Source organism: Actinomycetospora sp. C-140 (genome assembly GCF_054796175.1).
Map to the genome: position 1 here is coordinate 1 of NZ_JBTWNF010000004.1, position 54,455 is coordinate 54,455.

Sequence of the window (54,455 nt, forward strand, 5' to 3'; positions counted from 1 at the left end):
AGCCCAGGAGGAGATCGGGCACTTCGTCGCGACCAAGCTGGCCAGCTTCGTCGACACCGGCGTCACCGCCCTGTCGGTCGACCTCCCCGAGGTCGCCCTGCCCGCGGCACCGACGGCCTTCCGGATGGGCTACCTGCACACCAACAGCCCGGGCGTGCTGGCCGGGATCAACCAGATCCTGCTCGACAGCGGTGTGAACGTCATCAGCCAGGCCCTGTCGACCCGCGGCGAGCGCGGCTACGTGCTCACCGACACCGAGGCCGCCGTGCCCGAGGAGACCCTCGCCGAGCTGCGCCGCTCCCCGCACACCATCTGGCTGCGGACCTGGACACCCTGATCAACGCAGCTCCACCGCGTCGCCACGACGCACCGTCCCGCCCCGCACGACCTCCGCGTAGACGCCCGCGCACGGCAGCACGCCGAAGCCCGGCACGTCGACACGGTTGTCGGTGAGCAGCGGCCGCAGGGCCTCCGGCGCGCGGGGCCGGTCGCCGTGCTGGAGGGTCGGCACCGAGCAGCGCGGGGTCGGCAGCACGACGCGGAGCACGACCTCGCCGACGGTGAGCTCGCGGCCGACCCAGTCGGTCTCGGCGAACGGTTCCCCGTCCGACTCGACGATGAGGTTCGGCCGGTAGCGGACCGGGTCCACGCCGAGGCGCTCGAGCGTCGCGGTGGTGATCAGGTGCACTGGCGCGTAGTCGACGAACGTGTCGGCGGCGCTGCCCATGGAGATCTCCAGGGTCGGCGCGGCGACCTCGGACTCGACGCCCTGCGCGAGCACGTCCTCGGGATCGGGGCGCTCGACCTCGGCGCCCTTCGGACGCGTCGCGGCCACCGTGACCTCGCGGCCCAGGTCGGCGGCGAGCTCGGAGGGCAGGCGCGGGTCGTCGACGTCGCGCACGTGGCCGTCGGGGGCCGTGACCTGCACCCGGTCGTCCTCGACGGCTGCCGAGTACTGCAGCAGCCGGCGCCACAGGCGTGGGTGCTTCGCGGTCGCGACGAGGCCGGTGGTCGCGTCGAGCAGCCCGTAGCGCCGGTCGAGCGCGAGCCCGGCCGCGGTGATCTCGGCCTGCTCGACCGGCTGGCCGAGCATCGACTTGACGGGGTAGCGGGTCAGCGTCGACACGCGCATCGCGGTCCTCCGGGGAGTCAGTGGGCTACGGGCAGAGCGGCGACCTCGCCCGCGATGCGGACGGCCTCGCGGTGGAGGTGCACGCACGGGGCGGTGCCGCGCTCGGTCGGGGTCGGGGCGAAGAGCGGTCCGGTCGCCGCGAGCCGTTCCCGGGCCGGCGGCCCGGCGTCGGGGTCGTCGGCGACGACGAGGACGTCGAGGGGCCGGACGGTGCCGTCGGCGAGCGCGAGGCCCGTGTCGCGCACGGCGGCCACGTCGTCCCGGGCGAGCACCGAGACGTGGTCCCGACGCACCGCCTCGAGCCAGCCGCCGTCGAGCGTGACCGGCCCCGGCGGTCCGGTGGGGACGAGCAGCTCGACGAGCCGCGGGTCGTCGCCGAGCCGGGCCCGCATGGCGTCGCGGTCGGCTGCGGGCGGGGTCGCGTCGGGCGCGTCGCGTGTCGCGCCGAACCGGTCGCGGTAGGCCTCGCGCTCGCGCCAGCCGTAGACCGGGTTGACACGCGGGGCGACGTCGCGCGGCCCGTCGGCGACGACGGTCAGGTGCGCCACCGCGTCCACGATCGCGGGGACGAGCTGGATCGACGAGGCCGTGGTCCCGAGCACCCCGACGCGCTGTCCGCGCAGGTCGTGGCGGTCCTCCCGCCAGGACGCGGTGCGCAGCACGGTCCCGCCGAAGCCGTCGGCGGCGACCGCGGGCTCCGCGGACAGCCGGCCGGTGCACGCGACGAGCGCGCGGGCGCGGACGGTCTCCCCGCGGTCGGTGCGCACCGTCCACCCGTCGCCGTCGTGCTCCGCGGCGGTGACCGTCGTCGACAGGGTGATGTCGCGACGCAGGTCGAGCCGGTCGGCGACGAAGCGGAACCAGCGCTGGACCTCGTAGCCGGCCGGGTGGGGCTCGCTCCAGCCCCACTCGCGGTAGAGCTGCTCGGAGAAGAAGTACTGGTAGACGTGGCATGGGGTGTCCAGGTGCGAGCCCGGGAAGGCGTGCCACCACCACGTGCCGCCGACGTTGCCCGCCGCGTCGTAGGCACGCACCCGCAGCCCCCGCTCGCGCAGCAGGGCCAGCACCGCCAGGCCGCTGTAGCCGGCACCGATGACGACGGCGTCGAGGGTCTCGGGCACGCGGCTCATCCTGCCCCGGTCGGGGCCTCGGTGGCGCTGCCGCGCCCGCTCGCGATCTCGCGGAGCAGCCGGTGGAAGCGGCGCGTCGCGGGGGAGCGGTGGGCCTCCGCGGGCCCGGTCACCGTCAGGACCCGCCCCCCGAGGTCGACCGCGGTCGCGTACTCCCGGACGCCGTCTCCCGGCGCCCGCGAGAGCGTCAGGTCCGGGACGATCGTCGCGCCGAGACCGGCGGCGACCAGCGCGAGCATGGTGTGCGACTCCGTGCAGACGTGGCGGTGCCCGCTCTCGACGCCGTGGTCGGCGCAGAGCTGGTCGAGGAGCCGGTGCGCGCCGTGGCGCTGCGGTGACGTCACCCACGGGCCCGCGAGGAGCTCGGCGAGCGTGTCCGGCGCGGCCCAGACCCGCGGGACGACGACCCGGAAGGCGTCGCGGCACAGGTCGTGCTCGACGAGCCCGCGGTACGGACCGGTGGTGGGCGCGGTGTGCTCCGAGTAGCGCTCGCCGAGCAGCAGGTCCAGCTCGCCGGCGCGCAGGAAGTCCAGGCCCTCCGCCGCGGCGACTTCGTGGACCTCCACCCGCAGCGCCGGGTCGCTCACCGCGACCTCCTGGAGCGCGGGCACGACGAAGGCGCCGAGCGCGGTCGCGAAGCCGCCCACACGCACGGTCCCCTGCGTGCCCTCGCGCAGGCGGTCGGCCTCGCGCGACGCCTCGGCGAGGGCCACGGCGACGTCGTCGGCCCGCTCGGCCAGGGCGAGCCCGGCGGTGGTCAGGGCGACGGCCCGCCCGCCGCCGCGCCGCGTGCGGTCGAGCAGCGCCAGCTTCGTCTCCGACTCGAGGCGCGTGAGGTGCTGGGACACGCCCGACGCCGTGAGGTGCAGCGCCGCGGCGGCGGCCTGCACGCTCCCGGTCCGGTGCACGGCTCGCAGCACCAGCAGCCGGTGGGGATCGATCGGCATTCACTGATACTGAACCACTGGTCGAGGAACTGTCACTCCCACTGACGGCCGGACGGGCTCACCATCGAGGGCGTGGGTTCACGAGGTGTGGTGCTGCTGGGCGGCACCGTGGTGTGCGAGGTGCTGGGCACCGTGTCGTTGTCCGCGTCCGACGGGTTCACGCGCCCGGCGGCGACGCTCGGCGTGCTCGCGGGCTACGCCGTCGCCGTGCTCCTGTTCTCCCGCGCCCTCGAGCACGGCCTCCCGCTCGGCATCGCCTACGGCACGGTCACCGGCTGCGGGCTGGTCTCGGCGACGGTCCTGTCGGCGGCCGTGCTCGGCGATCCCGTCACCGGAGTCCAGGCGGCCGGCCTCGCGCTGATCCTCGGCGGGGCACTGCTGTTGCAGCGGCGGGTGCGGGCGTGATCGAGACCCTGCTCCTGCTCGGGGCGGTGCTGACCCAGGGCCTCTCCCTCGCGGCCATGCGCGCCTCGGACGGGCTGCGCCGGACCCCGTGGTCGGCGACGGCGTTCCTCGCGATGGGGGCGTCGGTGCTGCTCATGTCCCGCGCCCTCGCGCTCGGGATGCCCCTGGCGGTCGGCTACGGCATCTGGAGCGGCGCCGGCATCGCGCTCGCCGCGGCCACGGGCGCTCTCGTCTTCGCCGACCGTCTCGCGCGCGTCCACCTGGCCGGCCTGGCCCTGGTCCTCGCCGGGGTGCTGCTGGTCCACGGCGGGTGAACCGAACGGCGGCGGGCTCCGTGTCCGAGGGGTGAGAGGGAACCACCACCGAGAGGACGACGCTCATGGTCACCCACGCCGCCGCCGCACCCCGTGCCGTCGCCGCCCCGCTCACGGCGGTCCGGATCACCGCCGTGCTGTCGGTGGTCGTCCTGGCCTGGCAGTTCGTCACCGCCGGCGCCCTGCTGCCGCGCGGCGGGCCGATCGGCCTGCACGCCGCGGGCGCGATCGTGCTGCACGTCGTGCTCGGGCTGCTCGCGATCGCCGCGATCCTGTGGTCCCGCGCCGCGCGGGGCCCGTGGTGGCCCGCGGTCCTCGCGGTGGTCGTGTTCGTGCTGTCGTTCGCCCAGGCCTACGCGGGCGAGCACGGCGTCCTCGCGCTGCACGTCCCGTGCGCCATGCTCCTCACCGTGGGCACGGTGTGGGTGGCCGCCTGGTCGTTCACCCCGTCCGCCCGGTCCTGACAGGGGGTGGGGTGACGTCCGAGGAGGATCTCATCCGGCTGCTCCACGAGCGCCACGGCGCCGTGCTGTGGGCGGTGGCCCTGCGGACCACGTCCGACCCGGGGCGCGCGCAGGACGCGGTGCAGGAGACGCTGCTGCGCGCCTGGCGCCACCCCGACGCGCTCGACGAGAGCCGCGGCGACCCGCGTCCTTGGCTGCTGCGCACCCTGCGCAACGTGCTCATCGACGACTGGCGCGCCCGCTCCGCCCGTCCCGAGGTGCTCTACGACGACGTGCCCGAGGCCGGGGACCGCACCGTCGCCGACCACGCCGACGCCGCGGCGCAGACGTGGGTCGTGGCCGCCGCCCTGGCCCGGCTCACCCCGGAGCACCGCGCGGTCCTCGGCGAGTGCTACTACCGCGGCCGCACGGTGGGGGAGGCCGCGACCGTGCTCGGCATCCCGCCGGGCACGGTGAAGTCGCGGACCCACTACGCGCTGCGCGCCCTGCGCCTGGTGCTCGAGGAGATGGGGGTGGGGTCATGAGCTGCCGGCACCGGTTCGACGTCGGGGTCTACGTCCTCGGCGCCCTCGAGCCGGCGGAGCGCGAGGCGTTCGAGTCCCACCTGCCCGGCTGCGCGGACTGCGCGCGCTCGCTGGGCGAGGTCGCCGGGCTGCCCGGGCTGCTCTCCCGCGTGCCCGAGGGCGACCGCGGCGCCGAGCCCGCCGCGTCGGTGCAGGACCCGCCCCCGGACCTCCTCGCCGGCACTCTGCGCCGCGTGCGGCGCCGTCGCCGGACGTCGTGGGTGCTCGCCGCGGCCGCGGTGGTGGTCGCGCTGCTCGGCGGCGGTCTCGTGGGCTGGGCGGTCCTCCCCGGCACCTCGGGCACGGTGGAGACCCCGGCCGTGCGCGAGATGGCCCTGCCGCCCGTGGCGGACTCGCCGTCCTCCGGTCTCGCCGACCTCACGGCGCGCCCGTGGGGCACGGAGATCGCGCTGAGCTGCCTGTACCACGGCGCGGAACGCCCGCCCGCCCCGCCGGACGCCCCGCGCACCACCTACGTCCTGGTCGTGCGCGGGCCCGACGGCAGCGAGCAGCAGGTCGCCCGCTGGAGCCCGCCGCCGGACCAGGACGTCACGGTCTCCGCGGCCACCGATCTCCCGCCGGACCGCGTGCGCGGGCTGGAGGTCCGCACCGCCGACGGCGCGACGGTGATGCGCTCCTGAGGTGCGCCTTCGGCGCATGTGAGCACTTCGGAGTGCTGGGGCACTCCGAAGTGCTCACGAGCGCGTAGCGCACAGGGATCCGTGGACGGTCCTCCTGCGTCGAACGTCATGTGGAGGAATCCGAGGAGTGGCGGCGCCTGCTCGCCGCACAGGACGGGCTGGTGACGCGTCAGCAGGCCCTGGCACACGGCTACACCGCTGACGCGATCGCCGCGCAGATCGAAGGTGAGCGCTGGACGCTGCGGAAACGTGGCGTGCTGTCGACGTTCACCGGGCCGCTCACGGCGGAGGCGCGTCGACGGGCGGCGCTGCTGTTCGTCCGAGGACCGGCGGCGCTCAGCCACGGCTCGGCCGCGGAGCTGCTGCGGCTGCGACGCGAGGACGAGAACGGGCCCGTACACCTGACCGTGCCCTACGGGTCGTCCGCGCGCGGCTGCGAGGGCGTGGTCCTGCACCGGTCGCGCGCCTTCGCCCACATCGTCGTGAACGCCGACCCGCCGTTGGTGGGGAAGGCGCACACGATCCTCGATCTGGCCGTCGCGGAGCCCGATGCGCGCCAGGCGCTGCGGACGTTCACGGCCCTGGCGACCCGGGGAGCTGTCCCCGCGCAGCTCCTGGAACAGGCGATCGAGCTGCGATCCCCGCGGCGCTACCTGCGGCCTCTCCGCGGCGCGGTGGCGCTCCTGCGCGACGGCGTCGGCTCGATCCTGGAGGCCGACTGGGTGCACAACGTCGAGCGAGCCCACGGCCTGCCCGCCCCGACCCGGCAGTTCCCGGTGATCGTCGAGGGACGTCGGCGCTACGAGGATCTGCTCTACGCGATGCCCGGGGGTGAGCTCATCGTGCGGCTCGACGGCTGGCGATCCCACGCCGACAGCCGGACCGCACGCACCGATCGGGCCCGGGACAACGCCGCCGAGCTCGCGCACCGCGCTCGGATGTCGTTCGGATGGGAGGAGGTGCACCATGAGGCGTGCCCCACCGCCGTGATCGTCGGCCGACGGCTCCGCGAACTCGGATGGGAGGACTCGCCGATCCGGTGCCCGGCGTGCATGTGAGCACTTCGGAGTGTTCTGGCACTCCGAAGTGCTCACATGCGCCGGAGGCGCACCTGCGGTACGCGGCGATCGGGGACAGTTTCACCGAGGGCGTCGGCGACGAGCGCGGCGGCGGTGCGGTGCGGGGATGGGCGGACCACGTGGCCGCGGGGCTCGCCGAGGCACAGGGCGCGCCGATCTCCTACGCCAACATGGCGGTGCGGGGCCGGCTGCTCGACGACATCGTCACCGGCCAGCTGGACTCGGCGCTGGGCCTCGACCCGCCACCCACATTGCTCACACTCAACGGCGGCGGCAACGACATGCTGCGGCCCCACACCGACGTGGCGGAGCTCGCCAAGCGCAGCGCCCACGTGGTGCGCCGGTGCGCGGACGCCGGCGTGCGCCTCGTGCTGATCAGCGGCGCGGACCCGTCGGACCACATCCCGCTCGGACGGGTCGTGCGGCGCCGCGGCGAGGAGCTGACCGCTCGGATCGCCGACCTCGCCGCCGCCCACGACGTGACGTTCGTCGACTGCTTCCACGACACCGAGCTGCACCGCCCGATCTACTGGTCGCCCGACCGCCTGCACCTCGGCCCGGCCGGCCACCGGCGCGCGGCCGGGCTGATCCTGCGCGGCATCCTCGGCGGCGGGGAGGTCCCCGCGACCACCGGCAGCGACCTGCGCCGCGGCCCGCTCGCCGAGATCCGCTACCACCGCGAGCACGTCCTGCCCTGGGTGGGACGGCGGCTGCGCGGCAAGTCGTCGGGCGACACCGCCGCCGCCAAGCACCCGAGCTGGGTCACCGTGCCTGCCACGCGTCCCGTGGCGTCGGGGTTCTCCGGGACGTGACGTTCGAGTTGCTCCCGCGCGAGCGCCGGGAGCTCGCACCCGGCGCGGTGCACGTCCCGGACTGGCTCGACCGCGACCGGCAGCGCTCCCTCGTCGCCGCGTGCCGCCGCTGGGCGGTCGAGGGCCCGGGCATCCGGGCGGCGACACTGCCGAACGGCGCGCGGATGAGCGTGCAGACCGTCTGCCTCGGCTGGCACTGGGTCCCGTACCGCTACTCGCGCACCCGCGACGACCAGGACGGGTCGGCGGTCGCCGAGCTGCCCACCTGGCTCGCCGACCTGGGACGCGAGGCCGTCGCGACGGCCTACGACGACCCGGCCCGCGGCCGCGGCTACGCCCCGGACATCGCACTGGTGAACCACTACACCGCCGACGCGCGGCTCGGGATGCACCGCGACTCCGACGAGCGCGCCCCGGACCCGGTCGTGTCGTTCTCGCTCGGCGCGCCCTGCCTGTTCCGGCTCGGCAACCCGCACACCCGCGGGCGCCCATGGGCCGACGTCGAGCTGCGCTCCGGCGACCTGCTGGTGTTCGGCGACGAGAGCCGCCTCGCGTACCACGGCGTCCCGTCCGTGCTGCCCGACGACGCCGGCGACGCGACCGCCATCGGGCTCGCCGAGGGCCGGCTCAACATCACGCTGCGGGTGTCGGGGTTCGACGGATGACCTACCGGCTGATCGGCGCGGACGGCCGCCCGTACACCTCCGAGGTGCCCGGCACCCTCGGCGGCCACCGGCGTCTGAGGATCTACGGACGGCTCGACTGCCCGAGCGCCCTGCGGTGGCTCGCCCGCGGCCACTATGCGCGGCACCGTGTCTTCTTCGCCGACGCGGCCACCGCCCGCGCCGCGGGGTACCGCCCCTGCCGGGTGTGCGCTCCGCGCGTGTGAGCACTTCGGAGTGCTCCGGCACGCGGAAGTGCTCACGTGCGCCGGAGGCGCACACTGAGGGTCGTGGCGCGGTCGAGCTCGGGGGAGTCGGTGCTCGAGCGCGTCGTGCGCATCCTCGAGGCGTTCACCCCGGAGGCGCCGGCACTGCAGATCTCGGAGGTGGCCCGCCGCGCCCGCCTGCCGGTGGCCACGGCGTCGCGACTCGTCGCGGAGCTCGTCGAGCACGGCCTGCTCGCCCGCGACGACGACCGGCACGTGCGGATCGGCACCCGTCTGTGGGAGCTGGGCCTGCGCGCATCGCCGACGCTGTCGCTGCGCGAGACCGCGATGCCGGTGATGGAGCAGCTCCTCGCGACGGTCGGGCACCACGCCCAGCTCGGCGTGCTCGACGGCGACGAGGTGCTGTTCGTCGAGCGCCTCTCCGCCGACCACGCGGTCATCAACATCACCCGCATCGCGGCCCGGCTGCCGCTGCACGCCTCGTCCTCCGGGCTCGTGCTGCTCGCCTACGGCTCCACGGTGCTGCAGGAGCGCATCCTCGGCACGCCGCGCCACCGCTACACGCCGGCGACGGTCTGCGAGCCCGGCCGGTTGCGCGTGCTCCTGGCCGAGATCCGCAAGCAGGGCTTCGCGCTCTGCCCGGGCTTCATCCACCTGGACGCGACCGGGATCGCCGTCCCGATCCGCACCGCGGACCGGCAGGTGATCGCCGCCGTCTCGGTGGTGGTGCCCAACGACGAGAAGGCGCGCGGCCACCTCGCGACGCTGACGGCGGCGGCCCGCCGGATCGAGCGCCGTCTCACTGAATGAGAACGGCGTTCCGCGCGGTCCCACCGCCCGGTCATCGTCGCGGCCATGGAGGACTCGGACCGGCTGGTCGTGATCAGCAAGGAGACCGCGGCCGACGACGTGGTGACGCTGGTGCTCGCGCGGCCCGACGGCGGGCGGCTGCCGGACTGGGCGCCGGGTGCGCACATCGACGTCACGCTCCCGCACGGGGTGACACGGCAGTACTCGCTGTGCGGCGACCGCTGGGACGCCCACACCTACCGGGTCGGCGTGCTGCGCGAACCCGTCGGCCGTGGCGGCTCGGCGTACGTGCACGACGAGCTCGACACCGGCGACGTCGTGGCGTTCGGCGGGCCGCGCAACGACTTCGCGATGGTGCCCTCGCCCCGCTACCTTTTCGTCGCGGGCGGCATCGGGATCACGCCGCTGCTGCCGATGGTGCACCAGGCCGACCTCGTCGGCGCCGACTGGGCGCTGCTCTACGGGGGCCGGCGGCGGGCCTCGATGGCCTTCACCGACGACCTCGCCCGCTACGGCGACCGTGTCGACCTCCGCCCGGAGGACGAGCACGGCCTGCTGCCGCTGCGGTCCTTCCTCGGCGAGCCCCGCGACGACACCGTCGTCTACTGCTGCGGGCCGGGACCGCTCCTCGACGCCGTCGAGCGCGCCACCGCCGACCGGTCGCCCCACCGCCTGCGCACCGAACGCTTCACCGCCCCCGAGCTGACCGCCCCGGTGCGCGACGAGCCTTTCGAGGTCGAGCTGGCCCGCACGGGGACGACGGTGACGGTGCGCCCGCAGAGCACCGTGCTCGACGCCGCGCGCCGCGCCGGGGCCACCGCGCTCTCCTCGTGCGAGCAGGGCCTGTGCGGCACCTGCGAGGCGACGGTGCTCGCCGGCGTCCCCGACCACCGCGACTCGATCCTCGCCGACCACGAGCGCGCCGCGGGGGACTGCATGTTCCCGTGCGTGTCCCGGTCCTGTACCGAGCGCCTCGTGCTGGACCTCTAGGAGCGCCACCCGTGACCACGATCAGCCCGACCGTCCCGACCAGCCACGTCGACCCGTTCTCGCCCGAGGTGCTCGAGGACCCGCTGCCCTTCCAGCACGCGCTGCGCGAGGCCGGCCCGGTGGTGCACCTGGCGCAGCACGACGTCTACGCGATGGGGCGCTACGAGCACGTGCGCGCCGCGCTCGTCGACTGGCAGCGGTTCCCCTCGGGCGCCGGCGTCGGGCTCGCCAACTGGCGGTACGAGAAGCCGTGGCGCCCACCGAGCCTGCTGCTCGAGACCGACCCGCCCCACCACGACGCGCCCCGTGCCGTGCTCGCCCCGATCCTCTCGCCGCGCGCGCTGCGCGGGCTGCGGGAGCGGTGGTTCGCCGACGCGGAGGCCCTCGTCGACGAGGTCCTCGCCGCCGGCCCCGAGATCGACGCGATGACCCGGCTCGCCGAGGCCTTCCCGCTGCGCGTCTTCCCCGACGCCGTCGGCATCCCCCGCGCGGGCCGCGAGCACCTCCTGCCCTACGGCGACCACCTGTTCAACGCCTTCGGCCCCGAGAACGCGCTGGTGGCGAAGGGCGCGCCGACGATCGCCGACCACGCGGGATGGGTGAACGCGCAGTGCGCCCGCGAGATGCTCGCCGACGGCGGGTTCGGGGCGCAGATCTGGGCCGCCGCCGACCGCGGCGACATCACCGCCGACCAGGCCCCGCTCGTGGTGCGGTCGCTGCTGTCCGCGGGCGTCGACACGACCGTGCACGGCCTCGGCGCCTGCCTGGCCGCGATGGCGACCCACCCCGCGCAGTGGGCGCGGCTGCGCGACCGGCCGGCTCTCGCCCGCGTCGCGTTCGACGAGGCCGTGCGCTGGGAGTCGCCGGTGCAGACGTTCTTCCGCATCGCGGACACCGCCGTCGACGTCGGCGGCACCGTGGTCCCCGAGGGCCGCAAGATCCTGATGTTCCTCGGCTCGGCCAACCACGACCCGCGGCGCTGGGACGACCCGGACGCCTTCGACCTGGACCGCGACCCGTCCGGTCACGTCGGCTTCGGCATGGGCCTGCACCAGTGCGTCGGCCAGCACGTGGCCCGCCTCGAGGCCGAGGCGCTGCTGGCCGCGCTGGCCCGGCGGGTCGAGCGGATCGAGCCCGCCGGCCGGCCCGTGCGGCACCACAACAACACGATGCGCGGGTTCGCGTCGTTGCCGGTGCGGCTGGTGCGGGCCTGACCGCGCGTCAGCCGCCCGCGGCGAGCTCGCGGCGTCGGGCGCGGAGGCCCCGGCGCACCGTCGACGCCCCCCGCCGCAGCCGCCGCAGCGCCGGTCGCTGGGTGGCCCGCAGGAGGTACCACCGCCAGGTGGGGGCGTCGCTGCGCCGACCCCAGAGCGACCACGCGAGGTGGAGGTCGTCGACCGCGTCGCCCGGGCGGTCCGCCGGGCCCGCCGGGGTGCTCGGCGAGGAGGCCACGAGGTCGGCGAACCACGCCGTGCTGCGGTCGGCCTCGTCCCGCAGCGGCGCGAGGACGGCGCGTCGCTCGGCCTCGTAGGCCGCGAAGGCCTGCTCGAGGGGCTCGTCCCCGGCGAGGCGGAGCCCGAGCGCCTGCGCGTCGCCCAGCGCCAGCGACGTGCCCGAGCCGATCGTGAAGTGCGTGGTGTGGGCGGCGTCGCCGACCAGCACGTGCTTCCCGTCGTGCCAGCGCCGCAGGTCGACCCGCTGGAACCGCGTCCACGGCGCCGGCCGGTCGGGTCGCGGGTCCCCCGCGCGGTCCGGGACCAGCAGCAGCGGCTCGGACCCGAGCAGGTGCGCGAACAGCTCCTCGAGGGTGCGCAGACAGGCGTCGACCGGCATCCGGTCGAGCCCCAGGGCCGACCACGTCGACGCGGGACCCTCGATGATCATGGTGCTGCGGTCGTCCCGGAACGCGTACGCGTGGCACCACATCCAGCCCGCCCCGGTGTCGACGAACCCGAAGGTGAAGGTCGGGAACCGACGTGGCGTGCCGAGCCAGATGTACGGGTGGTGCCCGGGCTCCACCCGCGGGACGAGCACGTCCTCGTGGGCGGCGCGCAGGGTGCTGTTGACGCCGTCGGCGACGACCACCACGTCGGCGGCCCGCAGCAGCGGGTCGACCTCCTCGGCCGGCGTCCCGAACCGGACGTCGACGTCGAGCTCGCAGGCCCGCGCGGTGAGCAGGCCGAGCAGCTCCTGGCGACCCACCGCGTACCCGGAGCCGCCGAGGAAGACCGGCGCCCGCCGGTCGACCTGCAGCATCTGTCCGTCCCAGACCACCGCGGCGTCCCGGAGCGCCCGCGCCGAGGGCGGGTCGGTCCGGTGGAGGGCGTCCAGCAGGTCGTCCCAGAAGACGACCCCCCAGCCGTGGGTGATCCCCGGCGGGTTGCGCTCGACGACGACCAGCTCGTCGCGGACACCCGCGAGACGCGCCGTGATCGCGGTGTACAGGCCGGCCGGCCCGCCACCCACGCACACGGTCCGACGGCTCACCCCCCTGGACACGGACCGCGGGCCGGGCCGGTTCACCGCCGCCCCGACGGCCCTGTCCTCCGGCGTCGGGGGCGGTCACGATGGGCGCATGGACCCGGTGCACCCCGCGACCACGCCCGACGACCTCGAGACCGTCGTCGCCGCGACCCCCGAGCCCGACCCCGACATCGCGGCCGCGCGCGCCGCGGAGGCCGTGGCCAACGACTACCACCCGGGGGAGCGCTGACCCCACGCCGTGATCATCGGTGACGTCGCCAGGTCGGGCACCCGCCCGTCGGCGACGTTCCCGACGTGGGCATCGATCTCCTCGGCCGTCGCGATGCCGGCGTCGACCAGCCGCTCGCGGATGTGCTCGACCGTGGCGATCTCGAGCGTCGCGCCGGCCTCCGCGGTGATCGGGAAGTAGGCGTCCGCGCCGACCGCGCGCAGGCCCGCCGCGCGCAACCGCCGCGGCAGCGTGCGCCCGTGGGCGAGGTCGGCGCCGCGGCCGGCCATCAGCGTGCGGAACCCGTGCCGCAGCCGGTTCGCGAGCTCCTGCTCGGGCCCGTACTCGTCGGGGCAGAGCAGCGGCTGCAGCCCCGGGTCGGCCTCCTCGACCACCAGCCACCCGCCCGGGCGCAGTGCCGCGACCATCGCCGTGAGCGCCGCGTCCCGCCGCGGCACGTGGGTCAGCACGAGCCGGGCGTGGACGAGGTCGAGGTCGTCGGCGGGCGGCTCCTCGACGCCGACGTCGTGGCGCAGCACCCGCAACGGCGCCCGGGGCTCCGGGTCGTCGAGCCACGACGTGTCGATGTCCGTGGCGAGCACGAGCCCGCCCGCGCCGACGGCCGCGGCGAGCCGGTCCGGCACGCTGCGGCCCCCGGCGCCGACCTCCCAGCAGCGCCAGCCCGGCGCGAGGCCGCGATCCTCGAGGTGGCGCAGCGTCGACGGGTCGAACAGCGCCGCGAGCGCGGTGAACCGGGCGCCGGCCTCGGTGCGCCGGTTGTCGAGCAGGTAGCCCTCGTCGTCGGCCATCGGCCCATCCTGGTCGGACCGGTCCGGTCCGACATCAGGTCCTCACAAGGTTCCTGACATGCTCCGCGGGTGATCGCCTCCGGGACCGTGTCCAGGCTCGCGGCGGCCCTGTCGACCGTGGTGGTGCTCGTGCTGGCGGGCGCCTGCTCCGGCGGCGGCGGCCCCGGTCCCGGCGCGGCAGGCGGGTCCGCGGCGGAGGCCGGCCCGGAACCCACCCGTGACGTCTACGCCCGGCCGTTCGCGTGGGACTCGATCTGGAACCTGCCGCTCGCGACGAGCGCGCAGTACCAGGAGACCGACCTGCAGATCGGCTCGCTCTACCCCGACGTCGAACCGATCTCGGTCGACCCGGACGCCCCGGTCAAGCAGCTCGACGGCGACCCCGGCGGCGCCGTGCTCGTCGATCCCGACCTCCACGCCGACGGCAGCTACAACAACTGCTCGACGCTGCTGCGGGACTCCCCGGACCGGACCACGGTCGTCCAGGGCCAGCCGCTGCGCCTCGACCGCGGAGGGGACCCCAGCTGGCAGTACGGCTGGGCCCCGGTGTCGCTGACGGGCACCGGCATCCCGGGGTGCCACGGCGGCTCGGGCCTGTCGGGCATCGGCGGCACGATCCGCGAGGGCGAGCTGTCGGGCGACCAGCCGATCCGCCACGCGCTCAAGATCAGCCTGCCGTGCGACACCAGCTGCTCCCCGGAGAACGGCGGGCACCGCTGGCCGGCGAGCAAGGCCGACTCGGGCTACGAGGACAAGTACGGCGGCGACGACCCGGACATCGGCATGGGCACCCTGCTCGCCCTCCCGCCGGACACCGACCTCTCGGGGATCACCGACCCGGACGTCCGCAAGGTCGCCCAGGCCCTGCAGACCTACGGCGGCTACGTCGTCGACGAGAGCGGGGGCTCGCCGGAGGGGTCACTCGACGTGCAGTCGACCGCCGTCCGCGAGTTCCCGTCGATCGACTCGGGCGAGATGCGCGGTGTCATGAACCAGCTCGCCGCCGTCACGAACAACACCGAGGACACCCCGGGCGGGGGCGCGCTCGGCACGCCGCGGCGGGCCCCCTGCGCGCCCGCGTTCACCGACGGCACCGGGGGAGCGCCGCCGGGCTGCTGACCCCCGAGCTCGTCACCGGCCGGTGAACGCCGGCGGCCGCTTCGCGAAGAACGCCGCCACGCCCTCGACCCGGTCCTCGCTCGCCACGACGCGTGCCACGGCGTCGTCGGTGTCGGCCCAGCCGCGGTCGTCGGCGTCGCGCAGCGCGGCGTCGAGCGCCTGCAGCGTCGCCTGCACGGCCACGGGCGACCGGGCGGCGACCCGGTCGGCGAGCTCGAGGGCCCGCGCCTCGGCGCGGTCGGGCTCGACGAGCTCGGTGACGAACCCGAGCTCGTGGGCCCGCTCGACCGGCAGGGGGTCCCCGGTCAGCAGCATCTGCCGGGCCACCGCGGGCGGCAGCGCGCGCGGGCCCCGGAACAGCGCGCCGCAGTTGGCGGCGAGGCCGAGACCGACCTCGGGCAGGCCGAACCGCGCGGTGGTCGACGCGATCACGAAGTCGCAGGCCAGCGCGATCTCGAAGCCGCCCCCGAACGCGATGCCCTCCACGGCGGCGATCAGCGGCGTCGTCCGGCGCCGCGCGACCACGCCGTAGTTGCCGCCCCGGGGCGTCGGCGCGCCGGGGCCGACGCTGATGTCGGTCCCGGCACTGAACGCCTCCGGGCCCCCGGTGAGCACGCCGCACCGCAGCTCGGGGTCGTCGTCGAGTGTGTTCAGTGCGGCGTCGAGGGCGGTCGTCATCGCGACGTCGACGGCGTTGCGCTTGTCGGCCCGATCCATGCGCATCGCCAGGACGTGTCCCCGGCGCTCGGTGCGCAGGCGGGCGGCGACCTCGTCGGCGGACGGTGTCGGGGGCTCGGGCCACAGGGCGCTCACCGTCGTGAGCATGTCTCAATCCTGAACAGTTCGCGAAGCAGGCACCGGGCGGCACCTAGTGTCACCGCGAGCTGGCGGAAGGAGACCCCCGGTGCCGGACACCACCACGGCCGTCGTCGACGATCCTCGGGCCGCACGTCGACGGGAGCGCGCGCAGCTCGCGCGCTACCTCGTCGAGCGCTACGCCGCGGGGGAGAGCCTCATGCGGCTCTCCGAGGACACCGGCCGGAGCTTCGGCCACGTCCGCAAGCTCCTGCTCGACGCCGGGGTCACCCTGCGTCCCCGGGGCGGGAGCCGGCTCCGCACGACGTGAGCGCGGGCGCCCCCGCGAGCCCGGCGAGGGCCGGCGGGAGCGGGTCCCGGTGCAGGATCCCGAGGCGCTGGGTGGCCCGGGTCAGGGCGACGTAGAGCTCGGCCGCACCGCGCGGGCCGTCGGCGAGGATCCGGTCCGGGTCGACGACGAGCACGGCGTCGAACTCGAGGCCCTTGGTCCCCGACGGCGTCACGGCACCCTCGAGCCCGGGCGGGCCGATCACGACGCACGTGCCCTCCCGGCCGGCCTCGTCGCGGCGGAACTCCTCGACGGCGGTCGCGAGGTCGTCGTCGGCGACCTGCCGCGACCACGGCCGGACCCCGCTCGCGCGCACCGACTCCGGCGGGCGGACGTCGGGGGCGAACTCGGCGAGCACGGCCGCGGCAACGGACATGATCTCCGCCGGGGTCCGGTAGTTGACGGTCAGCGAGCGGTACACCCACCGCCCGGCGACGTAGCGGTCGAGCATCGCGGCCCACGAGGTCGCGCCGGCCGGTGACCGGCGCTGCGCCAGGTCGCCGACCACCGTGAACGACCGGCTCGGGCAACGGCGCATCAGCACGCGCCAGTCCATCGCGGAGAGCTCCTGGGCCTCGTCCACCACGACGTGGCGATACGTCCAGTCGCGGTCGGCGGACGCCCGTTCGACGAGGTCGCGGGTGTCCCGCTCGGAGAACCGGTCGGCGAGGGCCCCGGCGTGGATGAGGTCGTCGACGGTGACGCCGACGTCCTCGTCCAACTCCTCGCGGTCGAGCGTGAGGATCTCCATGACGCCCGCGGCGTACTCCGCGTCCTCCTGCCGGTCGCGGTCCGCCGCGCGGGCGGCGGCCTTCTCCGCCGCCGGGTCCGGGCCGAGCAGGTCGACGAGCTCGTCGAGCAGCGGCACGTCGGACACCGTCCAGGCGTCGCCGTCGGCCCGGCCCAACGCGGGGTCCGCGCCGGCCGCGCGCAGACGCTCGGGCGACGGGTAGAGCGTGGCGAGCACCGCCTCCGGCGTGAGGACCGGCCAGAGCGCGTCGAGGACGGCGGTGAACGCCTCGTTCCCCGCGAGCTCGTCGCGCAGCTCGGTGGTGAGGTCCCGCCAGGCGTCCCGGTCCTCGGGCGTGAGCCAGCCGCGCCCGATCCGGGCGGCCGCCCGCTCGGTGAGGACGTAGGCGACGATCTCGGCGAACACCGCGCGGGCCTCGTTGTGCGGCCGACCGCTCGCACGGGCCTCCTCGCGGGCCCACGCCGCCGTCGCCGCGTCCACCCGGACGGTGACGTCCCCGATCTCCACCGGCAGCGGCTCGTCCGGCAGGCGCTGACGGTCGGCGACCGCCGCCGCGAGCACGTCGATGATCGCGAGCGACCCCTTGGCCCGCGCGGCGTCCGGGGTGTCCTCGGCGGTGACGTGCCGGCCCGGCACGAGGTCGCCCGTCGTCGTGAACACGACGTCGGACTCGCCCAGCGACGGCAGGACGCGCCCGATGTGGTCGAGGAACGCCGGGTTGGGCCCCACCACGAGCACGCCGTGGCGCTCCATGCGCTCGCGCTGGGTGTAGAGCAGGTACGCGACGCGGTGCAGCGCCACGACGGTCTTCCCGGTGCCGGGTCCGCCCTCGATCACGGTGACGCCCGGGTGGTCGAGCCGGATGATCTCGTCCTGCTCGGCCTGGATGGTCGCGACGATGTCGCGCATCCCCTCGCCCCGAGGCGCGTTCACCGCCGCGAGCAGCGCGGCGTCGCCGTGCGCGCCGGCTCCGGGACGACCCAGCTCCTCGTCGGTGAAGGAGAGCAGCCGCCGCCCGCGCGTGTGGAACTGCCGCCGCCGGCGCAGGCCCTCGGGGTGGGCCCCGGTGGCGGTGTAGAACGGCCGCGACGCCGGGGCCCGCCAGTCGAGAAGGACGGGCTCGTCGTGCTCGTCGCGCAGCCCGATCCGCCCGATGTACGCGGGGTCCCCGTCGACGCCGTCGAGCCGGCCGAAGCACAGCCCGTGGTCCGCGACGTCGAGGCGCCGCATCAGCCGTGCCGACGCGCGGACCGCCACGTCGCGGTCCATGGGCGTCACCCCGTCGCCCGCCAGCGCGGTCTCGTACTCAGCCGTCGCCCGTGCGCGCTCGGCGTCGAGTCGCGCGTGGAGCCCGTCCAGGTGCTCCCGTTCCGATCGCAGTTCCTTGGTGTATCCCGCGCTGTCGTCAGGGTGCACGCGTCTCCCGATTCCCGAAGCCGTTCTCGACAACGGCGGGAATGGTGCGCCCCGACCCGGGTCTTGCCGCAAGACCCGTGGTCCGCTATACGTTGGACACGGCGGAAGGAGCGGCGTTCAGTCGCGCCCGAAGATCGCGTGTCCGTCCGCGTAGCCGAGATCCACCAGCGTCGTCCCCGGCGACTCCCGCGCCACGGCCGCCCGGATCGGTGCCGTGTCCATCGGCCGCGAGAAGCCGGGCAGCCAGTCGTCGTGGTGGCACGGCACGATCGTGCGGGCGCCCAGCGCCGCGGCCTGCTCGGCCACGAAGTCGGCGGTCGTGCCCTGCACCGGCTCACCGTCGCGGTTGCCGCGGCCGGCCACGGCGAGGATCGCGATGTCCGGGCTCTCCCCGGCGAGCACGCCGCTCCAGCAGCCGATGCTGTCCTGGAACAGCAGCGAGCCCTCCGAGGTCTCCACGACGAACACCAGCGCGCCGCCGTCGCCCCGCTCGCCGAGCCGGGCCGCGGCGAGGTGGGCCTTGACGTCGTCCCCCATCGCGTCGAAGCCCGCCCAGAGCGCCGCCATGCGCTCGCCGCGGTCCTGGAAGGTCAGCCCCAGCTCACCCAGGCAGACCTCATCGGCGGGCGGCATCGGCTGCGACGACCACACGCACGAGTGCAGGCTCGGCAGCACGCGCACCGAGGTCGTGGCGTCGAGGGCGACGCGCTCGCCGCCGGCCACGGCGAGGAGCTGCTCCTCCGGCACCCCGGCGTCGCTGAGCACCCGCACCGACTCGTACGAGCCGACGACCCTCGCCCCGGTGCGCCGGGCGATCCGCTCGGCGCCCCACACGTGGTCGAAGTGGCTGTGGCCGACGAGGATCCAGTCGGCCTCGGTCACGTCGTCGACCCCGACGCCGCTCTGCTCCGCCTCGGGGACGCGGTCGAGATAGGCGTCGAGGAAGACCGTCAGGCCCTCCGCCGTGCGCAGACGGAACGTCGCGCAGCCGTACCAGTCCAGTGTCGCGGTGCCCACGGCGACGAGCTTCGCGCCGGAGCTGCTCCGGTGCCAGTCCGGGCGGGCCGGTCGGGTGGGCGACGAGATCAGGAGCGCGTGGTCCACCGCGGATCGGGCCGGCGCGTCGATGGTGCGCTCCTGATCGACGCGGGTGCGGGGGCGTCGTCGTCGTCGGGAGCCGCTCGCCACTCCGAACGGCCCAGCCCACGTGGGCTGCGCGCGCGATCACCCGCGGAACGAACGGCGCTCTCGCTGCTTCGGAAGCAGTGAGAGCGCCGCTCGTTCGCTGTGAGGTGTGTCAGCGGCGCGCCCACCGCCACCGGCGTCGCAGCAGCACGGTCTCGGAGTCGATCGGCCCCGCGCGCACGGAGACGACGACCGAGCGCTGGACGAGCACGACGGCACCGATCAGCACCGCCGCCATCGGCAGCTCGAGCAGCAGCGCCGAGAGCGCGCTGACCAGGACGTCGGAACGCTGCGCGGTGGTGGTGTCGAACCAGGCGTCACAGACGAGCAGGGTCGCGGTGATCAGGGCGGGGTAGACCAGCGCGGGGCGGGCGCGCCAGGTCATCCAGGCGGTCATCGCCAGCCCGACCACGAGCGCGACGTCGAACCCGACCCACGCGAGCGTCCAGTGCCGCGCCTCGTAACGGTGGGGGAGCGTGGCCGCGAGGATGCCGATCCAGGGCACGAGCACGAGCGACCCGATCGCCGCGATCAGCAGGAAGCGCCGCCGTCGCCGGCCCGCGGGGAGCTCGGGGTGCGAGACGCCGCGCGCCGTGACGCGTCGGACGAGGTCCTCGCGCTCCTCGACCGACATCCGCTCGAGGTCCTCGTCGCTCCACCGCGGGGACGTGTCCACGTGCGCAGCATGGCGGGCGGCCCGCCGGCCGGGAAGTACGCCGACGGGCGGTGACGGGGCGGGGAACACTCGGCGACGACCCGCGCGGACGGCTTCGGTGTCCGCTGCGACGTCGGGACACTCGGACCGTGGTGCACCTGCGGCGCTCGGAGCACGCCGGCGCGGACCTCGTCGCCGTCTCGCTGATGCCGGACCCTGACGACGACCGCGCGCTGATCCTCGCGCCCGGCCGGGTCCGGGTCGTCGACCACGAGGTGGCCGACCGCCTGGAGCGGCTGGTCGACGCGGCCCTGGCGCACGCGACGGCCGCGGGACGTGAGGCGCCCCTCGACCTCGACCGGCTCGCCGACCGCGCGGCCGCCGACGTCGCAGCCCGCCGGGCTCGGTAGGCGGCGAGGGCACCAGGAATACCGAAGCCACTTCAACACTTGTAGCTGCTACCAAGCACGAGTGATGGGGTGACGAGATGACCGAGCTGTTGCTGGTCCCCGTCGACGACAACGTGATCTTCCCCGGCATGACCGTCGTGGTGCCGGCCTCCGAGGTGGGTGTCGAGGAGGGCGAGCAGGTCCTGCTCGTCCCGCGCCACGAGGGTCGCTTCGCCGGCGTCGGCACGGTCGCCGACGTCACGGGCCGGACCCGGCTGCCGAACGGCGTGACCGCCGTGCAGCTCACCGGCGTGCACCGCGGAAAGGCCGGCACGGGAAGTGCCGACGACGCAGGACGCCTGCGCGTCGACGTGACGCCCCTGCCGGACAGCACGGAGCGCGACGGACGGATCCGCGAGCTGGAGAGCACGTACCGCGCGGTGGTCGAGGAGGTCCTCGAGCTGCGCGGCGACGAGGGACGGGGTGCCGCCTTCCTGCGCGGCATCGACGAGCCCGGCGCGCTGGCGGACACCGCCGGCTGGGCTCCGGAGATCTCCTACGACGACAAGGTGTCGCTGCTGGGGACGGTCGACGTGCGCGAGCGGCTGGAGCTGGCCCTGCGCCTGCAGCGCGAGCGGCTCGCCGAGCTGCAGGTGCGCAAGTCGCTGCGCGAGGACGTCGAGTCCGGCGCGGCGCGCCAGCAGCGCGAGTACGTGCTGCGCCGCCAGCTCGAGGCGATCCGCAAGGAGCTGGGCGAGAACGACGAGAGCGGTTCCGGTGACGACTACCGGGCGAAGATCGCCGAGGCCGGCATGCCCGACCACGTGCGCGAGCAGGCCGAGCGCGAGCTGGCCCGCCTCGAGCGCAGCGGCGAGCAGTCCGGCGAGTCGTCGATGATCCGGACCTACCTCGATTGGCTGCTGGCCCTGCCGTGGTCGCAGCGCTCGGAGGAGCAGCTCGACCCGACCGCGGCCCGCACGGTCCTCGACGCCGACCACACCGGCCTCGAGGACGTGAAGGACCGCATCGTCGAGTACCTGGCCGTCCGCAAGCTGCGGGCCGACCGCGGCGTGGAAGAGGACCGCAAGGCAGGAACGATCCTGACCCTGGTCGGGCCCCCGGGCACCGGCAAGACGTCGATCGGCGAGTCGGTCGCGCGGGCGATGGGTCGCGAGTTCGTCCGGATGTCGCTCGGCGGCGTCCGCGACGAGGCCGAGATCCGCGGCCACCGGCGGACCTACGTCGGCGCCCTGCCCGGCCGGCTGGTGCGGGCCCTGCGCGACGCGGGCACGATGAACCCGGTGATCCTGCTCGACGAGGTGGACAAGGTCGGCGCCGACTGGCGCGGTGACCCGTCCGCCGCGTTGCTCGAGGTCCTGGACCCGGCGCAGAACCACGCGTTCCGCGACCACTACCTGGACGTCGAGATCGACCTCTCGCAGGTCGTGTTCCTCGCGACGGCCAACCAGATGGACACGATCCCGGGTCCGCTGCTCGACCGCATGGAGGTCATCTCCTTCGACGGCTACACCGTCGAGGAGAAGGTCGCCATCGCGCGCGACCACCTGCTGCCGCGCCAGATCCGCAGCGCGGGGCTGACGGTCGACGACGTGACGGCCGACGAGTCGGCGCTGCGCCTCGTGGTGTCCGAGTACACCCGCGAGTCCGGTGTCCGTCAGCTCGACCGCTCGCTCGGCAAGCTGACCCGCAAGATCGCGACGGAGATCGCCTCCGGCTCCGGGACGGTCACGGTCGACACCGACGTCGTGCGCAAGCACCTCGGCAGGCAGCGGTTCTTCACCGAGGCCGTCGAGCGGACCGCGGTCCCCGGCGTCGCGACCGGCATGGCCGTGACCGGCGCGGGCGGCGACGTCCTGTTCATCGAGGCCGCGTCCATGACGGGCGACGAGGGCCTGGTCCTCACGGGCCAGCTCGGCGACGTCATGAAGGAGTCGGCCCGGATCGCCCTGTCGTGGGTGCGCTCGCACGCCGCGGAGCTGGGCATCGCCGAGGACGCGTTTGCGGGGAGGTCCTTCCACGTGCACGTCCCCGCGGGCGCGATCCCGAAGGACGGGCCGTCGGCCGGCGTCACCATGGCCACGGCGCTGGTGTCGCTGCTGACCGGGCGCCCGGTGCGGCACACCGTCGCGATGACCGGGGAGCTGACCCTGCAGGGTCGCGTGCTGCCGATCGGCGGCGTGAAGCAGAAGGTCCTGGCCGCGCACGCGGCGGGCCTGACGCAGATCGTCGTGCCGGAGCGCAACCGCGCCGACCTCGACGACGTCCCCGCGGACGTCGCCGGGCAGCTCGAGTTCCACCCGTCGATGACCATCACCGAGGTCCTCGACGTCGCCCTGGAGCCGGCGACGGAGCCGGTGCTCGAGGTGGCGGCCTGACATGTGCTCGCGGGAGCCGGTACCGCCCGAGGTACGCGCGCTGGCGGCGCTGCTGGAGCGACGGTGGTCGCTCTCGGTGCTCTACGCCGCGCACCTCGGTGCGGTCCGGTTCTCCGAGTTCGAGCAGGCCCTCGGCCAGGTGCCGCCCGCGACCCTCGCGGCGCGCCTGGCCGATCTGGAGTCCGCGGGGCTCATCGAGCGCCGCGTGCTCCCCACCCGCCCCCCGCGCACGGAGTACGTGCTCACCGGGGAGGGCGAGCGTCTCGCGCCGATGCTCGAGGCCCTGACGGCCTGCAGCCGCGACCGGCGCCACCGCTGAGCGGTGGCCCCCGCGCCGGTCGCGGCCCGGCCCGTGGACCGGCTCCGACGGCACCCCCCCAGGGCCGCCGGAGCCGTCGGCGGGTGGAGCGCGCGAGCCCCCCGGCCACGCCACCCGCTGCTCGCCCCGACCTACCTCACCGTGTGCACGAGCACCAACGGCACGTCGTCCGGATCCCGGAACACCAGGAAGGCGTACGGCTCCGGATCGACGACGTCGACGACGCCGCCGTGCGCGACGCCGAGGCCGTCCAGCCACCGCGCCCACGAGTCGAGCTGCGCCCGGCTCGCCACCGCGAAGGCGGTGTGGCCCGGCGGCTGCGCACTCCCGGCCGGCTGCAGCTGCACGAGGACCCCCGAGTCCGGGTCGGACAGCAGCACCCCCTCACCGGCACCGTTCGTCGGACACGCCGCCGCGGTGCGCGTCAGGCCGAGGACCCGCTCGTACCAGGCGGCGCTGGTGGCGAGATCGGCGACGGCCGACGCGTAGTGGTGGAACCCGCGGAACTGCGGTCGGGCATCCGTACTCACGTCGGCCTCCTCTCGTCGTACGCACCGTGTCCGCTGTTCACCCTGTCGAGGGACAAGACACCGCGGTACTAGGGAGTTCCCTCGTCCCGTTGCTGACGCCGGGTGATCTCGGCGGCGAGCTGTGTGCGGGACCGGACCCCGAGCTTGCGGAAGATCCTGGTCACGTGCGCCTCCACCGTCTTGCGTGACACGAAGAGCGCCGCGGCCACCTCGACGTTGCTCAGCCCGTCGCCCACCCCGCGGGCCACCTGGAACTCCTGCGGCGTCAGGACGTCGAGAGACGGACCGGGCTCCGGGACCTCCCCGGCCGCCGGACGCTGCCCCGTCGCCGCCAGCTCGGTGCGGGCGCGCTCGGCCCACGGGTGTGCGCCGAGCGCCGCGAACGTCGCCTCGGCCTCGAGCAGCAACGGCCGGGCCGCACCCGGACGCCGCCAGCGCCGCCGCGCCTCGGCGTGCGCGAGCACCGTGCGCGCCCGTTCGAAGGGGGTGTCGGGGCCGTGGGCGCGCAGGGCCGCGGCGAAGGACTCCTCGGCGGCGTCGGGGTCGTCGGCGAGCAGCCCCCGTCCGCGGGCGGCGACCGCCGTGGCGTAGGCCGACCCGGTGTGGCGCGCGAGGTCGTCGACCCAGGCGACGGCCTCCTCGGCGGCGGCGCGCTCGCCCGCGCGCACCGTGGCGTCGACGAGGTCGCCGGCGAGGGGCACGGCCGCGGCGCACCGCGCGCCCTGCTCGTCGGTGACCCGCCGTGCGCGGTCGAGCCGGGCGACGGCGGTCTCGACGTCGCCCGCGGCCAGGGCGCCGGCTCCCGACGCTGCCAGGGTGTAGCCGAGCAGGCTGTCGACGCCGGCCGGCGCCGACGCCCGCAGCGCTTCGTCGGCGTGGGCCCGCGACGCCGCGATCTCGCCGCGGGCCGCCTCGATCCGGGCCTGCATCATCAGCCCGAAGGCCCGGCTGTTCGTCTGGTGCAGCTCCTCGGCCCACGCGACGCACTCGGTGGCGTCGGCGTAGGCGGCCGGCCAGCGCCCGGTCCACCAGTCCAGCTCGGCCCGCACGCCGAGCACGAAGGCGAGCATCAGCGGAGCGCCGCCGTCCCGGGCCGCGGCGGCCAGGGGCTCGACGAGGCGTCGGGCGTCGTCCCGTCGCTCGAGGTAGACCGCGGTCTGCGCCGCGACCGCCAGGCCGGGCGCCTCCCACGGGGAGCGGACGTCGCCGGCCTGGCGCAGCACGGCGTCGAGCCCGGCCCGCGCGTCGTCCGCCCGCCCCACCAGCGCGTGGGTGTGCGCCCCGGTGGCCAGCGTCATGAGGTCGGGCTCGACCCCGCCGACGGCGTCCCGCGCCCGGTCGACCATGGTCTCGGCCTCGGCGAGGCGCGCGGCCATGGTCAGCGGCATGACGGCCTCGCCGTAGAGGCGGACCGCGCGTTCCCTGTCCACGGGGAGCACCGCGTCACCGGCCCGCACCGCCTGCTCGGCGGCGGTGACGGGGTCGAGCCAGGTCAGTGCCCGGGCCCGCAGGGCCTCGGCGTCGGCGGTGGTCAGGACGTCGAGACCCGGCGCGAGGGCCTGGTCGCACCACGCGACGGCCCGCGCGGCATCGCCGGAGAGGACCGCGTCGGTCGCGGCGGCGAGCAGGCGTCCCGCGCGCAGCTCCGGCTCGGCGGTGAAGTCGGCGGCGCGGGCCCACGTCAGGGCGGCGGACCCCAGCGCGGCCCGCTCGCGGGCGCTCTTGGCGGCGTCCGCGAGACGGTCCGCCAGCCCGGGATCGGGTGGCTCCGCGGCCTCGGCGAGGTACCAGACCTCGAGGTCCGGGCCGGCGCGGTGGGCCAGGGCGCGGAGCACCCGGCGGCGCCAGACCACCGGGCTGCGCTCGGCGACCAGCGGACGCAGGAGGGCGTGCCGCAGGCGCAGCTCGTCGCCGTCCCGCGCGACGAGGCCCCGTCGCGCGGCCGGCGTCAGGTCGTCGACGTGCAGGCCGAGATCGGCCAGCACCGGCTCGAGGTCCGCGCGGCGGGTCGTGCGGCTGTGCGCGAGGACGGCGAGGGCGGAGCCCGTCCGCGACGGCAGCGCGTCGAGCGCGGCCGACCACGTGCGCTCGAGCGCCGAGCCGGGCGGCAGCACGGTCGTCCCGTCGGCCTCGGCCAGGAGCTGCGGGCCCGCGGAGCGCGCGATCTCGACGACGGCCAGCGGGTTGCCGCCGCAGCGCTCGACGATCGCCTCGAGCACCCGGGCCGAGGTGCGCACCGGCAGGGTCGCCACCAGCTCGCGGCTCTCCTGGGGCGACAGCGGGCCCAGCTCGACGGTCGGGAGGCGCCACAGCGCGGGGTCCACGGGGACCTCGGAGCGCGCCGCGAGCAGCAGCGTGACCCGCTCGCTCGCGAGACGGCGGGCGAGGAACAGCAGCACCTGCTGGGAGGGACCGTCGATCCACGGGAAGTCGTCGACCACGACGAGCAGCGGTGTCACGTCCGCCGCCGCCGCGAGCAGGCCGAGCGCCCCGGCGCACACGGCGAGCGGGCTCCCGGCCGCCCCGGTGCGCAGCGCCAGCGCCACCTCGAGCGCCGCGCGCTGGGCGCCCGGCAGCACCCCGAGGTGCTCGCGCAGCGGCAGGAGCAGGTCGGCGGCCGCCGCGAACGGCAGCACCGCCTCGCCCTCGACGCCGTCGGTGCGCAGGACCCGGCGTGGTGAGGCGTCGACCACCTCGTCGAGCAGGGTGGACTTCCCGCTGCCCGGCTCGCCGTGCAGGACGAGCACCGCGCCGTCGGGGCGCGCGGGGTCGGCGGCGGCCGCGAGGAGCTCGCGCTCGCGGGTCCGGCCCACCACGGCCACGCGCGCCTCCGGTCGTCGAGCCCTCAACGACTTACATACCAGCTGACCCGCTTTCGGGGCAGGGTGCGGCCGGGTCTCAGGACGCCGACGAGGCCCGGCGGGCCGCGACGGACCACTGGGTGGCGGCGCGCAGGCCGGGGAACGCCGCGTCGACGCGTTCCGCGAGCACGGAGAACGTCGCCCGGTGCCGGTGCTGCTCGCGCAGGCCGAAGGCGAGGGCGACGTGGCCGTCGGCGGCGAGCGTGGCCAGCAGCGCGTCCTCGATCGGGACGGCGGCCGGGTCGTGCTCACCCAGCACGGCGCCGCGCACCCGCGCGCGCAGGGCGTGCACCTCGCCGGGGTCGGACACGGCGACGTCGGTGGTGGGGAACAGGCCCAGCCGCCGACGCCGGGCGAGCGTCGCGGTGCCGTCGGCGGCGAGGGCGTCGCGCACGGCGTGCTCGGCGGTCCACCAGTGGTCGTCGACGACGCCGAACCAGCGGCGCGGGCGGTCCGCGGGCACGGAGTCGAGCACCGCGGCGAGGAACGGGTCGTCGGGCGTCCCGGCCGACGTGCGTGCGGCCCGGCCGTCGCGGTCGCGGAGCAGGCCGCGGTGGACGAGGTCGGCGATCGCCGCGGCGCGCAGGAGCGGTCCCCGGACCAGGACGCTCGCGGCCTCGAGCCGCCCCTTCCCGGTGTCGTAACAGAGCAGGTACATCTGCCGCGGCCACGGCTGCATCACGGTCTCCTCGGCGGTCGGGTGGCTGGCGACCTCCAGCGGACACCGTGCCGCTGCGGCATGGTCAACCGTGGTCCGCGTCACCCGGTCCGGCCGACGGCGCGCGGACGGGGGAGCGCCGCCGGGCAGGTCACTCCATCGCGGCGGCGAGGGCGTCCCCGGTCGGCATCGCGGCGCGGCCGCCGGGCGCGGCGACGCAGAGGGCGGCGGCGACCCCGGCCACGTAGAGCGCGTCCTCGAGCTCCTGCCCCACCGCGAGACCCGCGGTGAGCACGCCGGCGAGGGTGTCGCCGGCCCCGGCGGTGTCCGCGACGGTCGTCTCCGGCGCGGGGAGGCGGCGCACCCGGCCGTCCTCGACCAGGAGCGCGCCCTCCGCGCCGAGCGTCACGATCACCGGGCCGCCGGACCAGGAGTGCAGCGTCGCCGCCCCCGCGGCCACCGAGGCCGGGTTCGCGGCGCGCTCGCCGCCGCCGAGGCGCAGCAGCTCGGTGAGCTCGGCGGCGTTCGGCGTCAGCACCGGGTGGAGGTCGAACAGCCCGACGACGGTGTGGACGACGGGCGCGGGGTCGAGCACGCAGGGCACGCGCAGGCCGGTGGCGGTGCCGACCCCGGCGGCGATCGCGGCGGCCGGGACCTCGCTGCTGACCAGGACGGCGCCCAGCTCGCCCGCGCCGTTCAGCACCGCCCGGACGTGGGGTGCCTCGAGGTGACCGCTCTCGACGACCTGCACGTCGTCGACGACGACGCCCTCGTCCCGGAGCTCGTCGAGGGCCGCGGCGCCGGCGTCGTCCACCGCGCCGACGAGCCGGACCTCGGCGCCGATCCGCGCCGCGGCGACCGCGGCGTCGGCGCCCTTCCCGTCGATCGCTCCGACGACGACCATCGACGGGCCCATGTCATGCCTCCTGGTGACGACGCGGCGTGATCCCGGAGAGCCTGCCCCAGGCGCGGGTCCGCGGCACCACCGGCGCCCCACAACAATGGTTTCGGCGCGCCGAAACCATTCGTGGGTCCGGCCCCACAATTCCTCACCCGTGAGTGCGATCACCGCGGAATGACAATTCCCGCGATCGTCGGATAGGTTCTCGGGCAAGCGAAGGGGAGTAGCTCCCAACATCGCGGTCGACACACTGACGCCTCGCGCGTCCGGCCGCGGCGGCCGCCGGGTCCCGGCGGCGGGCGAGACCTTCGGCGTCGACCCGCAGGGGTCGGGCCGGAGCGCGCCTCGGTCCGATCACGACCGAGAGGAGCGCGACCCGCCGTGACCGGCCTGCTCGCCGCGACCGCCCTGAGCTTCGCCGTCATCTTCGTCGCCGAGCTGGGCGACAAGTCCCAGCTGATGGCCCTGACCTTCGCCACCCGGTTCAAGGCACTGCCGGTGCTGCTCGGCATCGCGGCGGCCACGACCGTCACGCACGCGGTCTCGGTCGGGATCGGCTACCTGCTCGGGGCCGCGATCCCGACCTTCTGGATCTCGCTCGTCGCGGCGGTCGCGTTCCTCGCGTTCGGGCTCTGGACGCTGCGCGGCGACACCCTCACCGAGAACGAGAAGGACAAGGGCAACACCACCTCGCGCTCCGCGTTCGTCGCGGTGGCCGTCGCGTTCTTCCTCGCCGAGCTCGGCGACAAGACCATGCTCGCCACGATCACGCTCGCCGCCCAGCACCCCGGCGCCGGCGGCATCACCGGCGTCTTCGTCGGCTCGACCGTCGGCATGGTCGCCGCCGACGCCCTGGCGATCGTCGTGGGCCGGGTGCTCGGCCGGAACCTCCCCGAGAGGGCCATCCGGATCGGCGCCGCCGTGCTGTTCTTCGCCTTCGGCATCTGGCTCGCGGTCGAGGCGTTCGCCGGCGCCTGATCACTCCGGGCCGGGCGCCCCGCGGAGCCCCAGCTCCTCGTTGTCGAGCTCGGCCTGGACCACCAGCAGGACGGCGTCGTCGATCACGGACTCGTCGCGCAGGTGGAGCAGCAGGCGGCGGCGCTCGTGCAGCAGGGCGATCCGCAGCTCGGTCTCGACCGCGGCGTCCTCGCGGGCGTCGTCCAGCGCGTCCTCGGCGCTGCCGTGGGCGGGGTCGAGGACGTGGCGGCGGTGCTCGTGCTCCGCCCGGACACGCGCGACCAGGCCCTCGGGCATCTCGTGGTCGGCCGCCAGGCGGGGGAGGGCCTCCAGCGCGGCGTCCAGGGTCCGCTTGCGGGCGAGCAGGACCTGCCGGTCGAAGGCCGTGTCGGGCGCGAAGTGCCCGAAGCGGATCACCGCGGGCAGCGTGAGCCCCTGCCCGACCAGCGTCACGAGGATGACGCCGAAGGCGATCACGATGAGCAGGTCGCGGTCGGGGAACGGCGCGCCTGTGGTGGTCGTCAGCGGGACCGCGAGCGCGATGGCGAGCGACACCGCGCCCCGGAAGCCCGACCACGCCAGCGGCAGCCGCCCGCGCGCCCCGATGCGCCGGGCCCGCTGCGACGCGCGACGGTCGAGCAGCCGGATGAGGTACGGGATCGTGAACATCCAGAGCAGCCGCACCACCACGACGACGGCGGCGACGAGCAGTGCGGCCAGCACCGCCGCGCCGAGCGACCGCGACGACACCTCCCGCAGCGCCCGTGGCAGCTGGAGACCGACGAGGACGAACAGCGCGGCGTTGAGCAGGAAGGTCGTGATCTGCCAGAAGGAGTACGACTGCACGCGGGTCCGCGCGCTGATGACGCGCGGGCCGACCCGGCTGATCGCGAGCCCGCTCACGACCACCGCGAGCACCCCCGACGCGTGGATCTCCTCGGCGAGCAGGAACGCGACGAACGGCGTGAGCACGCTGATGACGCTGCCGAGCAGGGCGTCGCGCGCGAGCCGGCGCGCCGTCACCGCCAGCCAGGCCACGAGCGCGCCGACCGCCGTCCCGCCGAGGTAGGACAGCGCGAACGCGCCGAGGGCACCGAGCGGCTCGAACTCCTCGGCGCCCGTGGCCGCGGCGACCGCGACGCCGAACAGCACCAGCGCCGTGCCGTCGTTGACCAGGCTCTCGGCGCGCAGCATCGTCAGCTGCCGGCGGGGCAGGGCGCGGGCCACCGCGGCGACCGCGGTCGCGTCCGTCGGCGCCACGATCGCCCCGAGCACGAACGCGACCGCCCACCCCATCCCGAGCACGTGGTGCGCCGCCGCGGCCACCGCGGCCGCCGTGGCGAGCACGAGGAACACCGACGAGAGCACGAGCGTGCGCAGGTCGTTCCGGATCTCCTGCAGCGACGTCGTCAGCGACTCCCAGTACAGGAGCGCCGGCAGGAACAGCAGCACGACCAGCTCGGGGGGCACCCGCAGCCCCGACGTGACCGGCACGAACGCCAGCACCAGCCCGCCGAGGGTGAGCAGCACCGGCGAGTTCGCGCCGGTCCGCCGCGCGACGACGGAGAGCACGAGGATCACCACGCCGAACAGGACGAGGACGGTCAGTCCCGTGGGGTCGTACACGCCACCGCCTTCCCGCCCGCCGTGTCTCGAGGGTGACGCTAGGGCACTACTCCGGCGGGCCCCAGCCCAGCGCGCCCTGGCGGCGGTGCTCGCGCAGGCGGGTGAGGACGTCCTCGCGCAGCTCCGAGGGCAGGAGCTCCGCGATCTGCTCCCGGCGCAGGGGCAGGTCCAGGAGGCTGAGCTTGACCCGGCTGCGCTGGGCGTGGCGGTGCGGGTCGAGGCGCACGACCTGGGCGGCGTCGGGGTGCAGGCGCGCGGTGGCGACCGCGCCCGGCGGGAACGCGAGCGTCATGACCCCGTCGACGCGCAGGACGGCGTCGGCGACGTGGGTCTGCCGGATCCGCACCGCGTCGCCGGCGGGCAGCACGATGGAGTGCGACAGGCCCGACATCGGGGCCACCGGGGTGAGGGCGAGGACGTCGGCGTTCGGCGAGATCACCGGTCCGCCCGCCGCGTAGTTGTAGGCGGTCGAGCCCGTGGGCGTGGCCAGCACGAGGGCGTCGCACCGGTAGTAGCCGAACTGCGTGCCCTCGACCTCGAGGTCCAGCTCGACCGAGCCGCCCGGCACGGCGGCGCCGAGGACGACGTCGTTGAACGCGACGACCGTCGCGCCGTCGTGGTCGATCTCGACGCAGCTGTGCTCCTCGACCTCGTAGCGGTGCTCGGCGAGGCGGTCCAGGGCCGGCCCGATCTCGGCCGGCACGACCTCGACGAGGAAGCCGACGTTGCCGTGGTTGACGCCGAGCACCGGCACCGGGCGGTCGACGGTCAGCCGCATCGCGCCGAGCATCGTGCCGTCCCCACCCAGGCTGACCAGCGCGTCGACGCGGTCCAGGAAGTCGGGCTCGGGCAGCACCTCGACGCCCGGCGGCACCCGCGCGGCCTCCGACGCGCGCGCCACCACCGTCACCGCGTGCCGTTCGCCCCAGGCGAGGAGCTCACGCAGCGAGTGGTCCACCGGCTTCGTCGGGTGGACCACGACGCCGACGCACGCGAACCGAGGTCGCACCATGACGTCGATCGTGCCGAAACGGGACGCCGCCCGCGATCTCCGGGCCTGCGGGGGCGGGCGGCGACGCCACTCGGCGGGTGACGGGCGCCCGCACGAGGGCCACAGTGAACGTCATGGCCGGACACGTGATCGTCGGGGCGTCGCTCGCGGGGGCGTCCGCCGCAGGGACGCTGCGCGAGGAGGGGTACGACGGCGCGGTGGTCCTCCTCGGCGCCGAGCGGACCGTGCCCTACGAGCGGCCCCCGCTGTCGAAGGAGTACCTCCTGGGCAGCAAGGAGCTCGAGGCGGCCTACGTCCACCCGCCCGAGTGGTACGCCGAGCACGACATCGACCTGCGCCTCGGCGCCGAGGTGGTGGGCATCGACCGCGAGCAGGGGACGGTCCGCCTCGCGGACGGCGAGGTCGTCGGCTACGAGCGCCTGCTGCTGACCACCGGGGCCTCGCCGCGCCGGCTCCCGGTCGAGGGGACCGACCTCGACGGGGTGCACACGATGCGGACCGCGGACGACGCGGTGACGCTGCGCGGGCTGCTCGCGGGCGGCGGGCGGCGCCTGGTGGTGATCGGCTCGGGGTGGATCGGCCTCGAGGTCGCCGCCGCGGGCCGCACCCACGGCGACGAGGTCGTCGTGGTCGAGCAGGAGGACACCCCGCTGAAGGCCGCTCTCGGCGCCGAGCTGGGGGCGGCGTTCGGGGCGCTGCACCGCGAGCACGGCGTCGACCTGCGCCTGTCCTCCGGTGTCCGGCGGATCACCGGCACCGGCGGTCACGTCACGGGCGTGGAGCTGGCGGACGGGAGCACGGTGCCCGCCGACGACGTCCTCGTCGCGATCGGGGCGGCGCCGAACGTCGACCTCGCCCGGGCCGCCGGCCTGGCGGTGGACGACGGGATCCGGGTCGACGCGGCGCTGCGCACCGCCGACCCGCGCGTCTTCGCCGCGGGTGACGTGGCGTCGGCCGACCACCCGCTGGCCGGGATCCCGGTGCGCACGGAGCACTGGGCGAACGCCCTCAACGGCGGCCCGGCGGCCGCGCGGTCGATGCTCGGCCAGGACGTCTCGTACGACCGGCTGCCGTACTTCTTCACCGACCAGTACGACCTCGGCATGGAGTACTCGGGCTTCGGCGCGCTCGCCGGGGACGCCCGCCTGGTCTACCGCGGCGACCGCGACGGGCGGGAGTTCGTGGTGTTCTGGGTCGACGGGGCCGGCCGCGTCGTGGCGGGCATGAACGTCAACGTCTGGGACCAGACCGACGCCATCCAGACGCTCGTGCGCCGCTCGTTCACCACGCCCGTGGACGTCGACCGGCTCGCCGACCCGGCGGTGCCCCTCGCCGAGCTCTGACCCGGCCCGGTAGACAGGAGCCCTGCGGGCCGGAGGGGGTGTCGTGTGACGGCGGTGTCGGAGCCGCGGAGCTACGAGTTCTCGACCGAGGACCCGGATCTCGCCTACGAGATGATCTGCTCCCGCTACACGGACAGCACCATCCGGGTCTCCGGGCACCGGGAGCAGTTCCGGTTGCGCGTGCGGGGCACCGACACCGACCTGTTCACCCTCGAGCGGATGCGGCAGACGGTCGCGTTCCACACCAGCACGTCCCCGAGCGGCGCGCTGTTCGTGGCCCGGGCGAACGAGGGCCGCTGCGAGGTGGCGACCCCGGAACGCGCGGTGCGCTTCGGCGCCGGGGAGACGGTGCTGATCGACCCGGAGCGGCCCCTCGAGGTGCTCCTCGACGACGTCGACTACGACGTCGTGCGGCTCGACCTCGCCGCGACCGTGCAGCTGGCGGCCGACGCGTCGGGGCTGGACGCCGCGGACGTCCGGTTCCGGCTGTCCCGGCCGGTGTCGGACGGGCGCGCGCGGCACTGGCGGGCGGTGACCGAGCACGTGCGTCGCGAGGTGCTCGGCAACGACGAGATCGCCGCCAGCCCGCTCGCGCGCGCCGAGGCGTTCCGCCTCCTGGCGACGGCCTTGATCCACACCTTCCCCAACACGGCGCTGGAGGCCCTCGAGGACCCGGCCCACCCCGGCCCCGGGGTCGGGGAGCCCGCCGTGGTGCGCCGGGCGATCGAGTACATCGAGGGCCACGCCGGGGAGCCGATCGACGTCGGCGACATCGCGGCCGCGGCCGGCATCGGTCCGCGCGGGCTGCAGCACGCCTTCCGGCGCCACCGCGACACGACCCCGCGGGACCAGCTCCGCACGACCCGCCTCGACCGCGCCCACCGCGACCTCCAGGACGGCGACCCCGCGCAGGGCGACACCGTCTCGGGCATCGCCCACCGCTGGGGCTTCACCCACCTCGGGCGCTTCACCGCGGCCTACCGCGACCGCTTCGGGGTCGCGCCGAGCGAGACCCTGCGCCGCTGAGCGCGTCGTCCTTGGTCGCTACGCGAGATCACGAGTACGGTTCGCGACAGGCGGTCCCGCGCGGCGGCTCGTTCGCTCGGGGGAGCGGGCGGAGTGGTCTCGCGCACATCGGGCTCTCCGCAGGTGGGTCCAACCGCGCGGCCCTCTCCGTCACCCGGAGCCACCGCTCCCGGCCGCACCTCCCCCCGGTGCGGGCGCCCGGTGGCTCCGGGTCCGTCTTCTCCCTCGGGCGGCGAGGTGGTGTGGGCGTGGACGCCGAGTCGTGCGACGGGTACGTCGTCGTGGTGGTGCGCCGGGAGACCGGCGAGGCGGACTGCTACGGCCCCTTCGACGAGGTCGCCGACGCCGCCGAGTTCGTCATGCGCGCCCGCGAGGAGTCCGCCGCGCCGGAGTTCGACGACGTCGACGTCGACGTGCTGCGCTGGCACCGCATGGACCTCGGGGACTGACGCTGCTCCGACCGGCCTCGGTGCGTGATTTCCGCTGCTGTAGCAGCGAGGATCGCTCCCATGCTGCTGAGCGGGGTGGACCACATCGCCGTGCTGACCCACGACCCGGCGCGGATGGGGGCGTTCTACGAGGCCGTGTTCGACGCCGAGATCGGGCCGACCCGGCCGCACGGCCAGCAGGGCGAGGAGACGATGACGGTGATGCGGATCGGCCCGCACACCGAGCTCAACGTCTTCACCGTCCCGAGCAGCGACGGCGCGGACCGCCAGACCCCGATGTGGCACCGGGGCCGGCTCGACCACTTCGGCCTGCACGCGGGGTCGTACGCCGCGTTCGCGACGATCCGCGAGCGGCTGATCGACGAGGGCGCCTCGGACGGCACCGTCAACGACTTCGGCGGGGCCTTCAGCATGTTCTTCCGCGACCCCGACGGGCTCGAGGGCGAGGTGCTGGTGCCCAAGGCCGCCGACGGGTCGCACCCCGTGCGGGGGAGCGGGTGACCGCGGTCCTCCTCCTCTCGGGGAGCACGCGGGTCGGCTCGACCAACACCGCCGCGCTGCGCACGCTCGCCGCCCTGGAGCCCGACCGCACCCGCCTCCACACCGAGCTCGCCGCGCTCCCGGCGTTCGACCCGGACCTCGACGCGGACCCGCTGCCGCCGCCCGTGGCGCGGCTGCGCGCGGCGCTCGGCGAGGCCGCCGCGGTGCTCGTCTGCACCCCCGAGTACGCGGGCGCCCTGCCCGGCGCGTTCAAGAACCTGCTCGACTGGACCGTCGGCGGCCACGAGATGCCCGGGCTGCCGGTCGGCTGGGTGAACGTGTCGTCGATCGCCGCGCCCACCGGCGGCCGCGGCGCCCACGACGAGCTGCGCACGGTGCTCGGCTACGTGCAGGCGCGCGTGGTGGACGACGCGTGCCGGCGCCACCCGCTCTCCCGCGGCGACGTCGGTGCCGACGGCCTGGTCGCGGACCCGGCGACGCACGCGGTGCTCCGCGAGGTGCTGGCGGCGCTGCTCAGCGCTGGCCGGGCCTGAGCTCGACGAACAGCGCCGAGGCCTCGGCGCAGAGCCGGTCGCCCTCGGAGAGCGTGCCCCGCAGGTAGCGCTTCCGGCCCTCCGCGCGCTCGAACCACGCCTCGACCCGCAGATCGGTGTCGATCGGGGCGACCGAGCGGTAGTCGACGTGCAGGGAGGCGGTGCGCGAGCGGGGACGCCCGCCGGAGATGTCGAGACGGCCGAGGACGTCGTCGAACAGGTAGGGGATGGCCCCGCCGTGCACGACGCCGTTGCTGCCGAGGAAGTGCGCCCCGAAGCGGACGTGCCCGGACACGCGGTCGTCGCCGATCTCGTCGATGTGCAGCGGCGGCGCGCCGAGCGCGCCCCGCCCGGGGGCGGCGAGCAGGCGCCCCGAGAACCGTTCGGTCTCCTCGACCGCGCAGTCGGCCAGGGCGGCGTGGATCTCGGCGATCGCCTTGGTGGTGCGCGTGACGAGCTCGCCGTCCGGGGCGGCGGCCGCGACGCGGTCGAGGAGCTCCCGGAGCTCGTCGATCATGTCCGTGTAGCCCTCGGGAACCGGCTGTCCCGACCAGGTCTCCCGGTCGGGGGTGCGCGGGTCGGTGCGGGACAGCGGGGCGGAGAGCCCGTTCTCCGGCGCGTCGCCCACGTCTGCTCCTGACTCCCGGCGTCTGGTCCACCCTCACCGTGGTCCAGACCCGGCCGCCGCGCACACCGGCGTGGACATCGTCACGTCCCGCGGGCTACCACCCCAGCTCGCCGTCATCCTCGGCGAAGACGCCCGTCGGGCCGTCCGGCCCGATCGTGGCCAGGCGGACCACGGTCGCCGCGCTGACCTCGACCGGGCGGCCGAGCGGGTTGGCCACGCCCCCGAGCTCGGTCGCGGTGTAGCCGGGCTCGATGGCGTTGATCTTCACGTCGGGCTCGGCCCGCGCGTACTGGACGGTGAGCATCGAGACGGCCGCCTTGCTCGCGCCGTAGACGATCGCCTCCACGTGTGAGGCCGGCCGGTCGGGGTCGTGGTTGGCGGTGAACGAGCCGAGCGCGCTCGAGACGTTGACGACGACCGGGTTCGCCGAGCGGCGCAGCAGCGGCAGCGCCGCCTCGGTGACGCGCACGATGCCGACGGCGTTGGTGTCGAACACCTGCAGCGCCTCCGGACCGTTGCGGGCGAGCAGCGCGATGCCGGCGTTGTTCACCAGCACGTCGAGCCCGCCGTCGGCCTCGACGGCCTTCAGCACGGCGGCGACCGAGGCGTCGTCGGTGACGTCGAGGGGGACCGAGCGCGCGCCGATCCCCGTGGCGACGGCGCGGCCACGGTCGGCGTCCCGCGCGCCGATGTAGACGGTGTGCCCGGCGGCGACGAGCTGGCGGGCGGTCTCGAGACCGAGGCCGCGGGTGGCCCCGGTGATCAGTGTCGTGGTCATGGTCCGAGCGTGCGCCGCGCCGCGGGGCCCAGGCAGCCGTCCCGTGGTCGTAGGACTGCCAGGGCCAGGACGACACCCGCCCCGGCGCCCACACTGGACGCCGTGGAGACGTGGGAGTTCGGCCGCACGGTGCGCCGCTGGCGTGACCGGGTCGCGCCGCAGGCGGTGGGCTTGCCCGTCGGCGGCCGCCGCCGCGCGGCGGGGCTGCGCCGCGAGGAGCTCGCCGGCCTCGCCGGGATCTCCGCCGACTACCTCACGCGGCTCGAGCAGGGCCGCGCGACGTCGCCGTCGGCGCAGGTCGTCGAGGCGCTCGCCCGTGCGCTGCGCGTGTCCGACGCCGAACGCGACCTGCTCCACCAGCTCGCCGGGCACGCCGCCCCGGGCCACGACGTCGTCCCGACCCGCATCACCCGCAGCGTCGCCCGCCTGCTCGACCGCCTCGCGAACACCCCGGTCGCCGTCTACGACGCCACGTGGACGCTGCTCGTCGCCAACGCGCCCTGGGACGCGCTGCTCGGCGACACCAGCGGCCGGCGCGGGTTCGAGCGCAACGCCGTCTGGCGCAACCTCGTCGGCGCCGGGTCCCGGGTGGTCCACACCGCCGAGGAGCTCGCCGAGCTCCAGGCGGGCCAGGTCGCCGACCTGCGGCTCACGGCGTCCCGCTATCCCGCCGACCGGACGCTGCGGGCGCTCGTCGCGGAGCTCACGGCCCGCAGCGAGCGCTTCGCCGAGCTGTGGGAGTCGGGCGCGCCGGTGCCGTCGCGGGAGCCGTCGAAGCGCAAGGTCGTCGACCACCCGGCGGTCGGGCGGATCGCGCTCGACTGCGACACGCTGGTCGTCGCCACCGACGACGTGCGGATCATGGTCTACACCGCCGAGCCGGGCACCGAGGACGCCGAGCGCCTCGCGCTCGCGGTCGTCCTCGGTACCCAGACCCTGGTCGACGGCTGAGGACGATCAGGCGTTGCGGTAGGCGCCGGCCTTGATGTCCTCGAGCAGGCCCGGGCCGGTCGGGGTCCAGCCGAACGTCTCCCGGGTCCAGTGGCTGGACGCCGCCAGGTCCAGGGAGAAGAACCGCCCGATGAACCCGTAGTGGTCGACGGCGTCCTCGGGCGCCACGGACGTCACCGGGACGCCGAGGGCGTCGCCGATGGCCTGGGCGATCTCGCGGGTCGGGATCGCCTCCTCGGCCACGGCGTGCAGGCGCGTGCCGGCCGGCGCCTGCTCGAGCCCGAGCCGCACGAGCCGCGCGGCGTCGGAGCGGTGCACGGCCGACCAGCGCGCGGAGCCGTCGCCGACGTACGCGGAGACACCGTGGCGCCGGGCGGCCGCCGTGATCAGGGCGATGAAGCCGTGGTCGCCGTCGCCGTGGGTGGTCGGGGCGAACCGGGCGGCCACGGCGCGCACGCCCCGGTCCACGGAGGAGAACGCGAGGTTCTCCGTGCCGCCGCGCGGGGCGTCGGGCCCGATCCCACGCGACGGGTCGGCCTCGGTGGACGGGCGGCCGACGGCGAGCCCGGCGACCCCGGAGGCGACCACCAGCGGCCGGTCGGTGCCGACGAGCGCGTCGCCGAGGGTCTCGACGGCCGCCCGCTCGGCGCGGTCGGACTCCTTCGGGTTCGCCCAGTCGTGCTTGTTCGCGAGGTGGACGACGCCCTCCGCGTCGCCGGCACCGCGGCGCAGGGCCTCGAGGTCGTCGAGGTCGCCGCGCAGGACCGCGGCCCCCTTGGCCTCGAGGGACGACGCCGAACCCTCGGAGCGGGCGAGGCCGACGACCTCGTGTCCCGCGGCGAGCAGCTCGTCGACGGTGGCGGAGCCGATCCAACCGCTGGCTCCGGTGACGAAAACACGCATCGTGCGTGGCCTCCTCTGCCCTCCCGGGCGTCATGTCAGCTGCTGACATCACTGTAGACCCTCATGTCAGTCGCTGTCATCGCCTAGGATGGCCGGCATGGTGCGGTGGCAGCCCGGGGCACGCGAGCGGCTGCAGGCGGCCGCCCTCGAGCGCTTCTCGGCGCAGGGCTTCGAGGGCACGACGGTCGCCGAGATCGCCGCGACCGCCGGGCTGACCGAGCGGACGTTCTTCCGCTACTTCACCGACAAGCGCGAGGTGCTCTTCGCCGGCCAGGAGGAGTTCGAGAGCCTCTTCACCGACGGCATCGACCGGGCGCCGGAGGCCGACCCGATGGGTCTGGTCGCCGCGGCGCTCGAGGGCACCGCGACGTTCTTCGCCGAGGAGCGGCGGCCGTTCTCGCGGGCCCGTCAGGTCGTCATCGACGCGGACCCGGGGCTGCGGGAGCGCGAGCTGCTCAAGCTGTCCGGCCTCGCCGCCGCGATGACGCGCGGCCTGGAGCGCCGCGGCGTCGACCCGATCCCGGCGGCCCTGGCCGCGGAGAGCGGCGTGGCCGTGTTCCGGGTGGCCTTCGCGACGTGGATCGCCGCGGGGGAGGAGCGCACGCTGCCCGAGATCCAGCGCGCGGTGCTCGCGGAGCTGCGGACCGTCGTGGACGGTCAGCCCGTCGGCTGACGCCCGCCGGTCAGTCCTGCGCGTCGCGCAGCGCCAGCACCACCCGCATGACGTGCTCGACGGCCGTCTCGAACGCCGCGCCCCGCAGCTCGCCGCGGTCGGCCAGGTTCTGGGCCGCGAACCCGAGCATCCGCTCCGGGCCGAGGCGCCGCACCAGCAGGGCGGCGATCTCCTCGAGGTCGAGACCGGGGTGGTCGAGGCGCGTCAGGGCGAACTCGACGATCAGCTCCTCGTCGGTCACGGCGGCCTCCCTCCCGCGGGCCCATCATGCGCCGTCGGCGACCGAGGGGACCGGTTCGAGGCCGACGTCACCCGCATGCTTCGGCGAAGTCCTCGACCAGACCGTTGAACACCGCCGGGAGCTCGAGGTTGGTGAGGTGCCCGGTGCGGGGGAGGACCGCGAGGCCGGCGTCCGGCAGCGTCGCGGCGAGCATGAGGTTCGCGTCGAGCGCGTCGCGGTCGCTGTCCCCGACGACGAGCAGGGCCGGCACCCGCAGGCCCGCGAGCTCGTCGCGCAGGTCGTAGAGCGAGGGGCGCGCGGCCTGGACCCCGCGCATCGTCAGCGCCGCGCCCGTCGGGTCGTGCTCGGCGAGGATCCGCAGGTGCTCGGCGTGCCCCTCCGGATCCCGCCGGCGCATCGGCTGCCGGGCGGGACGGTTCCCGTAGTCGGCGGCGACCGCGGCGCTGCCGTCGCGTTCGTAGGCGTCGGCGAGGGCGAGCGCGTCCGCGCGGAAGGCCGCGGCGTGGTCGGGGTGGGCGCCGTAGCCGCAGCCGGCGACGACGATCCCGTGGCAGCGCTCGGGGTGGCGCAGCCCGAGGTGCAGAGTCGCGAAGCCGCCCATCGAGTTGCCGACGACGAGGGCCCGCGCGATGCCGAGGGCGTCGAGGACGGCCACGGCGTCGGCGACCGCGTGGTCCTGCGAGTAGGCCGCGGGATCGGTCGGCACCGCCGAGGGCGGGTAGCCCCGCGCGTCGTAGGTGACGCAGCGCCGGTGCGCCGCGAAGTGCGCGACCTGCGGCGCCCAGGAGCGGTGGTCGCCGCCGAACTCGTGGACGAAGAGGATCGGCGTCCCGCTCTCCGGTCCGTGCACCTGCACCGCGAGCTCGACGCCGTCCGGGCTGGTGACGATCACGGGGCCTCCTTGAGGACGGTTCGCTGGACCTTGCCCATGGCGTTGCGGGGGAGCGCGTCGAGGAAGCGCACGGACTTCGGCACCTTGTACGGCACGAGGTGGTCGCGGGCCGCGGCCAGCAGCGCGTCCGGGTCGGGTGCGGGGGAGCCGGGGACGACGAACGCGGTGACCTCCTCGCCCCAGCGCGCGCTGGGCACCCCGGCCACCGCGACCTCGGCCACCCCCGGTTGCCCGGCGAGCACCGCCTCCACCTCCCCGGGCACGACGTTGTACCCGCCGGTGATGATCAGCTCCTTGAGCCGCCCGACGATCGTCATGCGGCCCTCGGCGTCGAGCCGGCCGAGGTCGCCGGTGCGGAACCAGCCGTCGGACCGGAAGGCCTCGGGGGCGACGCCGCGCCAGTAGGCGTCGATGACCTGCGGGCCGCGCAGCTCGATCTCGTCCTGGTCGCCGAGCCGCAGCTCGATCCCCGGCAGCGGGAAGCCGACGGTGCCCGCGACCCGGGGACCGTCGTAGGGGTTGGAGACGTCCAGGCCGCTCTCGGTGAGCCCGTAGCGCTCGAGGGGGACCTGGCCGAGGTGCTCGGCGAGCCGATCCGCGACCGGCGACGGCAGCGGCGCCGACCCCGACACCGCGAGCCGAAGCCGGCCCATGGCGGCGAGTACGGGCGGGCGCTCCAGCAGCCGGTGCCACATCGCGGGGACGCCGAAGAAGACGGTGGTGTCGGGGTGGACCGGCGCGTCCGGGTCGAAGCGCGACCCGAGCCGGGCGGTGGTGCCGGCGATCAGCGTCATGTGCAGGCCGCCGAGGCCATGCTGGTGGAACAGGGGCAGGGCGTGGCTCAGCACCTCCCCGTCGTGCCACCGCCACGCGCGCATGGCGGCGCGGGCCGAGGCCAGGAGGTTCGCGTGCGTGATCGGCACGCCCTTGGGCGCGCCGGTGGTGCCCGAGGTGAAGGCGAGCACCGCGACGTCGCCGTTCCCGGGACGCTCGACGGTCTCCACGGGCCGGCGCGGGCGCTCGGCGGCCAGGGCGGACAGCGTCGCGTCGTCCAGCACCAGACGGGCGCCCGCGGCGTCGACGACCGCCCGCAGCGCCGCCGGCGGCTGGGCGGGATCGACCGGGACCACGGCCGCCCCGAGACGCTGCACCGCGAGGTACGCGGTCACGAACCGCGTCGAGGCCGGGGCGGCGAGCACGACGGTGTCCGCCGGTCCGACGCCACGCTCGGCGAGCAGACCCGCGGCCGCGGCGACGGCGGCGTCGAGCTGCGCGTGGGTGAGCGCGTCCCCGTCGACGGCCACCGCGACCCGCTCGGGGTGCGCGGCCGCCGACGCGGCGGCGACGGCGGGCAGGGTGCCGGCGGCGAGGTCGGCCCGCAGGCTCCCGGGGACCGGTGCGCCGAGGTGCCGGGCCCACGGGTCACGCGTCACGGCGACCCGCCGCTGCCTCCTCCACCGCGTCCACGATCCCCACGTACCCCGTGCAGCGGCAGATGTTCCCGGCCATCTCCGCGCGGATGCGCGCGCGGTCGGGCGACGGCTCGGTGTCCAGCAGGTGGGCGGCGGTCATGAGCATCCCGGGCGTGCAGGCGCCGCACTGCAGGCCGTGGCAGCGGGAGAACGCCTCCTGCAGCGGGTGCAGGGTGCCGTCGTCGGCCGCCAGCCCCTCGACGGTCTGCACCACGGCCCCGTCGGCCTGCACGGCGAACATCAGGCACGCGCGGGCCGGGAGGCCGTCGACGATCACCGTGCACGCGCCGCACACCCCGTGCTCGCAGCCCAGGTGCGTGCCGGTGAGGCCGAGGTCCTCGCGCAGGGCGTCGGCGAGCGTGCGGCGCGGCTCGACGTCGACGCGGTGCCGCTCGCCGTTGACGGTCAGGACGATCTTCACGCGGCCTCCGGGGTGCGGTGCCCGGCGAGCCGCGCCAGCGCTCGCGCGGTCATCTGCTCGGTGAGCGCGCGCCGGTACCCGGCGCTGCCGTGCAGGTCGGACGGGGGGTCGACGTCGTCGGCGGCGGCCGCGGCGAGGATCGCGACGCGGTCGGCGGAGAGCTCGCCGTCGCAGGTCGCGAGGTCGCCGGGATCGACGAGGTGGGGCACGCCGGACACCCCGCCGACCACCACCCGCAGCCGGTGACCGAAGCGGGCGGCGGCGACCGAGACGATCGCGAAGTCCCCGTGGCGGCGCGCGAACTCGGCGAAGCCCCACGCGTCGGGCACGGGCAGCTCGACCTCGGTGATCATCTCGGTCTCGTCGAGCGAGCTCTGGAGCGCGCCCACGAAGAGGTCGTCGGCACCGAGACGTCGCGCCCCGCCGGGCCCGGCGACCTGCACGGCGCCGTCGCACGCCCGCAGCACCGCGGGGAGCTCCGCCGACGGGTCGGCGTGGGCGAGGCTCCCGGCCAGCGTGCCCCGGCTGCGGATGGCGGTGTGCCCGATCCAGCGCGCGGCCTCGGCGGCCAGCGCGTGCCTGGTCTGCGCGGCGAGGTCCAGGTGCCGCACGAGGGCGCCCGCGCGGAGGACACCGTCGCACACGACGAGGCCGTCCAGCCCGGGGACGTGGTTGACGTCCACGAGCACGGCGGGGCGCGCCAGGCGCAGCGCGAGCAGCGGCACCAGGCTCTGCCCGCCGGCGAGGATCTTCCCGTCGCCGTCGGCGGCTCCCAGGGCGGCGACGGCGTCCGCGACGTCCGTGGCGCGGTGGTAGTCGAACGGCGGGCACTTCACGGCGACACCAGCTCCCAGACGCGTGCCGGCGTCACGGGCAGGTCGTCGACCTCGACCCCGAGCGCGTCGAGCAGCGCCCCGGCGACCACCGCGTTCGGCGCGAGCGTGCCGCCCTCGCCCACGCCGCGGACCCCGGTGGGGTTGGCGCCCTCGGTGCAGACGTGCCCGAGGCGCAGCTCGGGGATCTCGCCGGACGTCGGCATGAGGTAGTCGAGCAGGGTGCCGGTCGACAGGTTGCCGTCCGCGTCGTAGACGAGGTGCTCGTACATCGCGCCGCCGATCCCCTGCGCGATCGACCCGGCCACCTGCCCCGCCACGATCACGGGGTGCATGATCCGCCCGGCGTCCTCGACGCACACCCAGTCGAGGATGCCGATCTCGCCGGTCGCGGGGTCGAACTCCAGCGCGGCGATCTGGACGCCCGCGGCGAACGCGCCGCGGATCGGGTCGTAGAACTCCGTGGACTCCAGCCCGGGCGCGAAGCCCTCGGGCAGGCGGTCGGAGCGCAGGTAGGCGACCTCGGCGACCTCGGCCAGCGCGATGACCGGCTTCTCCTGCCCGCGGACGTGCACCTGCCCGGCGCGCAGGTCGAGGTCGGACACGTCGACCTCGCACAGCGCCCCGGCCAGCGCCAGGGCCTTCGCCCGGACGTCCGCGCCGGCCAGGTGCGCGGCGCCGCCGCCGATGACGGCCTGCCGCGACGAGAACGCCCCGAAGCCCCACAGCGAGGAGTCGGTGTCGCCGATCCGGACGTCGACCGCGTCGTAGTCGACGCCCAGCGCGTCGGCGACGACCTGGGCCATCGTGGTCTCGAGGCCCTGGCCCTGGGACGTGACGCCGGAGAACACGGTGACCGCCCCGTCGGGGTTGACGCGCACCGTGCAGGCGTCGTGGCCGGTGCGGAACGGCATCCGCGGCCCGGCCGACGCGGCGCGCCCCAGGCCGGTCAGCTCGTTGTAGATCCCGATGCCGATCCCGAGCGGGCGCCCGCCGACCTTGCGGCGCCGGCCCTGCTCGGCCCGCCACCGCTCCACGTCGAAGGTCGTGACGGCCTGGTCGAGGCACGCCTCGTAGGCGCCGGAGTCGTCGACCAGGCGTGACGGCATCCGGTAGGGGATGTCCGTGGAGAGGATGAGGTTGCGCCGGCGCAGCGCGATCGGGTCCATGTCCAGCGCCCGGGCGCCGGAGTCCAGCAGTGCCTCCATCGCGAACACCGTGGCCGGGCGCGCCACACCGCGGTACGGGCCCGAGGGGCTGGTGTTGGTGGTGACGCCGCGGACGGTGCACGCGTAGTGCGCGAGCTTGTAGGGGCCGGTCAGCAGGCCGCCGGCCATGAGCGGCTCGATCCCCGCGGTCCACGGGTAGACGGAGTAGGCGCCGACGTTGCACCACACGTCGGCCCGCACGGCGAGCAGCTCGCCGTCCGCGGCGAACCCGGCCCGCAGCACGTAGCGGTGGTCGCGGGCGTGGGTGGCGGCGAGGAGGTGCTCGACACGGTCCTCGACCCACTTGAGCGGGACGCCGGGCGTCGCCATCGCCATGAGGCACAGCGCGACGTCCTCGGGGTAGAGCACGGCCTTGACGCCGAAGCCGCCGCCGACGTCCGGGGCGATCACGCGGATGTTGCCCTCGGGCAGGTCGAGCAGCTCGGCGAGCTGGGTGCGCACGAGGTGGGGCACCTGGGTGCCCGACCAGAACGTCAGCCGGCGGTCGGCGGTCTCGTAGCGCGCGACGCCGGCGCGGCACTCGATGGGGTTGCCGCCGTGCCGGTTGGTGGTCAGGTCACGGTCGACGACCACGTGCGCGCCGGCGAGGGCCTCGTCGACGTCGCCGGCGGTGAACGTCCGCGAGAGCAGCAGGTTGTCGGGCGCCTGCTCGTGGACGGGGTCGGTGACGCCGGTGTCCCACGCGCAGACCGTCGGGGTCAGGGGCTCGTAGTCCACGACCACGGCCTCGGCGCCGTCCTCGGCGAGGTAGCGGTCGTCGGCGACCACCGCGGCGACGGCCTCCCCGGCGAAGCGCACCTTGTCGCGGGCGAGCGGGGGCTGGTCGGTCTCGACGTAGCCGGGCAGCGCCGAGAGCGCGCGCAGCGCGACCGACGCGAGTGCCGGGTGCTCCCCGGTGAACACCGCGGTGACGCCGTCGACCGCGAGCGCCCCGTCGGTGTCGATCCCCGTGATGCGCCCGTGCGCCACGGGGCTGCGCACGAACGCGACGTGGCGCATCCGGGGCAGCGCGAGGTCGGAGACGTAGCGCCCGCGTCCGGTGAGCAGGCGCGCGTCCTCCTTGCGGCGCACGGGGGTGCCGCTGGCCGGTCGGTGCTCACCGGTCATGGCATCGCGAACCCGCCGTTGACGGACACCACCTGGCCCGTGGTCCACGACGAGCACGGCGAGGCCAGCAGCAGGATCGTCGGCGTCACGTCCTCGGGGCGCCCGAGGCGGCGGAGCGGGTAGAGCGCGGTGATCTTCTTGAGACGCTCGTCGTCGGTGCCGCCCGCGTGGTCGGAGAACCGGTCGGTCTGCACCAGACCGATGGAGACGGCGTTGGCGCGGATGCTGTGGCGGGCGAGCTCCTTGGCCAGCGACTTCGTCAGCCCGAGCGTCGACGAGCGGGCCGTCGCGGTGACCGTCAGGCCGGACTCGCCCACCCGCCCGGAGTCGCCCATGAGCGAGACGATCGCGCCGCCGCCGTGCTCGGCCATCCGCCGCGCCACGGCGTGGGAGATCCGGACGGTGCCCGTCACGGTCACGTCGATCTCGGCGGCGAACTCGGACGCCGAGCGCTCGAGGAAGCGGCCCCGGCTCGTCACCGCGGCGTTGTTCACCAGCACCCCGATCGGCCCGAGCCCGGACTCGACGGTCTCGATCGCGCGGGCGACCGCGTCGTCGTCGCGGGTGTCGACGGCCACCGCGAGCGCCTTGACCCCCGACGCCCGCGCGGCCTCGGCGGCCTCCTCGGCACCCGCCGACGAGGTGTTGTAGCCGAACGCGACCTGGGCGCCCTCGGCGGCGAAGGCCTCGCCGATGGCGCGGCCGAGGCCCTGTCCGGCCCCCGTGACGAGCACGGTGGTGCCGGCGAGCTGCAGATCCATGGGGCTCCTGTCCTCAGATCGCGACGAACCGTCGCCGGGCGCCGAAGGTGACGATGCGGCCGAAGGCGAGGCCGGGGAAGTGGGCGGCCGCGACGGCGTCCTCGGTGTCGACGACCTCGTCGGCGAGCCGGTTCCGGACGGCCTGCGCGGCGTCTGGGTCGACGTCGAACGTGGCCTGCCAGTCGGGCTCGGCGAGCTCGACCACCGAGTGCGCGACGTCGCCGATCAGCAGGGCGCGCCGCCCGCGGCTGGACACGACGTAGGTGGTCGAGCCCGGTGTGTGCCCCGGCGTCGGGCGGGCGTCCACGCCGGGCGCGACGGTGTGCGCGGCGTCGAAGGTCTCGAGGCGGTCGCGCAGCGGCGCGAGCTTGCGCACCGCGCCCGGGTCGGCGTCGGGGGCGTCGACGAAGTGCGCCCAGTCGGCCGCGTGGACGCGGTGGGTGGCGTGCGGGAACACCACCTCGCCCTTGCTCGTGGCCCAGCCGACGTGGTCGAAGTGCAGGTGGGTGAAGACGACGTCGGTCACCTGGTCCGGGGTGACGCCGAGGCGGGCCAGGGCGTCGATCATCCCCCCGCCCCGGTAGCGGTCGTTGTGGATGCGGCCGACGCCGGCGTCGACGAGGACCAGCCGGTCGGCCGTGCGCACCAGGAACCCGCCGAGGGTCAGCGCGAGGTCGCCGTGGGCGTCGAGCTGCTCGGGATGGCAGGCCCAGCGGTCGGCGCCCGGCGCGGACAGGACCTCGCGGGCGTTCTCGCGTCCGGAGCCGTCGACGACGGGGAGGATCTCGAGGTCGCCGACCCTCACGCCGGGGTCCTGTCGTCGGTGAGCAGGCGGGCCAGCTCGAAGCGCCGGATCTTCCCGGAGCCCGTGCGCGGGACGGCGTCGATCGCGTGGAACGCGACCGGGACCTTGAACCAGGCCAGGCGTTCCCGGCAGTACGCCGCGACCGCGTCCGGGTCCGGCGCGCCCACGACGAACGCCACCGGTTCCTCGCCGAGGTCGGGGTGCGCCCGGCCGACGACCGCGGCGTCGGCGACCCCGGGCGCGGCGAGCAGGACGCTCTCGATCTCGGCCGGGTAGATGTTCTCGCCGCCTCGGATGATCATCTCCTTGGTGCGGCCGCTGATGGTGAGATAGCCGTTCTCGTCCGCCCGGGCCAGGTCGCCGGTGCGGTACCAGCCGTCGACGAGCACGCCCGCGGTCTGTTCCGGCCTGCCCCAGTAGCCGCGCATGACGTTCGGGCCCCGCACCCACAGCTCGCCCTCGCCGCCGGGCGGGGCGTCGGTGCCGGTGGCGGGGTCGACGAGCCGCACCGCGAGGCCCGGCAGCGGGAGCCCGCACGAGCCGGCGGGCCGCGCCCCGTGCGGCCAGTTCATCGTGACCATCGTCGAGGTCTCGGTGATCCCGTAGCCGTCGAGCAACGGGACGTCGAAGGCACGCTCGAAGGCCCGGTCCACGGTCGCGGGCAGGATCGCGCCCGCGGAGATCGCGAGCCGCAGACGGTGCCGCGGGGCGCGGTCGCCGGCGGCCTGCACGAGGTACGAGAATCCGGTCGGGACGCCGGGCAGGAGGGTGACGCGCTGGTCGCCGCCCAGGAGCTCGAGGATCCGGCCGGGGGAGAAGCGCGGCAGGATGCGCTCGCCCGCGCCGGTCGCCACGACGCCGAGCACGCAGAGGTCCAGGGCGTAGGAGTGGAACAGCGGCAGCGCCGAGAGCACGACGTCGTCGGGGCCGAGGCCGACGATCGGGGCCCAGCAGGCCGCGACCACCCAGAGGCAGCTGCGCAGGGTCAGCTCCACGCCCTTGGGGCGCCCGGTCGTGCCGGAGGTGTAGAGCATGAACGCCGTCGCGTCGAGGTCGGCGGGGTCGGGCGCGGCGACGTCGGGCTCGGTCGCGATCAGGCGGGCGTACGACCCGTCGCCGGAGGGATCGCCCACCACGATCGTCGCGACGTCCGGGCCGACCAGCCCGGCGTGCGCGGTGTCGGTGACGACGACGCGGGCGCCGCTGTCGTCGAGCATGTACGCGATCTCCGCGGGTGCGGCGTCCGGGTTGAGGCACACCGCCACCCCGCCGGCGCGCGGGATCGCGAGGTAGGTCTCGACGGTCTCGACGGCGTTGCCCATCACCATCGCGACGCGGTCGCCGGGGCCGACACCGAGGGCGGCGAGGTGCCCGGCGAGCCGGCGGGTGGTGGTCGCGAGCTCGGCCCAGGTGACGGTGCGGACGTCGTCGGCGAACGCGACCGCCCCGGGCCGCTCGGCGGCGTGGCCGTCGAGCAGCTCGTGGACGGGCCGGATCACCTCGGTACGCAGCATCGCGCCTCCCGACTGACGAACGCTCGTTAGCAACGTAGCGAGGGTCACGGCGTGGACACAAGGCTCACTAACGCTCGTTCGTCCGTGGCACGATGCCGCGGTGCGCACCGAGCCGTCCGACCTCGTGACCCGCCGGGTGTCGCGGGCGGCCCTGACCCCCGACGTCGTGCTCGACGCGGCGCTGACCCTCTTCGCGCAGCGCGGTTACCACGGCACGGCGCTGAGCGAGATCGCCGAGGCGCTGGCGGTCCGCACGCCGAGCCTCTACAACCACATGGGCTCGAAGCACGACCTCCTGCGCACGATCGTCGACCGCACGACCGCGGCCGTCCTCGAGGACTTCCACGCCGTGCTCGACCCGGACGACCCGCCCGCCACGCAGCTGCGCCGCGCCGCCCGCGTCTACGCGCACCGCCACGCCACCCACCGCCGCGAGGCGCTCGTGGTCAACCGCGACACCGGCAGCCTCTCCGAGCCGGCGTTCGGCGAGATGCAGGCCCGTCGCCGCGAGCACGAGCACGCCCTGCGCGCGATCATCGTGCGCGGGGTCGAGAGCGGCGACCTCGCGGTCGACTCGCCCGCCCTCGCGTCCTTCGCGATCCGGGAGATGTGCGTCAGCGTCGCGCGGTGGTTCTCCCCGGACGGCGCCCTGACCGCCGAGCAGGTCGCCGACCAGTACAGCGGGTTCGCGCTGCGCCTGGCCGGCTCACGCGCCTGAGCTCGCCACGATCTCGCCGTGCGGGATCGCGAACCAGCCGTCCGGGTTCCGTGACCAGTCCGTCCACGCCGCGGCGATCTCGCGCAGCTCGTCCGCGGTCGCGATGCCGCCGGCGACGGCGCGCTCGGCGATGGTCGAGTCGACGATGCGCTCGGCCCACTGCCCACCCCACCAGCGGCGCTCGGCGTCGGTGGCGAAGGACCAGATCGAGGCGCTGGGGGTGACGTCCCGCGCCCCGGCGGCGTGGGCCCAGGACAGCAGCCGGCGCCCGGCGTCGGGCTCGGTCCCGTGCGCCCGCGCCACCCGGTGGTAGATGTCGAGCCAGCGGTCGAGCCGCGGGTCGTGCGGGTGGTGCACGATCCCGCCGTAGTCGGAGTCCCGGGCGGCCACGACGCCGCGGGAGACGGCGAGCATCGCGCGCAGCGCGGCCACCGGGTCGGTGAGGTGCAGCAGGACCTGGTGGGCATGGACGACGTCGAACCGCTCGCCGCCGGTGACGGCCGGGAGGTCTCCGACGTCGCCGACGACGAACTCGACCCCGGCGACGCCCGCCGCGGCCTCCCGCGCCGTCGCGATCACCGACGGCTCGACGTCCACGCCCAGCACGCGCCCGGGCGCGACCCGGCGGGCGATGTCGAGCGTGATCGTGCCCGTGCCGCACCCGACGTCGAGCACCGTCGTGCCCGGCGTGAACCGGTCGGCGACGTAGGCGGCGGAGTTCGCCACCGTCCGCCACTGCTGCGACGCCAGCACGCTCGGCGCGTGTCCCTGGCTGTAGGCGGTCATCGAGGTTCCTCTCCACGCCGGTCGAGCGCGTCGAGCAGCGGCGTCACGGCGGCGGCGAAGCGGTCGGGCTCGCCGAGCAGGGCGAGGTGGCGGGCACCGGGGATCTCGGCGACCAGGGACGTGCGCAGGCGTGCGGCCATCGCCGTGACCTGCGGGCCGGAGAAGCTGCCGTCCTCGGTGCCGGCGACGATCGCGGTGGGCACGGCGATCGCGGTCTCCTGGGCGTCGGTGAGGCCGATCAGCGGGCTGCGGATCACCTCGACGAACGCGTCGACGGCCCCGGGGCCGAGGAAGGGGGCGCGCCAGCGGTCGATCGCCGCGTCGTCGGTCGGGCAGCCCGGCCCGCACTGCGCGGAAACGATCGAGCGGATCGGGGCCCGGTGCCGCACGGCGGCCGTCACGACCGCCGGGGCGATCGGGTCGACGAGCAGCCACCGCGGCCCGCGCCCGGCGCTCGTGCGATCGGCGCCGAAGTAGGGGGTGCCGTCGCCGTTGGCGGCCACCACCCCGGTGACGGACTCCGGCGCGCGCAGGGCGAGGGACAGCGCGATCACCACGCCCGACGAGTGCCCCATGACCACCGGGTGGTCCGTGCCCAGCGCCGCGACGACCCCGGCGAGCTGGTCGGTGTCGGCCGCGAGGTCGTAGGGCGGCACGCGCTCGGTGAACCCGAAACCGCGCACGTCGTAGGCGTAGACGTCGCGGTCGGCGGCGAGCAGCGGCGCGACCCGCGACCAGACGTAGGTCGACTCGGCGAACCCCGGGATCAGCACCAGCGGCGGGCGACCCGACGGCCGCGCGGCCGGCCAGTGCTCGACGTGCGTGCGCACCCCCGCGGCGTCGACGTCGAACCCCGGCGGCGCGACGTCGACCCGCTCGGGATCGAGCCGGTCCCAGCCGAGGTAGGCCCCGCACACGGCGAACACCAGCACGAGCAGGACCAGGACCGCCACACCGAGCCGCCGGAGCCACCGCCACACGACCGGCAACGATTCACGACCCCAGCAGCTGCCGCACGCGGGCGGCCTCGCGGGTGAGGTGATCGCGCTCGGGCACGCTGGTCGCCGCGCGGGACGCCTGCGCGTACCCCGCGGCGGCCGTGGCGAGGTCCCCGGCGCGTTCGTGCAGGTAGGCGGCGACCGCGGCGTAGCGGGGGAGGGTGGGATCCAGGTCGGCCAGCGCCGACAGCCCGGCCTGCGCCCCGTCGGCCTCGCCGACCGCCACGGCACGGTTGAGCCGCACCACCGGGCTGTCGGTGACGGCGAGCAGCTCGTCGTACCACTCGACGATCTGCACCCAGTCGGTCTCGGCGGCGCTCGGGGCGTCGGCGTGGAGGGCGGCGATCGCGGCCTGCGCCTGGTACTCGCCCAGGCGGTCCCGGGCGAGGGCGGTCTGCAGGATCGTCACGCCCTCGGCGATCAGGGCGGTGTCCCAGCGGGAGCGGTCCTGCCGGTCCAGCGGCACGAGGCGCCCGTCCGGGCCGGTGCGCGAGGCGCGCCGCGCGTGGTGCAGCAGCATCAGCGCCAGCAGGCCCGCGACCTCGGGCTCGTCGGTGAGGGCCGCGAGCTGACGGGCGAGCCGGATCGCCTCGGCGGCGAGGTCGAGCTCGCCGCCGTAGCCCTCGTTGAACACGAGGTAGAGCACCCGCAGCACGGTGCCGAGATCGCCGGGCCGGTCGAGCGACTCGTCGGCGATCCGCCGCTTCGCCCGGCTGATCCGCTGGGCCATCGTCGCCTCGGGGACGAGGTGGGCCTCCGCGATCTGGCGGGTGGTCAGGCCGCCGACCGCCCGCAGCGTCAGCGCCACCGCGGCGGCCGGGGCCAGCGCCGGGTGGGCGCAGAGGAAGTAGAGGCGCAGCGTGTCGTCGGCCGCCGGACCCGGCTCCGCCGCGGGTTCGGCCTCGACCGCGTCCTCCCGGCCCCGGCGGGAGGACGCGGAGCGGGCGGCGTCGACGAACTTGCGCCACGCGACCGCGACGAGCCAGCCCTTCGGGTCGCGGGGCGGGTCGTCCGGCCAGGTGTCGAGGGCCCGGATGAGCGCCTCCTGCACGGCGTCCTCGGCCGACGCGAAGTCCGCGCCGCGCCGGACGAGGACGCCGATCACCGCGGGCACCAGGTCCCGCAGCAGGGCCGGGTCCATCGCCTCAGTCCTGCGATCCGGGCGCGTCGGTGAGGAACGGCCGGAGCTCGAGCCACTCCTGGATCGGCTCGCCGCCGGGCCCGGGCGCCGCGGAGAGCTCCCCGGCCAGCTCGAGCGCCCGCTCCCACGAGTCCACGTCGATGATCATCCAGCCGGCGATCAGGTCCTTGGTCTCCGCGAACGGGCCGTCGGTGACCGGCGGGCGCCCCTCGCCGTCGTGGCGCACGAACGCGCCCTCGGCCGCCAGGGCCTGGCTGTCGACGTACTCCCCGTTCTCGCGCAGGCGGTCGGCGAAGTCGTTCATGTACCGGAAGTGGGCGTCGACCTCCTCGGGTGTCCACTGGTCCATGGGCGTGAAGTCCATCCCCGGGTGCCCGGGCCCGCCGCGGTAGTGCTTCAGCATCAGGTACTTCATGGCCGTTCTCCTCCGTGCTCGGTCTCGTGCCCCGGGGACGGAGCCGCGGACCGGTCCTCGACACCCGGACCGGGCGAGGCCGAAGATTTTTCCGTGAGTCTGCCGCGGATCGACCTGCCCCACGCCGAGGCCGTCGTCGACGGCGACGGTGTCGGCACGCTGACCATCGTCAACAGCCGGTCGGCGAACGTCCTGGGCACACCGGCGATCACCGACCTGCGGGCCGCCCTCGCCGAGCTCGCCGACCACGACGCGCTGCGGGCGCTGGTGCTGCGCGGCACCGGGGACAAGGCCTTCGTCGCCGGCGCCGACATCGGCGAGATGGCCGCGCTGGACCAGCCGTCCGCCGAGGTCTTCATCGAGGGCCTGCGTCTGCTCTGCGAGGCGGTGCGCCACCTCCCGGTGCCGGTCATCGCCCGGATCCCGGGGTGGACGCTGGGCGGCGGGCTCGAGCTCGCGATGGCCTGCGACCTGCGGATCAGCAGCGACGCCGCGCGCTTCGGGATGCCCGAGGTCGCCATGGGCATCCCGTCGGTGATCCACGCCGCGCTCATGCCGCGGCTGGTCGGTGCTGCGCACGCCTCGTGGATGATCCTCACCGGGGAGTCCGTCGACGCGGCCACGGCGCTGTCCTGGGGGCTGGTCGACGAGGTCGTCCCGCTCTCCGGGCTCGACGCGCGCGTCGGCGAGCACGCCGCGCGCTTCGCGGGGTTCGGGCCCGACGTCGTGCGCCGGCAGAAGCGCCTGCTGCGCGCGTGGGAGGAGCAGACGCCGTCCGAGGCCGCCGTGGCGAGCGTCGCCGAGTTCGGCGCCGCGTTCGCGACCGGCGAGCCGCAGGCGTTCATGCGCCGGTTCCTCGAGCGGGAACGGTGATCGGGGGAGATCACGCCGTGGCGTCGCCGCCCCAGAGCCGCCGGCGCGGGGCGTCGATGCTGCCCATCTCGCGCAGCATCGTGGTGAGGTTGTTCTCGAGGTGCTCGCGCACGGCGTCGCGCACCGTCGCGGGGTCGCGCGTGCGGGCCGCGTCGACGATCTCGTCGTGGGCGTGCGCGCGGTGCTTCGCGAACGAGTCGGGCGCCTCGACGGGGTCGAACACGAGCCGGGTGTAGCGCTCGGAGGCGTCCCAGAGCGGGGCGAGCATCCGCCGGTCCCACCCGCTCGCGGCCGGCTCGATCATCCGCGCGTGGAACTCCCGGTGCGGCGCCCAGAACTGCTCGCCGAGCACGTCACCGAAGGTCGCGCGGACCATGCCGTCGAGCTCGGCGATCTCGGCGTCGGTGCGGTCCGGGGCGGACAGCGCGGCGAGCTCGGGCTCGACGGTGATCCGCAGCCGGTAGATCGCCCGCAGGTCGTCGGGGTCGAGCGGGGTGACCATCGCGCTGCGCGACGGGCTCAGCGTGATCAGGCCCTGCGCCTCGAGCTGCCGCAGGGCCTCGCGGACCGGCACGTGGCTGACCCCGAGCTGCTCGGTGAGCGCCGGGACCGTGAACGGGCGCCCGGGCGGCAGCTCCCCGGACAGGATCGAGCGCCGGATCTCGTGCAGCACGAGGTCCACCGCCGAGGCCTTCTGCGAGGCCACCGACCGCATGCCGCGGCCATCGTGCTCGTCCACCGTCACCCCCTGGTCCCGCGAACGCCGGGACAGCGTAGCGCACGTTGACATCTTATAACTTAGCGCCGTAACGTCCAGAGCGTGGCCCAGGTCACGCCGACGTGACGAGCAACCGGAGGTGCTCCGAGA

Annotated in this window: 61 protein-coding genes and 1 pseudogene (1 of these 62 running past the window's edge); 30 read left to right on the plus strand and 32 right to left on the minus strand. The window is 75.5% G+C overall.

Annotated elements, in window-relative coordinates; translation table 11 throughout:
• Positions 1–337 (plus strand): annotated as a pseudogene (locus ACR9E3_RS07875) (phosphoglycerate dehydrogenase); the annotation flags it as partial.
• On the opposite strand, the gene ACR9E3_RS07880 reads toward ACR9E3_RS07875, so the two are convergent.
• The 3 genes from ACR9E3_RS07880 to ACR9E3_RS07890 are packed head-to-tail and all read right to left on the minus strand — an operon-like array spanning position 338 to position 3,209.
• Complete coding sequence (locus ACR9E3_RS07880) at positions 338–1,132, minus strand: MOSC domain-containing protein (RefSeq protein WP_460379673.1); 795 nt, start codon at positions 1,130–1,132, stop codon at positions 338–340.
• Positions 1,133–1,149: 17 nt separating this feature from the next.
• On the minus strand, positions 1,150–2,253 hold the full coding sequence (locus tag ACR9E3_RS07885) for a flavin-containing monooxygenase (RefSeq protein WP_460379674.1): 1,104 nt from the start codon (positions 2,251–2,253) through the stop codon (positions 1,150–1,152).
• Positions 2,254–2,258: 5 nt separating this feature from the next.
• Positions 2,259–3,209 (minus strand): LysR family transcriptional regulator, encoded by a 951-nt coding sequence (locus tag ACR9E3_RS07890; protein WP_460379675.1) that lies wholly within the window; start codon positions 3,207–3,209, stop codon positions 2,259–2,261.
• A 72-nt stretch (positions 3,210–3,281) separates the two neighbouring features.
• Here ACR9E3_RS07890 and ACR9E3_RS07895 point away from each other — a divergent pair, with 72 nt between their 5' ends.
• From ACR9E3_RS07895 to ACR9E3_RS07950, 12 genes are all read left to right on the plus strand, one after another.
• Positions 3,282–3,614: a DMT family transporter gene (locus ACR9E3_RS07895; RefSeq protein ID WP_460379676.1), complete on the plus strand. Its 333-nt coding sequence runs from the start codon at positions 3,282–3,284 to the stop codon at positions 3,612–3,614.
• Positions 3,611–3,928: a DMT family transporter gene (locus ACR9E3_RS07900; protein WP_460379677.1), complete on the plus strand. Its 318-nt coding sequence runs from the start codon at positions 3,611–3,613 to the stop codon at positions 3,926–3,928. Before ACR9E3_RS07895 ends, ACR9E3_RS07900 begins: the two co-directional genes overlap by 4 nt.
• A 65-nt stretch (positions 3,929–3,993) precedes the next feature.
• Positions 3,994–4,392: a hypothetical protein gene (locus ACR9E3_RS07905; RefSeq protein WP_460379678.1), complete on the plus strand. Its 399-nt coding sequence runs from the start codon at positions 3,994–3,996 to the stop codon at positions 4,390–4,392.
• A gap of 11 nt (positions 4,393–4,403) precedes the next feature.
• Positions 4,404–4,916 (plus strand): sigma-70 family RNA polymerase sigma factor, encoded by a 513-nt coding sequence (locus ACR9E3_RS07910; protein WP_460379679.1) that lies wholly within the window; start codon positions 4,404–4,406, stop codon positions 4,914–4,916.
• Positions 4,913–5,596, plus strand: coding sequence for an anti-sigma factor family protein (locus tag ACR9E3_RS07915; protein WP_460379680.1), 684 nt, complete (start codon positions 4,913–4,915; stop codon positions 5,594–5,596). Before ACR9E3_RS07910 ends, ACR9E3_RS07915 begins: the two co-directional genes overlap by 4 nt.
• A gap of 110 nt (positions 5,597–5,706) precedes the next feature.
• Entirely contained in the window at positions 5,707–6,654 is a 948-nt protein-coding gene (locus tag ACR9E3_RS07920) for a hypothetical protein (protein WP_460379681.1), read from the plus strand.
• A complete protein-coding gene (locus tag ACR9E3_RS07925) occupies positions 6,651–7,487 on the plus strand; it encodes an SGNH/GDSL hydrolase family protein (protein WP_460379682.1) in 837 nt (278 codons plus the stop codon). The genes ACR9E3_RS07920 and ACR9E3_RS07925 overlap by 4 nt, the downstream gene beginning before the upstream one ends.
• On the plus strand, positions 7,484–8,152 hold the full coding sequence (locus tag ACR9E3_RS07930; protein ID WP_460379683.1) for an alpha-ketoglutarate-dependent dioxygenase AlkB family protein: 669 nt from the start codon (positions 7,484–7,486) through the stop codon (positions 8,150–8,152). Before ACR9E3_RS07925 ends, ACR9E3_RS07930 begins: the two co-directional genes overlap by 4 nt.
• Positions 8,149–8,376, plus strand: coding sequence for an Ada metal-binding domain-containing protein (locus ACR9E3_RS07935; protein WP_460379684.1), 228 nt, complete (start codon positions 8,149–8,151; stop codon positions 8,374–8,376). The genes ACR9E3_RS07930 and ACR9E3_RS07935 overlap by 4 nt, the downstream gene beginning before the upstream one ends.
• A 63-nt stretch (positions 8,377–8,439) precedes the next feature.
• Positions 8,440–9,186, plus strand: coding sequence for an IclR family transcriptional regulator (locus ACR9E3_RS07940; protein ID WP_460379685.1), 747 nt, complete (start codon positions 8,440–8,442; stop codon positions 9,184–9,186).
• A gap of 45 nt (positions 9,187–9,231) precedes the next feature.
• Positions 9,232–10,176 (plus strand): PDR/VanB family oxidoreductase, encoded by a 945-nt coding sequence (locus ACR9E3_RS07945; RefSeq protein WP_460379686.1) that lies wholly within the window; start codon positions 9,232–9,234, stop codon positions 10,174–10,176.
• Between the two features lie 11 nt (positions 10,177–10,187).
• On the plus strand, positions 10,188–11,390 hold the full coding sequence (locus tag ACR9E3_RS07950; protein ID WP_460379687.1) for a cytochrome P450: 1,203 nt from the start codon (positions 10,188–10,190) through the stop codon (positions 11,388–11,390).
• Between the two features lie 7 nt (positions 11,391–11,397).
• Here ACR9E3_RS07950 and ACR9E3_RS07955 read toward each other — a convergent pair whose 3' ends face one another.
• A complete protein-coding gene (locus tag ACR9E3_RS07955) occupies positions 11,398–12,642 on the minus strand; it encodes an FAD-dependent monooxygenase (RefSeq protein ID WP_460379688.1) in 1,245 nt (414 codons plus the stop codon).
• A gap of 109 nt (positions 12,643–12,751) precedes the next feature.
• On the opposite strand from ACR9E3_RS07955, the gene ACR9E3_RS07960 reads away from it, so the two are divergent.
• Positions 12,752–12,889, plus strand: coding sequence for a hypothetical protein (locus ACR9E3_RS07960; RefSeq protein ID WP_460379689.1), 138 nt, complete (start codon positions 12,752–12,754; stop codon positions 12,887–12,889).
• On the opposite strand, the gene ACR9E3_RS07965 is transcribed toward ACR9E3_RS07960, so the two are convergent.
• Positions 12,868–13,677: a methyltransferase domain-containing protein gene (locus tag ACR9E3_RS07965; RefSeq protein WP_460379690.1), complete on the minus strand. Its 810-nt coding sequence runs from the start codon at positions 13,675–13,677 to the stop codon at positions 12,868–12,870. The genes ACR9E3_RS07960 and ACR9E3_RS07965 overlap by 22 nt on opposite strands.
• A 69-nt stretch (positions 13,678–13,746) precedes the next feature.
• Between ACR9E3_RS07965 and ACR9E3_RS07970 the strand changes: the two genes are divergently transcribed.
• Complete coding sequence (locus ACR9E3_RS07970) at positions 13,747–14,796, plus strand: hypothetical protein (RefSeq protein WP_460379691.1); 1,050 nt, start codon at positions 13,747–13,749, stop codon at positions 14,794–14,796.
• 12 nt (positions 14,797–14,808) lie between these two features.
• Here the strand turns inward: ACR9E3_RS07970 and ACR9E3_RS07975 are convergent, their stop codons facing one another.
• Entirely contained in the window at positions 14,809–15,621 is an 813-nt protein-coding gene (locus ACR9E3_RS07975) for an enoyl-CoA hydratase/isomerase family protein (RefSeq protein ID WP_460379692.1), read from the minus strand.
• A 79-nt stretch (positions 15,622–15,700) separates the two neighbouring features.
• Between ACR9E3_RS07975 and ACR9E3_RS07980 the strand changes: the two genes are divergently transcribed.
• Positions 15,701–15,922, plus strand: coding sequence for a helix-turn-helix domain-containing protein (locus tag ACR9E3_RS07980; protein ID WP_285655613.1), 222 nt, complete (start codon positions 15,701–15,703; stop codon positions 15,920–15,922).
• Here ACR9E3_RS07980 and helR read toward each other — a convergent pair.
• The 3 genes from helR to ACR9E3_RS07995 all read right to left on the minus strand — a co-directional run bounded on the left by helR (position 15,879) and on the right by ACR9E3_RS07995 (position 19,968).
• Positions 15,879–18,107 (minus strand): RNA polymerase recycling motor ATPase HelR, encoded by a 2,229-nt coding sequence (gene helR / locus ACR9E3_RS07985; protein WP_460379693.1) that lies wholly within the window; start codon positions 18,105–18,107, stop codon positions 15,879–15,881. The two genes, ACR9E3_RS07980 and helR, sit on opposite strands and share 44 nt — an antisense overlap.
• A gap of 117 nt (positions 18,108–18,224) precedes the next feature.
• Positions 18,225–19,211 (minus strand): MBL fold metallo-hydrolase, encoded by a 987-nt coding sequence (locus ACR9E3_RS07990; RefSeq protein ID WP_460379694.1) that lies wholly within the window; start codon positions 19,209–19,211, stop codon positions 18,225–18,227.
• Positions 19,212–19,404: 193 nt separating this feature from the next.
• Positions 19,405–19,968, minus strand: coding sequence for a hypothetical protein (locus tag ACR9E3_RS07995; protein WP_460379695.1), 564 nt, complete (start codon positions 19,966–19,968; stop codon positions 19,405–19,407).
• 128 nt (positions 19,969–20,096) lie between these two features.
• Here ACR9E3_RS07995 and ACR9E3_RS08000 point away from each other — a divergent pair, with 128 nt between their 5' ends.
• The 3 genes from ACR9E3_RS08000 to ACR9E3_RS08010 all read left to right on the plus strand — a co-directional run bounded on the left by ACR9E3_RS08000 (position 20,097) and on the right by ACR9E3_RS08010 (position 23,051).
• Positions 20,097–20,357 carry a hypothetical protein gene (locus tag ACR9E3_RS08000; protein WP_460379696.1) on the plus strand — a complete coding sequence of 87 codons (261 nt, stop codon included), beginning with the start codon at positions 20,097–20,099 and terminating at the stop codon, positions 20,355–20,357.
• Positions 20,358–20,434: 77 nt separating this feature from the next.
• Positions 20,435–22,732, plus strand: coding sequence for an endopeptidase La (gene lon, locus ACR9E3_RS08005; RefSeq protein WP_460379697.1), 2,298 nt, complete (start codon positions 20,435–20,437; stop codon positions 22,730–22,732).
• 1 nt (position 22,733) lies between these two features.
• Positions 22,734–23,051: a winged helix-turn-helix transcriptional regulator gene (locus ACR9E3_RS08010; RefSeq protein ID WP_460379698.1), complete on the plus strand. Its 318-nt coding sequence runs from the start codon at positions 22,734–22,736 to the stop codon at positions 23,049–23,051.
• Between the two features lie 131 nt (positions 23,052–23,182).
• Here ACR9E3_RS08010 and ACR9E3_RS08015 read toward each other — a convergent pair whose 3' ends face one another.
• The 4 genes from ACR9E3_RS08015 to ACR9E3_RS08030 form a co-directional block, all read right to left on the minus strand.
• Positions 23,183–23,581: a VOC family protein gene (locus ACR9E3_RS08015; RefSeq protein WP_460379699.1), complete on the minus strand. Its 399-nt coding sequence runs from the start codon at positions 23,579–23,581 to the stop codon at positions 23,183–23,185.
• Positions 23,582–23,649: 68 nt separating this feature from the next.
• Positions 23,650–26,403 carry a helix-turn-helix transcriptional regulator gene (locus ACR9E3_RS08020; RefSeq protein ID WP_460379700.1) on the minus strand — a complete coding sequence of 918 codons (2,754 nt, stop codon included), beginning with the start codon at positions 26,401–26,403 and terminating at the stop codon, positions 23,650–23,652.
• 76 nt (positions 26,404–26,479) lie between these two features.
• The gene (locus tag ACR9E3_RS08025) at positions 26,480–27,121 is read right to left on the minus strand and encodes a GOLPH3/VPS74 family protein (protein ID WP_460379701.1); all 642 of its coding nucleotides are present in this window, start codon (positions 27,119–27,121) and stop codon (positions 26,480–26,482) included.
• A gap of 130 nt (positions 27,122–27,251) precedes the next feature.
• Positions 27,252–28,016, minus strand: a complete 765-nt coding sequence (locus ACR9E3_RS08030) for a PfkB family carbohydrate kinase (protein ID WP_460379702.1) — start codon at positions 28,014–28,016, stop codon at positions 27,252–27,254.
• Positions 28,017–28,382: 366 nt separating this feature from the next.
• Between ACR9E3_RS08030 and ACR9E3_RS08035 the strand changes: the two genes are divergently transcribed.
• Positions 28,383–28,979 (plus strand): TMEM165/GDT1 family protein, encoded by a 597-nt coding sequence (locus ACR9E3_RS08035; RefSeq protein ID WP_460379703.1) that lies wholly within the window; start codon positions 28,383–28,385, stop codon positions 28,977–28,979.
• Here the strand turns inward: ACR9E3_RS08035 and ACR9E3_RS08040 are convergent, their stop codons facing one another.
• Both ACR9E3_RS08040 and ACR9E3_RS08045 read right to left on the minus strand, forming a co-directional pair.
• Complete coding sequence (locus tag ACR9E3_RS08040) at positions 28,980–30,584, minus strand: Na+/H+ antiporter (protein ID WP_460379704.1); 1,605 nt, start codon at positions 30,582–30,584, stop codon at positions 28,980–28,982. It abuts the gene before it with no gap.
• A gap of 46 nt (positions 30,585–30,630) precedes the next feature.
• Entirely contained in the window at positions 30,631–31,596 is a 966-nt protein-coding gene (locus ACR9E3_RS08045) for an NAD(+)/NADH kinase (RefSeq protein ID WP_460379705.1), read from the minus strand.
• Positions 31,597–31,709: 113 nt separating this feature from the next.
• Here ACR9E3_RS08045 and ACR9E3_RS08050 point away from each other — a divergent pair, with 113 nt between their 5' ends.
• The 5 genes from ACR9E3_RS08050 (at position 31,710) to ACR9E3_RS08070 (ending at position 35,448) form a co-directional block, all read left to right on the plus strand.
• A complete protein-coding gene (locus tag ACR9E3_RS08050) occupies positions 31,710–32,939 on the plus strand; it encodes an NAD(P)/FAD-dependent oxidoreductase (protein WP_460379706.1) in 1,230 nt (409 codons plus the stop codon).
• A gap of 45 nt (positions 32,940–32,984) precedes the next feature.
• Positions 32,985–33,965, plus strand: coding sequence for a helix-turn-helix transcriptional regulator (locus ACR9E3_RS08055; protein WP_460379707.1), 981 nt, complete (start codon positions 32,985–32,987; stop codon positions 33,963–33,965).
• 248 nt (positions 33,966–34,213) lie between these two features.
• Entirely contained in the window at positions 34,214–34,414 is a 201-nt protein-coding gene (locus tag ACR9E3_RS08060; RefSeq protein WP_460379708.1) for a hypothetical protein, read from the plus strand.
• Positions 34,415–34,474: 60 nt separating this feature from the next.
• Positions 34,475–34,915 carry a VOC family protein gene (locus ACR9E3_RS08065; protein ID WP_460379709.1) on the plus strand — a complete coding sequence of 147 codons (441 nt, stop codon included), beginning with the start codon at positions 34,475–34,477 and terminating at the stop codon, positions 34,913–34,915.
• Complete coding sequence (locus ACR9E3_RS08070) at positions 34,912–35,448, plus strand: NADPH-dependent FMN reductase (protein ID WP_460379710.1); 537 nt, start codon at positions 34,912–34,914, stop codon at positions 35,446–35,448. The genes ACR9E3_RS08065 and ACR9E3_RS08070 overlap by 4 nt, the downstream gene beginning before the upstream one ends.
• Here ACR9E3_RS08070 and ACR9E3_RS08075 read toward each other — a convergent pair.
• Both ACR9E3_RS08075 and ACR9E3_RS08080 read right to left on the minus strand, forming a co-directional pair.
• Positions 35,429–36,076 carry a PaaI family thioesterase gene (locus ACR9E3_RS08075; RefSeq protein WP_460379711.1) on the minus strand — a complete coding sequence of 216 codons (648 nt, stop codon included), beginning with the start codon at positions 36,074–36,076 and terminating at the stop codon, positions 35,429–35,431. The two genes, ACR9E3_RS08070 and ACR9E3_RS08075, sit on opposite strands and share 20 nt — an antisense overlap.
• Positions 36,077–36,170: 94 nt before the next feature.
• Complete coding sequence (locus tag ACR9E3_RS08080; protein WP_460379712.1) at positions 36,171–36,854, minus strand: SDR family NAD(P)-dependent oxidoreductase; 684 nt, start codon at positions 36,852–36,854, stop codon at positions 36,171–36,173.
• A gap of 102 nt (positions 36,855–36,956) precedes the next feature.
• Between ACR9E3_RS08080 and ACR9E3_RS08085 the strand changes: the two genes are divergently transcribed.
• The gene (locus ACR9E3_RS08085; RefSeq protein WP_460379713.1) at positions 36,957–37,805 is read left to right on the plus strand and encodes a helix-turn-helix transcriptional regulator; all 849 of its coding nucleotides are present in this window, start codon (positions 36,957–36,959) and stop codon (positions 37,803–37,805) included.
• Positions 37,806–37,811: 6 nt separating this feature from the next.
• On the opposite strand, the gene ACR9E3_RS08090 is transcribed toward ACR9E3_RS08085, so the two are convergent.
• Positions 37,812–38,708, minus strand: a complete 897-nt coding sequence (locus ACR9E3_RS08090; protein ID WP_460379714.1) for an SDR family oxidoreductase — start codon at positions 38,706–38,708, stop codon at positions 37,812–37,814.
• A gap of 97 nt (positions 38,709–38,805) precedes the next feature.
• Here ACR9E3_RS08090 and ACR9E3_RS08095 point away from each other — a divergent pair, with 97 nt between their 5' ends.
• A complete protein-coding gene (locus ACR9E3_RS08095; protein ID WP_460379715.1) occupies positions 38,806–39,381 on the plus strand; it encodes a TetR/AcrR family transcriptional regulator in 576 nt (191 codons plus the stop codon).
• Positions 39,382–39,391: 10 nt separating this feature from the next.
• Here ACR9E3_RS08095 and ACR9E3_RS08100 read toward each other — a convergent pair whose 3' ends face one another.
• The 9 genes from ACR9E3_RS08100 to ACR9E3_RS08140 form a co-directional block, all read right to left on the minus strand.
• Complete coding sequence (locus tag ACR9E3_RS08100) at positions 39,392–39,622, minus strand: hypothetical protein (RefSeq protein ID WP_460379716.1); 231 nt, start codon at positions 39,620–39,622, stop codon at positions 39,392–39,394.
• 67 nt (positions 39,623–39,689) lie between these two features.
• On the minus strand, positions 39,690–40,514 hold the full coding sequence (locus ACR9E3_RS08105; RefSeq protein WP_460379717.1) for an alpha/beta fold hydrolase: 825 nt from the start codon (positions 40,512–40,514) through the stop codon (positions 39,690–39,692).
• Positions 40,511–41,947 carry an AMP-binding protein gene (locus tag ACR9E3_RS08110; protein WP_460379718.1) on the minus strand — a complete coding sequence of 479 codons (1,437 nt, stop codon included), beginning with the start codon at positions 41,945–41,947 and terminating at the stop codon, positions 40,511–40,513. The genes ACR9E3_RS08105 and ACR9E3_RS08110 overlap by 4 nt, the downstream gene beginning before the upstream one ends.
• Positions 41,937–42,407 carry a (2Fe-2S)-binding protein gene (locus ACR9E3_RS08115; protein ID WP_460379719.1) on the minus strand — a complete coding sequence of 157 codons (471 nt, stop codon included), beginning with the start codon at positions 42,405–42,407 and terminating at the stop codon, positions 41,937–41,939. Before ACR9E3_RS08115 ends, ACR9E3_RS08110 begins: the two co-directional genes overlap by 11 nt.
• The gene (locus ACR9E3_RS08120; RefSeq protein ID WP_460379720.1) at positions 42,404–43,243 is read right to left on the minus strand and encodes an FAD binding domain-containing protein; all 840 of its coding nucleotides are present in this window, start codon (positions 43,241–43,243) and stop codon (positions 42,404–42,406) included. The genes ACR9E3_RS08115 and ACR9E3_RS08120 overlap by 4 nt, the downstream gene beginning before the upstream one ends.
• Positions 43,240–45,576, minus strand: coding sequence for a xanthine dehydrogenase family protein molybdopterin-binding subunit (locus tag ACR9E3_RS08125; protein WP_460379721.1), 2,337 nt, complete (start codon positions 45,574–45,576; stop codon positions 43,240–43,242). Before ACR9E3_RS08125 ends, ACR9E3_RS08120 begins: the two co-directional genes overlap by 4 nt.
• Positions 45,573–46,337 (minus strand): SDR family NAD(P)-dependent oxidoreductase, encoded by a 765-nt coding sequence (locus ACR9E3_RS08130; RefSeq protein WP_460379722.1) that lies wholly within the window; start codon positions 46,335–46,337, stop codon positions 45,573–45,575. Before ACR9E3_RS08130 ends, ACR9E3_RS08125 begins: the two co-directional genes overlap by 4 nt.
• Before the next feature lie 13 nt (positions 46,338–46,350).
• Entirely contained in the window at positions 46,351–47,142 is a 792-nt protein-coding gene (locus tag ACR9E3_RS08135) for an MBL fold metallo-hydrolase (protein WP_460379723.1), read from the minus strand.
• Entirely contained in the window at positions 47,139–48,656 is a 1,518-nt protein-coding gene (locus tag ACR9E3_RS08140; protein WP_460379724.1) for a class I adenylate-forming enzyme family protein, read from the minus strand. Before ACR9E3_RS08140 ends, ACR9E3_RS08135 begins: the two co-directional genes overlap by 4 nt.
• Before the next feature lie 100 nt (positions 48,657–48,756).
• Here ACR9E3_RS08140 and ACR9E3_RS08145 point away from each other — a divergent pair, with 100 nt between their 5' ends.
• Entirely contained in the window at positions 48,757–49,374 is a 618-nt protein-coding gene (locus ACR9E3_RS08145) for a TetR/AcrR family transcriptional regulator (RefSeq protein ID WP_460379725.1), read from the plus strand.
• On the opposite strand, the gene ACR9E3_RS08150 is transcribed toward ACR9E3_RS08145, so the two are convergent.
• Genes ACR9E3_RS08150 through ACR9E3_RS08165 form a run of 4 tightly spaced genes read right to left on the minus strand, consistent with a single transcriptional unit; the run spans position 49,363 to position 52,714 of the window.
• Positions 49,363–50,160, minus strand: coding sequence for a methyltransferase domain-containing protein (locus ACR9E3_RS08150; RefSeq protein ID WP_460379726.1), 798 nt, complete (start codon positions 50,158–50,160; stop codon positions 49,363–49,365). The two genes, ACR9E3_RS08145 and ACR9E3_RS08150, sit on opposite strands and share 12 nt — an antisense overlap.
• A complete protein-coding gene (locus ACR9E3_RS08155; protein WP_460379727.1) occupies positions 50,157–51,140 on the minus strand; it encodes an alpha/beta fold hydrolase in 984 nt (327 codons plus the stop codon). Before ACR9E3_RS08155 ends, ACR9E3_RS08150 begins: the two co-directional genes overlap by 4 nt.
• A gap of 13 nt (positions 51,141–51,153) precedes the next feature.
• Complete coding sequence (locus ACR9E3_RS08160) at positions 51,154–52,299, minus strand: RNA polymerase sigma factor (RefSeq protein ID WP_460379728.1); 1,146 nt, start codon at positions 52,297–52,299, stop codon at positions 51,154–51,156.
• Between the two features lie 4 nt (positions 52,300–52,303).
• On the minus strand, positions 52,304–52,714 hold the full coding sequence (locus ACR9E3_RS08165) for a YciI family protein (RefSeq protein WP_460379729.1): 411 nt from the start codon (positions 52,712–52,714) through the stop codon (positions 52,304–52,306).
• 93 nt (positions 52,715–52,807) lie between these two features.
• Between ACR9E3_RS08165 and ACR9E3_RS08170 the strand changes: the two genes are divergently transcribed.
• A complete protein-coding gene (locus tag ACR9E3_RS08170) occupies positions 52,808–53,587 on the plus strand; it encodes an enoyl-CoA hydratase (protein ID WP_460379730.1) in 780 nt (259 codons plus the stop codon).
• Between the two features lie 10 nt (positions 53,588–53,597).
• Here ACR9E3_RS08170 and ACR9E3_RS08175 read toward each other — a convergent pair whose 3' ends face one another.
• Positions 53,598–54,326 carry a GntR family transcriptional regulator gene (locus ACR9E3_RS08175; protein ID WP_460379731.1) on the minus strand — a complete coding sequence of 243 codons (729 nt, stop codon included), beginning with the start codon at positions 54,324–54,326 and terminating at the stop codon, positions 53,598–53,600.
• Between the two features lie 128 nt (positions 54,327–54,454).
• Between ACR9E3_RS08175 and ACR9E3_RS08180 the strand changes: the two genes are divergently transcribed.
• A protein-coding gene (locus tag ACR9E3_RS08180; protein ID WP_460379732.1) for an acyl-CoA dehydrogenase family protein crosses the window boundary here: on the plus strand, position 54,455 shows a 1-nt sliver of it. Its footprint extends 1,232 nt past the window's final position; a 1-nt sliver of its 1,233-nt coding sequence is all that appears in the window; its start codon straddles the right edge of the window (only 1 of its three bases is visible, at position 54,455); the stop codon falls past the right edge of the window.

What these genes read in the sequence shown, in the direction of transcription:
- ACR9E3_RS08045 (WP_460379705.1), bottom strand. Translation starts at nt 31,596, where the DNA reads ATGGTGCGACCTCGGTTCGCGTGCGTCGGCGTCGTGGTCCACCCGACG.
- ACR9E3_RS08080 (WP_460379712.1), bottom strand. Translation starts at nt 36,854, where the DNA reads ATGACCACGACACTGATCACCGGGGCCACCCGCGGCCTCGGTCTCGAG.
- ACR9E3_RS07945 (WP_460379686.1), top strand. Translation starts at nt 9,232, where the DNA reads ATGGAGGACTCGGACCGGCTGGTCGTGATCAGCAAGGAGACCGCGGCC.
- ACR9E3_RS08065 (WP_460379709.1), top strand. Translation starts at nt 34,475, where the DNA reads ATGCTGCTGAGCGGGGTGGACCACATCGCCGTGCTGACCCACGACCCG.
- ACR9E3_RS07905 (WP_460379678.1), top strand. Translation starts at nt 3,994, where the DNA reads ATGGTCACCCACGCCGCCGCCGCACCCCGTGCCGTCGCCGCCCCGCTC.
- lon (WP_460379697.1), top strand. Translation starts at nt 20,435, where the DNA reads ATGACCGAGCTGTTGCTGGTCCCCGTCGACGACAACGTGATCTTCCCC.
- ACR9E3_RS08140 (WP_460379724.1), bottom strand. Translation starts at nt 48,656, where the DNA reads ATGCTGCGTACCGAGGTGATCCGGCCCGTCCACGAGCTGCTCGACGGC.
- ACR9E3_RS07935 (WP_460379684.1), top strand. Translation starts at nt 8,149, where the DNA reads ATGACCTACCGGCTGATCGGCGCGGACGGCCGCCCGTACACCTCCGAG.
- ACR9E3_RS08095 (WP_460379715.1), top strand. Translation starts at nt 38,806, where the DNA reads ATGGTGCGGTGGCAGCCCGGGGCACGCGAGCGGCTGCAGGCGGCCGCC.
- ACR9E3_RS08125 (WP_460379721.1), bottom strand. Translation starts at nt 45,576, where the DNA reads ATGACCGGTGAGCACCGACCGGCCAGCGGCACCCCCGTGCGCCGCAAG.
- ACR9E3_RS08130 (WP_460379722.1), bottom strand. Translation starts at nt 46,337, where the DNA reads ATGGATCTGCAGCTCGCCGGCACCACCGTGCTCGTCACGGGGGCCGGA.
- ACR9E3_RS08160 (WP_460379728.1), bottom strand. Translation starts at nt 52,299, where the DNA reads ATGGACCCGGCCCTGCTGCGGGACCTGGTGCCCGCGGTGATCGGCGTC.
- ACR9E3_RS08030 (WP_460379702.1), bottom strand. Translation starts at nt 28,016, where the DNA reads ATGGGCCCGTCGATGGTCGTCGTCGGAGCGATCGACGGGAAGGGCGCC.
- ACR9E3_RS08165 (WP_460379729.1), bottom strand. Translation starts at nt 52,714, where the DNA reads ATGAAGTACCTGATGCTGAAGCACTACCGCGGCGGGCCCGGGCACCCG.
- ACR9E3_RS07890 (WP_460379675.1), bottom strand. Translation starts at nt 3,209, where the DNA reads ATGCCGATCGATCCCCACCGGCTGCTGGTGCTGCGAGCCGTGCACCGG.
- ACR9E3_RS08150 (WP_460379726.1), bottom strand. Translation starts at nt 50,160, where the DNA reads ATGACCGCCTACAGCCAGGGACACGCGCCGAGCGTGCTGGCGTCGCAG.
- ACR9E3_RS07965 (WP_460379690.1), bottom strand. Translation starts at nt 13,677, where the DNA reads ATGGCCGACGACGAGGGCTACCTGCTCGACAACCGGCGCACCGAGGCC.
- ACR9E3_RS07960 (WP_460379689.1), top strand. Translation starts at nt 12,752, where the DNA reads ATGGACCCGGTGCACCCCGCGACCACGCCCGACGACCTCGAGACCGTC.
- ACR9E3_RS07915 (WP_460379680.1), top strand. Translation starts at nt 4,913, where the DNA reads ATGAGCTGCCGGCACCGGTTCGACGTCGGGGTCTACGTCCTCGGCGCC.
- ACR9E3_RS08010 (WP_460379698.1), top strand. Translation starts at nt 22,734, where the DNA reads ATGTGCTCGCGGGAGCCGGTACCGCCCGAGGTACGCGCGCTGGCGGCG.
- ACR9E3_RS08050 (WP_460379706.1), top strand. Translation starts at nt 31,710, where the DNA reads ATGGCCGGACACGTGATCGTCGGGGCGTCGCTCGCGGGGGCGTCCGCC.
- ACR9E3_RS08025 (WP_460379701.1), bottom strand. Translation starts at nt 27,121, where the DNA reads ATGCAGCCGTGGCCGCGGCAGATGTACCTGCTCTGTTACGACACCGGG.
- ACR9E3_RS08090 (WP_460379714.1), bottom strand. Translation starts at nt 38,708, where the DNA reads ATGCGTGTTTTCGTCACCGGAGCCAGCGGTTGGATCGGCTCCGCCACC.
- ACR9E3_RS07975 (WP_460379692.1), bottom strand. Translation starts at nt 15,621, where the DNA reads ATGCTCACGACGGTGAGCGCCCTGTGGCCCGAGCCCCCGACACCGTCC.
- ACR9E3_RS07880 (WP_460379673.1), bottom strand. Translation starts at nt 1,132, where the DNA reads ATGCGCGTGTCGACGCTGACCCGCTACCCCGTCAAGTCGATGCTCGGC.